The 55,677-nt window shown below is 69.7% G+C and carries 45 protein-coding genes and 1 pseudogene; 25 read left to right on the top strand and 21 right to left on the bottom strand.

The genetic code is table 11. The features are described 5' to 3' along the window. The first annotated feature begins 180 nt into the window (after positions 1 to 180). The 3 genes from HV824_RS12400 to HV824_RS12390 are packed head-to-tail and all read left to right on the top strand — an operon-like array spanning position 181 to position 3,625. The gene (locus HV824_RS12400; protein ID WP_176419393.1) at positions 181 to 1,266 is read left to right on the top strand and encodes a glucose 1-dehydrogenase; all 1,086 of its coding nucleotides are present in this window, start codon (positions 181 to 183) and stop codon (positions 1,264 to 1,266) included. Positions 1,267 to 1,288: 22 nt separating this feature from the next. Beyond that, positions 1,289 to 3,154: a glycoside hydrolase family 15 protein gene (locus HV824_RS12395; RefSeq protein WP_176419394.1), complete on the top strand. Its 1,866-nt coding sequence runs from the start codon at positions 1,289 to 1,291 to the stop codon at positions 3,152 to 3,154. Between the two features lie 27 nt (positions 3,155 to 3,181). Further along, positions 3,182 to 3,625 carry a hypothetical protein gene (locus tag HV824_RS12390; RefSeq protein ID WP_255207983.1) on the top strand — a complete coding sequence of 148 codons (444 nt, stop codon included), beginning with the start codon at positions 3,182 to 3,184 and terminating at the stop codon, positions 3,623 to 3,625. Between the two features lie 57 nt (positions 3,626 to 3,682). Here HV824_RS12390 and HV824_RS12385 read toward each other — a convergent pair whose 3' ends face one another. Beyond that, positions 3,683 to 4,123: a DUF6209 family protein gene (locus HV824_RS12385; RefSeq protein ID WP_176419395.1), complete on the bottom strand. Its 441-nt coding sequence runs from the start codon at positions 4,121 to 4,123 to the stop codon at positions 3,683 to 3,685. A 156-nt stretch (positions 4,124 to 4,279) separates the two neighbouring features. On the opposite strand from HV824_RS12385, the gene HV824_RS12380 reads away from it, so the two are divergent. From HV824_RS12380 to HV824_RS12370, 3 genes are all read left to right on the top strand, one after another. Next, on the top strand, positions 4,280 to 5,401 hold the full coding sequence (locus HV824_RS12380) for an App1 family protein (protein WP_176419396.1): 1,122 nt from the start codon (positions 4,280 to 4,282) through the stop codon (positions 5,399 to 5,401). Positions 5,402 to 5,497: 96 nt separating this feature from the next. Then, on the top strand, positions 5,498 to 6,592 hold the full coding sequence (locus HV824_RS12375) for a hypothetical protein (protein WP_176423349.1): 1,095 nt from the start codon (positions 5,498 to 5,500) through the stop codon (positions 6,590 to 6,592). Between the two features lie 32 nt (positions 6,593 to 6,624). Next, positions 6,625 to 7,887 carry a hypothetical protein gene (locus tag HV824_RS12370; RefSeq protein ID WP_176423348.1) on the top strand — a complete coding sequence of 421 codons (1,263 nt, stop codon included), beginning with the start codon at positions 6,625 to 6,627 and terminating at the stop codon, positions 7,885 to 7,887. Between the two features lie 19 nt (positions 7,888 to 7,906). Here HV824_RS12370 and ppk1 read toward each other — a convergent pair whose 3' ends face one another. Further along, positions 7,907 to 10,069 carry a polyphosphate kinase 1 gene (gene ppk1, locus HV824_RS12365; protein WP_176423347.1) on the bottom strand — a complete coding sequence of 721 codons (2,163 nt, stop codon included), beginning with the start codon at positions 10,067 to 10,069 and terminating at the stop codon, positions 7,907 to 7,909. 182 nt (positions 10,070 to 10,251) lie between these two features. On the opposite strand from ppk1, the gene HV824_RS12360 reads away from it, so the two are divergent. Beyond that, positions 10,252 to 10,749, top strand: a complete 498-nt coding sequence (locus HV824_RS12360) for a hypothetical protein (RefSeq protein ID WP_176419400.1) — start codon at positions 10,252 to 10,254, stop codon at positions 10,747 to 10,749. Between the two features lie 87 nt (positions 10,750 to 10,836). Here the strand turns inward: HV824_RS12360 and HV824_RS12355 are convergent, their stop codons facing one another. Next, the gene (locus tag HV824_RS12355; RefSeq protein WP_176423346.1) at positions 10,837 to 13,050 is read right to left on the bottom strand and encodes a tryptophan synthase alpha chain; all 2,214 of its coding nucleotides are present in this window, start codon (positions 13,048 to 13,050) and stop codon (positions 10,837 to 10,839) included. 243 nt (positions 13,051 to 13,293) lie between these two features. Here HV824_RS12355 and HV824_RS12350 point away from each other — a divergent pair, with 243 nt between their 5' ends. Further along, on the top strand, positions 13,294 to 15,570 hold the full coding sequence (locus HV824_RS12350) for an ATP-binding protein (RefSeq protein ID WP_176423345.1): 2,277 nt from the start codon (positions 13,294 to 13,296) through the stop codon (positions 15,568 to 15,570). A 9-nt stretch (positions 15,571 to 15,579) separates the two neighbouring features. On the opposite strand, the gene HV824_RS12345 is transcribed toward HV824_RS12350, so the two are convergent. The 4 genes from HV824_RS12345 to HV824_RS12330 form a co-directional block, all read right to left on the bottom strand. After that, a complete protein-coding gene (locus HV824_RS12345; protein ID WP_176419403.1) occupies positions 15,580 to 16,479 on the bottom strand; it encodes an MBL fold metallo-hydrolase in 900 nt (299 codons plus the stop codon). Positions 16,480 to 16,618: 139 nt separating this feature from the next. Beyond that, positions 16,619 to 17,122 (bottom strand): cupin domain-containing protein, encoded by a 504-nt coding sequence (locus tag HV824_RS12340; RefSeq protein ID WP_217917336.1) that lies wholly within the window; start codon positions 17,120 to 17,122, stop codon positions 16,619 to 16,621. A 183-nt stretch (positions 17,123 to 17,305) separates the two neighbouring features. Beyond that, complete coding sequence (locus tag HV824_RS12335) at positions 17,306 to 18,235, bottom strand: TIGR02266 family protein (RefSeq protein ID WP_176423344.1); 930 nt, start codon at positions 18,233 to 18,235, stop codon at positions 17,306 to 17,308. 142 nt (positions 18,236 to 18,377) lie between these two features. Further along, the gene (locus HV824_RS12330; protein ID WP_176419405.1) at positions 18,378 to 19,730 is read right to left on the bottom strand and encodes an RtcB family protein; all 1,353 of its coding nucleotides are present in this window, start codon (positions 19,728 to 19,730) and stop codon (positions 18,378 to 18,380) included. Between the two features lie 277 nt (positions 19,731 to 20,007). Here HV824_RS12330 and HV824_RS12325 point away from each other — a divergent pair, with 277 nt between their 5' ends. Beyond that, positions 20,008 to 20,334 carry a hypothetical protein gene (locus HV824_RS12325; RefSeq protein ID WP_176419406.1) on the top strand — a complete coding sequence of 109 codons (327 nt, stop codon included), beginning with the start codon at positions 20,008 to 20,010 and terminating at the stop codon, positions 20,332 to 20,334. A 1,190-nt stretch (positions 20,335 to 21,524) separates the two neighbouring features. On the opposite strand, the pseudogene HV824_RS37370 reads toward HV824_RS12325, so the two are convergent. Then, positions 21,525 to 21,665 (bottom strand): annotated as a pseudogene (locus tag HV824_RS37370) (helix-turn-helix domain-containing protein); the annotation flags it as partial. Between the two features lie 329 nt (positions 21,666 to 21,994). On the opposite strand from HV824_RS37370, the gene HV824_RS37365 reads away from it, so the two are divergent. After that, positions 21,995 to 22,237: a hypothetical protein gene (locus HV824_RS37365; protein ID WP_255207982.1), complete on the top strand. Its 243-nt coding sequence runs from the start codon at positions 21,995 to 21,997 to the stop codon at positions 22,235 to 22,237. 355 nt (positions 22,238 to 22,592) lie between these two features. Here the strand turns inward: HV824_RS37365 and HV824_RS12310 are convergent, their stop codons facing one another. From HV824_RS12310 to HV824_RS12300, 3 genes are all read right to left on the bottom strand, one after another. Beyond that, positions 22,593 to 23,057: a PaaI family thioesterase gene (locus tag HV824_RS12310; RefSeq protein ID WP_176419407.1), complete on the bottom strand. Its 465-nt coding sequence runs from the start codon at positions 23,055 to 23,057 to the stop codon at positions 22,593 to 22,595. Beyond that, positions 23,054 to 23,506, bottom strand: a complete 453-nt coding sequence (locus tag HV824_RS12305; RefSeq protein WP_163779430.1) for a PaaI family thioesterase — start codon at positions 23,504 to 23,506, stop codon at positions 23,054 to 23,056. Before HV824_RS12305 ends, HV824_RS12310 begins: the two co-directional genes overlap by 4 nt. A gap of 69 nt (positions 23,507 to 23,575) precedes the next feature. Further along, positions 23,576 to 24,577, bottom strand: coding sequence for a hypothetical protein (locus HV824_RS12300; RefSeq protein WP_176419408.1), 1,002 nt, complete (start codon positions 24,575 to 24,577; stop codon positions 23,576 to 23,578). Positions 24,578 to 24,740: 163 nt separating this feature from the next. Here HV824_RS12300 and HV824_RS12295 point away from each other — a divergent pair, with 163 nt between their 5' ends. The 3 genes from HV824_RS12295 to HV824_RS12285 all read left to right on the top strand — a co-directional run bounded on the left by HV824_RS12295 (position 24,741) and on the right by HV824_RS12285 (position 29,301). Continuing rightward, positions 24,741 to 28,148, top strand: a complete 3,408-nt coding sequence (locus tag HV824_RS12295; RefSeq protein ID WP_176419409.1) for an amidohydrolase family protein — start codon at positions 24,741 to 24,743, stop codon at positions 28,146 to 28,148. 48 nt (positions 28,149 to 28,196) lie between these two features. Next, a complete protein-coding gene (locus HV824_RS12290; RefSeq protein ID WP_163779424.1) occupies positions 28,197 to 28,661 on the top strand; it encodes a macro domain-containing protein in 465 nt (154 codons plus the stop codon). A 61-nt stretch (positions 28,662 to 28,722) separates the two neighbouring features. Continuing rightward, positions 28,723 to 29,301 carry a hypothetical protein gene (locus HV824_RS12285; protein ID WP_176419410.1) on the top strand — a complete coding sequence of 193 codons (579 nt, stop codon included), beginning with the start codon at positions 28,723 to 28,725 and terminating at the stop codon, positions 29,299 to 29,301. 165 nt (positions 29,302 to 29,466) lie between these two features. Here the strand turns inward: HV824_RS12285 and HV824_RS12280 are convergent, their stop codons facing one another. Both HV824_RS12280 and HV824_RS12275 read right to left on the bottom strand, forming a co-directional pair. After that, complete coding sequence (locus HV824_RS12280; protein WP_163779422.1) at positions 29,467 to 30,345, bottom strand: SDR family oxidoreductase; 879 nt, start codon at positions 30,343 to 30,345, stop codon at positions 29,467 to 29,469. A gap of 46 nt (positions 30,346 to 30,391) precedes the next feature. Beyond that, positions 30,392 to 31,060, bottom strand: coding sequence for a TetR/AcrR family transcriptional regulator (locus HV824_RS12275; RefSeq protein ID WP_176423343.1), 669 nt, complete (start codon positions 31,058 to 31,060; stop codon positions 30,392 to 30,394). 65 nt (positions 31,061 to 31,125) lie between these two features. On the opposite strand from HV824_RS12275, the gene HV824_RS12270 reads away from it, so the two are divergent. From HV824_RS12270 to HV824_RS12235, 8 genes are all read left to right on the top strand, one after another. Then, on the top strand, positions 31,126 to 32,835 hold the full coding sequence (locus tag HV824_RS12270) for an acyclic terpene utilization AtuA family protein (protein WP_176423342.1): 1,710 nt from the start codon (positions 31,126 to 31,128) through the stop codon (positions 32,833 to 32,835). A gap of 4 nt (positions 32,836 to 32,839) precedes the next feature. After that, a complete protein-coding gene (locus tag HV824_RS12265; protein WP_176419413.1) occupies positions 32,840 to 34,456 on the top strand; it encodes an acyl-CoA carboxylase subunit beta in 1,617 nt (538 codons plus the stop codon). 14 nt (positions 34,457 to 34,470) lie between these two features. Continuing rightward, complete coding sequence (locus HV824_RS12260) at positions 34,471 to 36,465, top strand: acetyl-CoA carboxylase biotin carboxylase subunit (RefSeq protein ID WP_176423341.1); 1,995 nt, start codon at positions 34,471 to 34,473, stop codon at positions 36,463 to 36,465. Positions 36,466 to 36,576: 111 nt separating this feature from the next. Continuing rightward, positions 36,577 to 37,629, top strand: coding sequence for a hypothetical protein (locus HV824_RS12255; RefSeq protein ID WP_176423340.1), 1,053 nt, complete (start codon positions 36,577 to 36,579; stop codon positions 37,627 to 37,629). Positions 37,630 to 37,641: 12 nt separating this feature from the next. Further along, positions 37,642 to 38,559 carry a hypothetical protein gene (locus HV824_RS12250; protein WP_176419416.1) on the top strand — a complete coding sequence of 306 codons (918 nt, stop codon included), beginning with the start codon at positions 37,642 to 37,644 and terminating at the stop codon, positions 38,557 to 38,559. A 9-nt stretch (positions 38,560 to 38,568) separates the two neighbouring features. After that, positions 38,569 to 39,156, top strand: coding sequence for a DUF1629 domain-containing protein (locus tag HV824_RS12245; protein ID WP_176419417.1), 588 nt, complete (start codon positions 38,569 to 38,571; stop codon positions 39,154 to 39,156). Positions 39,157 to 39,163: 7 nt separating this feature from the next. After that, the gene (locus HV824_RS12240; RefSeq protein WP_176419418.1) at positions 39,164 to 39,745 is read left to right on the top strand and encodes a DUF1629 domain-containing protein; all 582 of its coding nucleotides are present in this window, start codon (positions 39,164 to 39,166) and stop codon (positions 39,743 to 39,745) included. A gap of 14 nt (positions 39,746 to 39,759) precedes the next feature. Further along, positions 39,760 to 40,497: an Imm49 family immunity protein gene (locus HV824_RS12235; protein ID WP_176419419.1), complete on the top strand. Its 738-nt coding sequence runs from the start codon at positions 39,760 to 39,762 to the stop codon at positions 40,495 to 40,497. Between the two features lie 15 nt (positions 40,498 to 40,512). Here HV824_RS12235 and HV824_RS12230 read toward each other — a convergent pair whose 3' ends face one another. Further along, positions 40,513 to 41,724, bottom strand: a complete 1,212-nt coding sequence (locus HV824_RS12230) for an MFS transporter (protein WP_176419420.1) — start codon at positions 41,722 to 41,724, stop codon at positions 40,513 to 40,515. Between the two features lie 62 nt (positions 41,725 to 41,786). Here HV824_RS12230 and HV824_RS12225 point away from each other — a divergent pair, with 62 nt between their 5' ends. Continuing rightward, positions 41,787 to 42,839, top strand: a complete 1,053-nt coding sequence (locus tag HV824_RS12225; RefSeq protein WP_176419421.1) for an isopenicillin N synthase family oxygenase — start codon at positions 41,787 to 41,789, stop codon at positions 42,837 to 42,839. 64 nt (positions 42,840 to 42,903) lie between these two features. After that, the gene (locus HV824_RS12220; protein ID WP_176419422.1) at positions 42,904 to 43,548 is read left to right on the top strand and encodes a glutathione S-transferase family protein; all 645 of its coding nucleotides are present in this window, start codon (positions 42,904 to 42,906) and stop codon (positions 43,546 to 43,548) included. 48 nt (positions 43,549 to 43,596) lie between these two features. On the opposite strand, the gene HV824_RS12215 is transcribed toward HV824_RS12220, so the two are convergent. The 5 genes from HV824_RS12215 to HV824_RS12195 all read right to left on the bottom strand — a co-directional run bounded on the left by HV824_RS12215 (position 43,597) and on the right by HV824_RS12195 (position 50,518). Beyond that, on the bottom strand, positions 43,597 to 43,965 hold the full coding sequence (locus HV824_RS12215; RefSeq protein ID WP_176419423.1) for a metal-sulfur cluster assembly factor: 369 nt from the start codon (positions 43,963 to 43,965) through the stop codon (positions 43,597 to 43,599). Further along, positions 43,958 to 45,037, bottom strand: coding sequence for an amidohydrolase family protein (locus tag HV824_RS12210; protein ID WP_176419424.1), 1,080 nt, complete (start codon positions 45,035 to 45,037; stop codon positions 43,958 to 43,960). The genes HV824_RS12215 and HV824_RS12210 overlap by 8 nt, the downstream gene beginning before the upstream one ends. Before the next feature lie 42 nt (positions 45,038 to 45,079). Further along, entirely contained in the window at positions 45,080 to 47,356 is a 2,277-nt protein-coding gene (locus tag HV824_RS12205) for a PAS domain S-box protein (RefSeq protein ID WP_176423339.1), read from the bottom strand. A gap of 257 nt (positions 47,357 to 47,613) precedes the next feature. Continuing rightward, positions 47,614 to 48,843: a type II toxin-antitoxin system HipA family toxin gene (locus tag HV824_RS12200; RefSeq protein ID WP_176423338.1), complete on the bottom strand. Its 1,230-nt coding sequence runs from the start codon at positions 48,841 to 48,843 to the stop codon at positions 47,614 to 47,616. 1 nt (position 48,844) lies between these two features. Next, entirely contained in the window at positions 48,845 to 50,518 is a 1,674-nt protein-coding gene (locus HV824_RS12195; RefSeq protein WP_176419427.1) for a DUF262 domain-containing protein, read from the bottom strand. A gap of 450 nt (positions 50,519 to 50,968) precedes the next feature. On the opposite strand from HV824_RS12195, the gene HV824_RS12190 reads away from it, so the two are divergent. Both HV824_RS12190 and HV824_RS12185 read left to right on the top strand, forming a co-directional pair. Next, a complete protein-coding gene (locus tag HV824_RS12190; protein ID WP_176419428.1) occupies positions 50,969 to 52,468 on the top strand; it encodes a M20/M25/M40 family metallo-hydrolase in 1,500 nt (499 codons plus the stop codon). A 234-nt stretch (positions 52,469 to 52,702) separates the two neighbouring features. Next, positions 52,703 to 53,029 carry a hypothetical protein gene (locus tag HV824_RS12185; protein ID WP_176419429.1) on the top strand — a complete coding sequence of 109 codons (327 nt, stop codon included), beginning with the start codon at positions 52,703 to 52,705 and terminating at the stop codon, positions 53,027 to 53,029. Between the two features lie 8 nt (positions 53,030 to 53,037). Here the strand turns inward: HV824_RS12185 and HV824_RS12180 are convergent, their stop codons facing one another. After that, the gene (locus tag HV824_RS12180; RefSeq protein ID WP_176419430.1) at positions 53,038 to 53,940 is read right to left on the bottom strand and encodes a phosphotransferase family protein; all 903 of its coding nucleotides are present in this window, start codon (positions 53,938 to 53,940) and stop codon (positions 53,038 to 53,040) included. A 9-nt stretch (positions 53,941 to 53,949) separates the two neighbouring features. Then, the coding region (locus HV824_RS12175; protein ID WP_255207980.1) for an MDR family MFS transporter at positions 53,950 to 55,677 on the bottom strand (1,728 nt) is incomplete at its 5' end.

The following is a 55,677-nucleotide window of genomic DNA, read 5'->3' as shown; positions in this document are numbered from 1 at the left end:
GGGCAGCGGTTTCGTGCATGCACAGCGTTGACCCCTGGGCAACGCGGGCGCGGGCGCTGTTCACCAGCGGGCCCGCGGCGCCACACGTCCGTGTCTGAGCGAGCAGCCGTACCTGGCAGGCAGCACCGTGTCCCGTCCGCGCCTGGCAACGTGCCGGGACGTGCAGCGCAAGGAGGCCGTATGAAGGCCGTGGCCGTCTTCCCCCAGCAGCGCGAGGTGCGCGTCATCACCGACGCCCCCGAGCCCCGCATCCAGTCACCCACGCAGGTGAAGGTGCGGACGCGGGAAATCGGGGTGTGTGGCACGGACAAGGAAATCATCGAGTTCGTCTACGGCTCCCCACCGCCGGGCTCGGACCACCTCATCCTGGGCCACGAGTGCCTGGGCGAGGTGGTGGAGGTAGGCGAGGCCGTCCGGGGTCTCAGCCGCGGCGACTGGGTGGTGCCGCGCGTGCGCCGGCCGTGCCCGCATGCCACCTGCCCGCCGTGCCGCGGGGGCCACCCGGACTTCTGCATCACCGGCGACTACACCGAGCGGGGAATCAAGGGCGCCCACGGCTTCGGCGCCGAGTACTTCGTGGAGGACGCGGCCTACCTGCACCGGGTGCCCACGGAGCTGCGCGAGGTGGCGGTGCTCACCGAGCCGCTCACCATCGCGGAGAAGTCCCTCCGTCAGTTGGAGCGCCTCCAGGACCGGCTGCCGTGGAAGGCGGGCCCGGGCCGCGCGGTGGTGCTGGGCGCGGGGCCGGTGGGGCTGCTGGGCGCCATGGCGCTGGTGCGCCGGGGTCATGCCACCACGGTGTATTCGCGCAGCCCCAAGCCCAACGCGAAGGCCGAGGCGTCGGAGGCGCTGGGTGTGCCCTACCTCTCCTCGAAGGAGGTGCGGCCGGAGGAGCTGGTCCGCAGGGTCGGCGCCGCGGACGTCATCTACGAGGCCGCGGGCGTGGCGAAGGCGGCGCTGGAGACGCTGAAGGCGCTGGGACCCAACGGCGTCTGCATCCTCACCGGCGTGCCGTCGAAGGAGGAGCCCTTCGACGTGTCCCCGGTGCTCAAGGACATGGTGCTGGGCAACCAGGTGCTGGTAGGTACGGTGAACGCGGCGGATGTCGACTTCGACATGGCGCTGGAGGACCTGCGGCACTTCCAGGCCCGCTGGCCCGGGGGGCTGGAGCGGCTCATCTGTGCCCGGCACTCGCCCGAGGACTACCATGACGTCGTCACTGGCAAGAAGGCTGGCGGCATCAAGGACGTCATCCGCTTCATCTGACCCCTTCGACAAGGAGCGACTCATGGCAACGGGAAGCGGCGGCGCTTCGGTGACGGGACAGCCGGTGGCCATCGAGGACCACGGCGTCATCGGTGACCTGCGGACGGTGGCGCTGGTGGCCAACGAGGGCACCATCGACTGGTTCTGTTTTCCGCACTTCGACAGTCCCAGTGTCTTCGCCGCGCTGTTGGACCCTGAGAAGGGAGGCCACTGGAGCGTCGCGCCGGAGCCCGACGGGGTGATGAAGCGGCAGTTCTACTGGCCGGACACCAACGTGCTGGTGACGCGCTTCTACACGCCGGACGGCGTGGGCGAGCTGGTGGACTTCATGCCCATGGCGGGCAAGAAGGGCGTGAAGGAGGAGCGGGAACTCCTCCGGCGCGTGCGCGTGGTGCGCGGGGAGATGACCTTCCGCATGGAGTGCTTCCCGGCCTTCAACTACGCCAGGGACCCGCACGAGACGAAGCTCATCCGCAGCGGGGCGACCTTCTCCTCCCAGACGCTCCAGCTCACGGTGTCCTCGTCGGTGCCGCTGCAGCAGGCGGAGCGGGGCGTCACCGCGTCCTTCACCTTGCGTGAGAACCAGTCCGCCGTCTTCTCCCTGCACCCGGGTGCGCGCACGTCCTGCGAGGCGGTGGTGCATGACCACCAGTCCTCCGAGGACCTCTTCCGGGAGACGGTGGAGTACTGGCGCCACTGGCTGTCGGGCTGTCAGTACAGGGGCCGGTGGCGGGAGACGGTGCAGCGCTCGGCGCTGGCGCTCAAGTTGATGACCTTCGCGCCCACGGGGGCCATCGTCGCGGCGCCTACGTGCAGCCTGCCCGAGTCACCGGGTGGCACGCGCAACTGGGACTACCGCTTCTGCTGGCTGCGCGACGCGGCCTTCACCGTGTACGCGTTCCTCCGCATCGGCTTCAAGGAGGAGGCCGCCGCCTTCATGCGCTGGGTGGAGGCGCGCTGCGCGGAGTATGACACCGGGCCGCTGCCCTTGATGTTCGGCATCGACGGCAAGCGCGTTCCGGAGGAGCAGGAGCTGCTGCACCTGGCGGGATATGGCGGGGCGCGTCCGGTGCGCATCGGCAACGGGGCGGCGGACCAGTTGCAGCTCGACATCTACGGCGAGCTGATGGACTCCGTGTACCTGTCCAACAAGTACGCCGCGCCCATCTCGTATGACTTCTGGCGGCACCTGCGCCGGCTGGTGGACTGGGTGTGTGACAACTGGGAGCTGCCGGACGAGGGCATCTGGGAGGTGCGCGGCGGGCAGCGGCAGTTCGTCTATTCGAAGCTGATGTGCTGGGTGGCGGTGGACCGGGCCATCCGGCTGGCGGACAAGCGCAGCTTCCCGGCGGACCGGGCCCGCTGGCACAAGGTGCGGGACACCATCTTCGAGGACATCATGGAGAAGGGGTGGAACCCCGAGCGTGGCGCCTTCGTGCAGCACTATGGCGGTCATGCGTTGGACGCGGCGAACCTGCTGATGCCGCTGGTGTTCTTCCTGTCCCCGGTGGACCCACGCATGCTCCAGACGCTGGATGTCATGCGCAAGCCGCCGTCCCAGGGCGGCCTGGCGTCGGACGGGCTGGTGTTCCGCTACGACGTGGAGGCCACGTTGGATGGGATTGCCGGCAGCGAGGGCACCTTCAACCTCTGCAGCTTCTGGCTGGTGGAGGCGATGACGCGCGCGAGCGTGGCCCGGCCGGACCTGCTGGAGGAGGCGCGGCTCATCTTCGAGCGGATGCTGGGCTACGCCAACCACGTGGGCCTGTACGCGGAGCAGACGGGCATGTCCGGCGAGGCCCTGGGCAACTTCCCGCAGGCGCTGACGCACCTGGCGCTCATCAGCTCCGCGTACAACCTGGACCGCACGCTGGGCCGGCGGGACTGAGGCCCGCCGCGCGCCTGCGAGGCGGAGGTGCGCGCCCTGGCGCCCTGGGTGACGGTGTCGGGCGGCTGGGCCTGGCACTTCATGGCCCCGCCGCACGAGGAGCTCAAGCGCTTCCACGACCACAAGGACGTGGACCTCTTCGTCGAGCCCGCGCGCTTTCCGGAGCTGATTGCCGTGCTCACCGCGCGCGGCTACCACCGCATCTGGACGCGCTTCGACGCCACCTCCACGCACTTCTACCGCTACGCCCGGCACGATGCGGGCGGCAAAATCCTCCTCGACGTCTTCGTCCGGCGCGTGCCGTCCGTGGACGCCGGCGGGATTCGCGTGGTGGACCCGGCCACGCTGCTCACCTTCTACGGTGACATCCACAGCACGGATGACTGCGTGTCGGTGCTGGCCGCGCGGCGGCTGCTGAACAAGGGCCACAGCCCCCTGGGCCGCGCGGAGCTCGTCACCGGGCCCCGCTGAGCGCGACAAGCAAGCCCCGTGGGCGCGGCGACGCAACCCGCGCCCACGGGCTCGCCGTCACTGCACGGTGAAGAGGTGGTTGTTGCCGAAGTTCGAATCCCAGGCCTGGCAGCCCCAGCGGCTGGTGTTCTCGAACCAGACGGCCAGCGTGCCCAGCGTGTGGAGCGGAATGGACGGCGCGGGCGGGTTGGGCGTGGACGAGAAGCCCGCCACCCAGAAGCGCTGCACCGGGCCGTTGTTGAACTGGTAGTAGCCCGTAATCGTCCACCCGGGCGTGGTGCCGTTGATGTCGCCGCGGCACTGCGGCAGCCGGTCCGCGCTGTAGTGGATGGCCGCGGTGGAGCCGAAGGGCAGCGGGTTGGAGGAGGCGAGCACGTTCCAGCCCTGGGCGGGCGACTGGAAGGTGATGCTGGAGGAGGACTGCGAGGAAGCGGCCGTCCCGGCGAGCAGCACGGCGACGGCGGCGGCGAGGCACCAGCGGGGGGATTGACGCGGCAAGGCGAGGCTCCAGGTCGAGTGGGGACTGCATGGCGGATACGCACACCGCGGCAGGCATGGGCTGCGACGGTCCGCCAGTGGACCCTCACCGGTTTGTGCCGCTCAATCGCTGGACTCCTCTAGAGTCAGGCTCCACACACCGTTACGCCCCGCGCCATGGCCGACTTTCTTCCTCGCTTCTACCGACTCGCCGTCCGCGTGGACGCCCACTATGACGCGCTGAGCCGCAAGCTTCGCCAGAAGCTGGGAGTCGCGCCGCCGCTGCGCATCCTCCCCTACCGGGGCTACGGCACGCCCGAGCGCGCCGTCATCAAGGCCCGCGTGCTGGAGGACCGCAACGTGCGCCCGCCGCAGGAGCGCTACACGCTGGTGGGCAGCGCGGTGGCCTCCTACAAGCGCTACATGACGCGCGAAGTCCCGGGCGCGCACGTCGCGGTGCGGTGGGGCGACAAGCGCTGGGAGGGCACCACCGACGAGGAGGGCTTCCTGGAGCTGTGGGTGCCTCCGCCGGACGGGGTGCGCTCGGGCTGGCACATGGTGGAGCTGGAGCTGCTGTCGCCGGACGCGGAGGGCGTGCCCCGCGTGGCCGCGCCGGTGCGGATGGCCGGGCCCGGCGCGGAGTTCGGCGTCATCAGCGACATTGACGACACCGTCATCGTCACCGGCGTCACCGACGTGCTGAAGCGGGCCTGGGCGCTCTTCCTCACCGAGCACCGCGTGCGGCTGCCCTTCCCGGGCGTGGACGCCTTCTACGCCGCGCTCCAGCACGGCCGGGGCACGAGCGCGGACAACCCCATCTTCTACGTGTCCAGCAGCCCGTGGAACCTCTACGAGCACCTGGACGAGTTCCTCTCCCTGCACAAAATCCCCACCGGTCCGCTGCTGCTGCGCGACTGGGGCCTGTCCAGCCAGGGCTTCGCGCCGGGCGGGGGCCATGGGCACAAGCTGGAGAAGATTCGCGCGGTGCTGGGCACGCTGTCGCACCTGCCCTTCATCCTCATTGGCGACAGCGGACAGGAGGACGCGGAGCACTACCGCACCATCGTCCGCGAGTTCCCCGGGCGCATCCACTGCGTCTACATCCGCAACGTGCCCGGGCATCAGCGCCGGGCCGAGGAGCTGGCGCTCATCGCCGCGGACATCCGCGCCGCGGGCAGCCAGATGCTCGTGGTGGATGACACCACCGAGGCCGCCCGTCACGCCGCGCGCGAGGGGTGGATTCAGTGGCGCGAGGTCCGCGAGGTGGAAGCCCACCGCCGCGAGGACGCCGAGCGCTGAGGCCCCAGGGCTCCGGGCGGAGCCGGAGGGCATGATACGCTGGGAGAAAACAGACACACTCCAGGTGTCTGGCTCCCAGAAGAGACCACCCCGCCCATGCGACAGAACGCGATTGTTCCCACGGTGTTTTTCCTGACGCTCCTGGCCTGTAGCGAGAACCGGGAGAAGCTCCAGGGGAACAGTCCGGCGCAGGCGCCGGCCAAGGCCCTGGCGCGCGCCGAGCCCAATGGGAAGCTCGTCCAGCACAAGCTGCTGGACGACAAGTTCCTGGAGATGGCGACGCTGCCGCTGCCGGACAACTGGATTCTCAACAACGGCAAGGCCGCCATGAGCGGGCCGGGCAACGTGAATGTCTACATGTTCCCCATGCGGACGTTCATGTCCTCCAACGACGCGATGATGCAGGCGGCGGTCCGCCGCTCGGGCGGGAAGATGCGGGCCTTCACCTCCATCCAGGACGTCATCCAGCAGGACCTGGTCCCGACCGCGAAGAAGGACGGCAGCAAGCTGGTGAAGCAATACGACGCGCCGAAAATCGCGGCGTCCAACAAGGGCTTCTCGGACCTGCTCTACAAGGTCGGGCCCATGCAGCAGCGCTTCCTCGCGCGGGTGACGGAGTGGGAGGACAAACACGGCGCCCCCTACCTGATTGTCGTCCACCTGAGCGCGACGAACCTCGGGAACATGGTGACGTGGAACTACTACTGCCATGCGCTCGAGGCGCCGAAGGAGCGGTACGAGGAGAGCAAGGACATCCTCCTCAACGCCCTGGCGAACACCCGCTACAACCCCGAATACGTCCGGGCCTACAATCAGGCGGAGATGGCCCGGGAGCGCGGCAGCTGGGCGGCCCACAACCAGCGCATGCAGGCGAACAAGGCCGCCTTCGAGGCCCAGCAGAGGGCCTTCCACGAGAAGAACGACGCCATCAACCAGGCCATCGCCTCCAATTACGCGCAGGGCAACGCCGCGTCGGACCGCAACCACCACCGCTTCCTCAACTACATCAAGGACGAGGAGACGGTCCGCGACGCCGCCGACGGTCAGCGCCACCAGGTGCGCTCGGGCGCCAACCAGTACTGGATGAACGGCAACGGGCAATACGTCCCGTCGAACAACCCCAACTACGACCCGAACCGGGACCCCTCGCTCAACCACCAGCAATGGCACGAGGCGCCCATCGAAGAGTAGGAGCTGTGACTTTCCTTGGAAGGAAGTGACTCATGCGTGGAACGCTGACGAAGTCGATGGGCTGGGTGCTCTCCGCGCTGCTGCTGGGCGCGTGCAGTCCCACGGAGCTGACGGACGAGGGTGACGCGGAGCTGGGGGCGCGCGAGCAGGGGGTGCTGTATCCCCCTCCGGCGCCGCCGAGCGGCAACATCCTGGACGCCACGGCCTTCATGGGGCCGCTGAGCCTGGGCGGCTCGGTGCAGACGCAGTTCACCACGCAGCCGCAGTACCTCTCCTTCGCCTTCTCGGCGGCCGCCGGCGCGCAGGTGAAGCTCGAGGTGACGCACCTGGGCAGCAGCATGTACCTGGACACGGGCCTGTTCGTGTACGGCCCGAAGGATGCCAGCGGCAGCTACGGCACCACGGTGGTGGCCCAGGACGACGACGCGGGCTACGGGCAGCTGAGCAAGATTGCGTCGCTGTCCTTGCCCCAGGGTGGTGAGTACCTGGCCGTGGTGTCCACGGGGACGGGCGTGGGCAAGCGCTTCCGGCTCCAACTGAACTGCCTCAACGGCCAGTGCGTGGACCCGGCGGTGTACGCCGCGTGTGATTTGGACGTGGCCACGCGCATCGAGGTCTGCGTGCAGGCGCTGGTGGAGGAGGTGGACCCGGTGCTGGGCCGGCCCCACACGGCGGCGGAGGCCTTCGCGGCCTGCACCGACGCGACGGACGCCTACCACGCCTACGTGGAAGGCTGTGCGCCGTCCGCCCCGAAGCCCTGGTGCGCGGACGGCCTGTCGACCTTCATGGAGCGGATGTGGCCGGTGTGCCAGGCCTTCTACCGGGCCTACTACGGCGTGGGCCCGCTGGAGCTGGGCGAGCTGCCGCTGAGCAGCGGCTTGCAGGCGGCGCTGACGGCGGGCAACACGCGGTGCAACACCGGGGAGCGCTGGTGCGACGGCGTCCTCGAGACGTACTCCGTGCCAGGCGTGGCGAGCGTGCCGTGGAGCCTGGACCCGGTGGCGGACCTGGCGCTGTACACCCTGCTGGGCCAGGACGTGCAGTACTACCAGTTCGAGCGGTTGCCGGACCTGACCTACGCGGAGCTCGTCGCGAGCAACGACTACTGGTTCCCCGAGCTGGTGTCGGCGCTGCCCGCCGCGTTGGGCAACGGCACGGAGACGCCGCGGGTGGCCCACTACTACACCCGCATCCCGATGGCCCCGGGTGCCAATGACTACCACCACGTCTACGTGGTGCTCTTCCCGCAGTCGTACCGCGTGGCGGCGTTCCACTTCGTCCAGCACGAAATCTGAGCGCGAGCGCCGCCGCTGTTCAGGACAGCGGACGGCCGCCCTGGACCTGGGCGATGCGCTGGGCGCGCTCCATCATCTCGCCCTGGGCCCAGCGCTTCTCCTCTCCGGCGCGTGGCTGCCGGCGGCGCCAGCTCCCGTCCGCCGTCAGCTCCCAGGCGGACGTGGTGTCGGCCATGCAGCGCTCCAGCGAGTCCTTCACCTGGGCGGCCAGGGCGGCGTCCTCCACCGGCGCGAGGATTTCCACGCGGTGGTCCAGGTTGCGCGGCATCAGGTCCGCCGAGCCGATGAAGCACCGCAGCTCCGGGCCGCGCTCGAAGATGTAGATGCGCGAGTGCTCCAGGAAGCGGCCCAGCACGGACACCACGCGGATGTTCTCCGACACGCCGGGGACGCCCGGGCGCAGGCAGCAGATGCCGCGCACGTTCAGCTCCACCCTCACGCCCGCGCGGGACGCCTCGTAGAGGGCGTGGATGATGCCGGGGTCCACCAGCGCGTTCATCTTCATCTGGATGCGCGCGGGGCGCTCGGCCGTGTGCGCGGCGACGGTGCGCTTGATTTGCTCCAGCAGCCCCTGCCGCATGGTGAGCGGGGCCACCAGCAGCTTGCGGAAGCTCTTCGGCCGGCCGAAGCCGGTGAGGTAGTTGAAGACGTCCGCCACGTCCGCGCCAATGTCCGGGTCCGTGGTGAACAGGCCCATGTCCGTGTAGAGGCGCGCCGTCTTCGGGTTGTAGTTGCCCGTGCCGATGTGGACGTAGTGCCGCACCTTGTCGCCCTCGCGCCGGACGATGAGGATGGCCTTTGCGTGCGTCTTCAGGGATGGAATCCCGTAGACGACGTGCACGCCCGCCTCTTCCAGCGCGTTGGCCCAGCGGATGTTGGTGCGCTCGTCGAAGCGGGCCTTCAGCTCCACCATGCACACCGCCTGCTTGCCGCGCTCGGTGGCGGTAATCAGCGCCGGCACCAGCGGCGAGCTGTCCGACGTGCGGTACACCGTCTGCTTGATGGCCAGCACGTCCGGGTCGGCCACGGCCTCGGTGACGAAGCGCTCCACGGAGGTGGCGAAGGACTCGTAGGGGTGGTGGACCAGCAGGTCCCCCCGGCGCATGGACGCCATCACCGTGCCGCCGTCCGGCGCGTCCGCGTCCGTGCGCAGGCGGGCCTGGGTGACGGGGACCCACGGTGGGTCCTTCAGCTCCGGGAAGCCCGGGGCGAAGGCGATGGACTGCAAGTCGTTGAGGCCCACCAGGCCGTGCTCCTCGTAGATTTGCCGTGTCTCCAGGCCCAGGGCCTCCACCAGCGGCTCGAGCAGCTTGGGGCTCATGCCGGCCTGGACTTCCATGCGGACGACGTCGCCGAAGCGGCGCTCGCGCAGCTCCGTCTCCACGGCCTTGAGCAAGTCCTCCGCGTCCTCGGACACGGTGAAGTCCGCGTCGCGGGTGACGCGGAAGGTGCTCCAGCTCAGCACCTCCATGCCGGGGAACAAGTCCCCCAGGTGCTGGGCGATGACTTCCTCCAACGGCACGAAGACGTTGCCCTTGAGGGGCAAAAAGCGCGGCAGCAGCTCCTTGGGCACCTTCACCCGGGCCACGCTCTCCTCGTCCGCGTCCGGGTCCCTCAGCAGCACCGCCAGGCTGAGCGACAGGTTGGAGATGTAGGGGAAGTGCCGCCCCAGGCCGATGGCCAGCGGGGTGAGGACGGGGAAAATCTGCTCCTTGAAGCGCTGGTCCACCTGGGCGCGCTGCTCGGCGTTCAACTCCCTGGCGGAGAGGATGCGCAGGCCCTTCTCGGCCAGGGCGGGGCGGAGCACCTTCTCGAAGGCGTCGCCGTGGCGCCGCGTCTGCCTGAGGATGCCGTCGTGCAGCTTGTCCAGGGTGTCGCTGGGGGAGGCTCCGTCGGGAACCAGGCGCGCCACGCCGTCGCGAATCTGCTCGTGCAGACGGGCGACGCGAATCATGAAGAACTCGTCCAGGTTGCGCGCGTAGATGGAGATGAACTTCAGCCGCTCCAGCAGCGGAACCTCCGCGGACTCGGCCAGTTGGAGGACGCGGTCATTGAAGGCCATCCAGGACAGCTCCCGGTTGAAGAAGAGCTCGGTGTCCTTCGACTCCGCGCCGGCCGGGAGCACGTCCCGGTTGGCGGGCTTCTGGGGGGCGCTGCGACCGCCGCCGCCGCGTTTCGGCATGGTGACTTGACTCCTCGTTGACTCCCTTGGACGGGATGTAGCAGGCCGACCCCCTGCTCATTGTAAACTCGCGTGTTACCTGGGAAGGGGAGCCGTCAGGCGATGTAGGCCCTCCCAGGTGGGCGGGCAGGGGGAAAGGGCGAGTAGCGTGGACTTTGTTGCATCCGCGATATGAGGACTGCATGTCAGGCGACGTGAGCGCGACGGAGACGAACCCCCAGGTGGACACGGCCAGCGGCCTCTTCACGGCCTTCCAGAAGGAAGGCAAGGTCCCCCGGGGGCGGTGGGCGAGCGCCCTGCTGGCGGCCCTGGTGCCGGTGGTGCTGGTCGTGGGCCTCTGGGCCATCGCCAAGGGCGAGGAGCGGACGTTCCGCATCGTCACGCCCAGTGGCTTCAAGTCCATGCGGGGTGGGATGACCACGGAGCAGGTGCGCGCCGTGCTCGGGCGGCCCATCACCCTGGAGCGGGAGGCCAATGGGGCGGAGTGTTACCGCTACGGGCAGCCCAACTTCGTCAATCCGCAGTTCCTCATCTATTCCGTCTGCTACGAGGACGGGAAGCTGCGGGACGTGAAGACGCACCAGTACTCCGCCTGGAACGTGGACCCCGTCTCGGGGACGTTCGCTGCGCCGGGCGAGGAGCCCGCAGCCTCGGCGCCCGTGCCTGCTCAGGGCGGCTGAGGCGGCCGTTCGTGCTGGGGCGTGAAGGCGAACCGGCAGGCGCCGCACCGCTAACGTGAGCCCCACGGCGTCCGGGCCGTCTCCCCGCTACCAGCAGTCGGAGTCCGCCGAGTCCGCGGCACCATCGGCGTCGTTGTCCGCGCCGTCCGCGCACCGGCCCGTCTCTGTCTCGGCGTGCTCGCTGATGTGCAGCGTGTAGCGGATGGGCGTGTCCTGGTCGGGGTTCGCCATGCCGTCCACCACCACCAGCACTGCCTGGCCCTGTTCCAGCGTCACCTTCACGGCGGGCGAGCCTGGGGGGCCCCCGTCCGGGTTGGAGGCGCAGCCCAGCTCCGTGCCCCGGCAACCGGTGAGCACGTAGAGCGCGTTGCCCCACTCGCTCGGGGCCGTGTCGAAGACGTAGGTGCCCGCCTTGGGCGCCGTCCACAGGTGCGCGCGGTCCTGTTGGAGCAGCGCGCCGCACGTGCCCTGGAAGCCATCACCGGAGCCCGCCGTCTCGCCGTGGAACGTCACCGGCAGCGCGCTGCCCAAATCATGATGCGCGCAGCCACGGCCGCCGCAGCCCGGCGCGTCATGACAGTCCGTGTCCGCGCAGTCCACCCAGCGGTCCCCATCATTGTCCATGCCGTCGAAGCAGGCGCCCGCCTCGCTGGCCCGCAGCTCGTCGATGTGCAGCTCGAAGGACCCCGCGCTGAAGCGGTCCGGGCTCGCCGCGTCCACCACCACCAGCACCGTCTGTCCCTGCACCAGTGGCACGGAGACACGCGCGCCGCCGCCGTAGCTGATGCCGTCCTTCGCGCACGCCAGCTCCGCGCCCCCGCAGCCGCCGCTGCGCACGGAGATGAGCGAGCGGATGGCCGACCTCGCCGTGTCGAAGGTGAAGAGCGCGCTCCTGGGCGCCGTCCACAGGAAGCCCCGGTCCGGCGCGCCGCTCCCGCCGCAGGAGGACAGGTGGTCATCCCCCGCGTGCGCGGTGGAGCCCTTCACCATCACCGGCAACTCGCTGCCCAGGTTCCGGTCCACGCACACGGACGCGCTCGCCGCGCAGACGTTGGGGACCCCCGTTGCGCCGCAGGACTCCGGCGCCGTGCAGGTGCCGCACTCCAGCACGCCGCCGCACCCATCCGGCACGGCGCCGCAGTCCTTGCCCAGCAGGCCGCAGGTGTATGGGCGGCAGGAAGGCGCCGCGCACACGTTGGGCGTGCCTCCGCCCCCGCATGTCTCGCCATTCGCGCACGTCCCACACTGGAGCGCGCCGCCGCACCCATCCGGCACGGTGCCACAGTCCTTGCCCAGCGCTTCGCAGGTGGCCGGTGTGCAGAGGGGACGGCCACAGACGTGGTCCACGCCGCCCCCGCCGCACGTCTCACCCGCCGGGCAGACGCCGCAGTCCAGCAGCCCGCCGCAGCCATCCGGCACGGCGCCGCAATTCCTTCCCTGGGATTCGCAGGTGAGCGGGGTGCACACGCCGCCGCCGCACACGTTGGGCTCGCCGCCGCCCCCGCAGGTCAGGCCGTCCGCGCAGCCGCCGCAGTCGAGCATGCCGCCGCACCCGTCCGCCACCGGCCCGCAGTTCTTCCCCAGCGTCTCACACGTCCCCGGGGTGCACGGTGGGTGGCCACAGACATGGGGCACGCCGCCGCCCCCACACGTCAGGCCGTCCGCGCAGCCGCCGCAGTCGAGCATGCCGCCGCAGCCGTCGGACACCTGCCCGCAGTCCTTCCCCAGCGCGTCGCAGGTGGCCCGCTTGCAGAGGCCGCGGCCACACACGTTGGGCGCGCCGCCGCCGCCGCAGGTCAGGCCGTCCGCGCAGCCGCCACAGTCCAGGATGCCGCCACAGCCGTCCGGCACGGCGCCGCAGTCGCGTGCCAGCGACTCGCAGGTGTCCGGCGTGCAGGTGGGCTCGCCGCACACGTTGGGTGTGCCCCCGCCGCCGCAGGACTCGGGGGCCTCGCAGGTGCCGCAGTCGAGCACGCCTTCACAGCCATCCGACACCGGCCCGCAGTTGAGCCCCAGGGCCTCACAGGGGGTGGGCTCGCAGGGCGCCGGGCCGCACACGTTGTGCCGGCCACCGCCTCCGCACACCTCACCGGGGCCACAGGCGCCGCAGTCGAGCGTGCCGCCACAGCCGTCAATGGCGATGCCGCAGTCCATGCCCTGGGAGGCGCACGTCATGGGCTCGCAGGCGGACACCCCCCGGCGGCTGTCCGCGTCCTCGTACGGCTGCGTCTGGCTGCACGCCACCCACAAAACCAGTCCACACGCCCAGAACCACGCTCCCCGTCGCCCCGCTCCGCGCATGCGCTCCCGTCCCGCCCTGGCCACCACCCGCGCCCAACGTGGGGCCGGGCTTCGCGCATGCCCAGCCAGGGTGTGAGGCGGGGTTGGACGGTGCACACACCGCGGCGCGCGGGCGCGGGCGCCGTCCCCCCGAGCGCCCGGTTTCCGACGTTCCCGTCACCCGGCGAGCCCCTGGATTCAGGGTGCGGAGCGGCTCACCCTGCCCGAGGGCAAGGGCGGTGGACCGTCCGAGGAGGAGGGGAGGTGGCACGTCCGTGGACGTTCGCGCAGCGCGCGGGCGCCGGCTTCATCATCTCGTTGGTGGTGGCGCTCGTGCTGGCGGGAACGTCCGTGGTGGCGCTGCTCTCCGTGCGGGCCAACCACAAGGCGCGCATCCTGGAACTGTCCCGAGACGTGCTGGACATCAAGCAACTGGAGCGGACCTTCAACGACAAGGTCGTCAGCGGCCGGGGCTTCGCCTTGACGGGAGACGTCTTCTTCGCCCAGGACATGTCCGTCGCGCGCGAGCGCTTCCTCGCCACCTACGAAGCCCTGAAGCGCCGGCTCACCCAGGAGCCCCTGGCCACGCAGCTGGAGGCCGTCTCCCACGCGGAGCTGGAGCACGAGGAGGCCATGCAGGCGCTCATCCTGGAGCGCGAGGACGGCGTGCCCCGCAAGCGACTGGAGCAGATGTTCGACGGCCACGTGGCGGACACGCGCCGCCGCGCCATGGACAGCCTCCGGGTGCTCCATCAGCAGACGGAGGCCCGGCTGTCCCAGGGCATCCATGAGAGCCTGGCCACGGACCGCAGCGCGCTCGGGCTGTCCCTGCTCGCGGGGAGCCTGGGACTGGCGGGCGCGACGATGCTGGCGTGGACGCTGACGCGCAAGCTGCGGCCCATCCAACAGGAGGCCGAGGCCAGCGCCGAGCGCTTCCAGCTCCTCGTGGAGGGGGTGCGCGACTACGCCTTGTTCCTGTTGGACGCGCGGGGCCAGGTGGAGAGCTGGAACCCGGGCGCGGAGCGCATCATGGGCTACCGCGAGGCGGAAATCCTGGGCCAGCCCTCCAGCGTCTTCTACCCGCCAGAGGCGGTGGCGGCGGGGATTCCGGAGAAGGACCTGGCGCGGGCCCGGAGGGACGGGCGGCTGCACACGGAGGGCTGGAGGGTGCGCAAGGACGGCTCGCGCTACCTGGCGGACACCAACATCACCGTGCTCCAGGACGCGCGCGGGCAGCCGCGCGGCTTCGCCAAGGTGACGCGCGACATCACCGAGCGGCGCCAGGCCGAGCGCACGCAGCAACTGCTGGCGGAGGCAGGGGGCCTCTTCCACCAGTTCCAGGACCCCAACCAGACGGTGGCCGAGCTGACGCGCATCATGGTGCCGGAGGTGGCGGATGCCTGTGTGCTCTACCTGATGACGGCCGGTGGTGACCTCTGGCCTCGCGCGGTGGCGCACGCGGTGCCGGAGAAGGAGGCCTGGCTGTGGGACGCGGCGCGGCGCTTTCTCCCGTCGCGCGAGTCACAGGGGGGCATCTGGCAGGTGCTGCGCACGGGGCGCTCCGAGCTCACGAGCGACGTGTCCCCGGAGGCGCTGTCAGAGGGGCTGGAGGGCCCCGAGCACGTGTCTCTGATGGAGAAGGTGGGCGTGCGCTCCTACCTCGGCGTGCCGCTGCGGGTAGGGCAGCAGACGCGCGGGGTGTTCGTGCTGCTGACGTCCGCGCCGGAGCGCAGGCTGACGATGACGGACCAGGTCCTGGTGGAGGAGGTGGTGGGCCGCGCCGCGCTCGCGCTGGACAACGCCCGGCTCTGGAGCGAGGCGCAGGACGCGGTGGAGCTCATCGGCGTGGCGGCGCACGACCTGGGCAATCCGTTGAACACGCTGCAGTTGCTGCTGCGGAAGCTTCAGCGGACGGAGCTCGCGGGGGAGCAGAAGGCGCGCGGCGGGCTGGCGGCGGCGCTGAAGCAGACGCAGCGGCTGGGGCAGCTGCTGCACAACCTGCTGGACTTGTCGCGGCTGTCGTCGGGGAAGCTGATGCTGGACGTGGCGCCGGTGGACCTGTCGGAGCTGGTGCATGAGGTGGTGGAGCGCTTCGCCGAGCAGGCGGCGGAGGCGGGCTGCAAGCTGGAGTTCAACGCGGAGCTGGGGCTGGTGGGTCGGTGGGACCGGCTGCGGTTGGACCGGGTGGTGACGAACCTCTTGTCCAACGCGCTGAAGTTCGGCAGGGGACGGCCGGTGGAGGTCCGGGTGGAGCACGCGGCCGTGGCGCGGGCGCGGCTGGTGGTGAGGGACCAGGGCGTGGGCATTGCCCCGGAGGCGCAGCGGCGCATCTTCGAGCGCTTCGAAAGAGAGCCCTCCGGTGGCCAGCACGCGGGCTTCGGGTTGGGCCTCTACATCGTCCGGCAGCTGGTGGAGGCGCACGGCGGCACCATCCGCGTGGAGAGCACCCCCAGCGAGGGCGCCGCCTTCATCGTGGAGCTGCCGCTGATGCTGCTGGGCGCGGAGCTGCGCGAGCCACCCGATGCGCCCCTTCATTTGTGAGCCCGCGCGTCACGCGTGCAGCGGCGGCTGGGTGTCCACGAAGGCCCGCAGGGGTGACAGCTCCGGCGCCTTCTCCTGCTCCTCCAGCAGCTCGAACTCCAGCGAGTCATGCGCGCAGAACACCGTGACGTTCCGTCCGTGCCGCCGCACCAGCTCGCGCAGCCGGCGCATGTTGTGCCAGCGCAGGTAGCCGTCCTTCTGCATCAGCTTCTGGTAGGCGCGCAGCCCTGGCGTGCACCGGTACCGGTCCGGGGCCATCTCCCCGTGGTAGAAGTACGCGTCTCCGGCGTGCAGCAGCCACCCGCTGCCATTCTGGATGGCCACGCCCGCGTGGCCCAGGGTGTGGCCCGGCAGCGGCACCAGCAGGATTTCCGGCGGCAGGCCCGTCAAGTCCCGCACGCACTCGAAGCCGAACCAGCGCTCACCGTCTCCACCGGAGGGGTACGTCACCCACTGCGTCTCGTGCATCCACTGCAACGGCCGGTAGCGGCGCCGGTCCAACGGCGTCGCCTGGGCCACGGCGCCCCGGTACTCGTCCGACAGCAGGTGGACCCGGGCGTGCGGGAAGTCGTCCAGGCCTCCAGCATGGTCGAAGTCCAGGTGCGTGAGGACGATGTCGCGCACGTCCTTGGCCTGGAAGCCCATGCGCTCGAGCTGCCGGATGGCCGTGGAGCCCTCGTTGAGCTGGGGTCGCGTCAGCAGGTCGAGGAACAGGGGCGACAGCCGGGGACGCCGGTGCCTCACGTCCTCCAGGCCGAAGCCGGTGTCCACCAGGATGAGCCCCCGCCGGCCTTCCACCAGGAGGCAGTGACACGTCAGCGCCGCGGGCCCCGTGAAGCCCTTTCGTCCGTCCACCAGCCGTCCGCCCGGTGGGCACATGGTGGTGCAGTTCAGGTGGTGGATGCGCATCGCTTCCGCTCCTCGGCAGGGAGCCGCTCGGGCGGCCCGGGTCCAGCGCTAAAGGTGCGCCGCGCGGCGCCACGGAGGAATCCGCGGGAGCGGTGTGGCAGAAGGCTCGCCCGCCCGGCGGGGTGCCTGGACGTCCGCCTCAGAGCTGCTGCAGGTGCTCGGCTGTCCGCTCCTCGCGGACGTTGCCGGTGTTGAGCGTGGTAGCGGGCTCGAAGAGCAGGACGTGGACCTCCTCCTCCGCCACGGGCCGGTGCTCGACGCCGCGGGGAATGATGATGAACTCCCCTGGGCCCACGTCCACCGTGCGCTCGCGCAGCTCCATGCGCAGCTGGCCGTGGAGCACGAGGAACAGCTCGTCCTCGGCGTCGTGCTGGTGCCAGACGAAGGAGCCGTGGAGCCGGGCCAGCCGGACGTGTTGGCCGTTGAGCTCGCCCACCACCTTCGGAGACCAGTGCTCGGAGAAGAGGGCCAGCTTCTGCGCGAGGTTGACCTTGTCCACCTCGGGCGCCGGCGCATCCAGGGCGGCACATGCGGGCGGAGTGCCAGTGCCCTCCAGGGCACGGGCAGTGCCGTCGCGGCGGCGGGAGTCCCAGCGCGGACGACGTCCGGCGAGGACCGTGGGGCTGCGATGAGGCGCGCTCATGCGGGTGTCATCTCCTTCCATGGCGCCGCTGCATTGGCTTGCGCCATGAACTCGACGTCGGAGTGTCTGTCTTCTGCGGAGGATAATCCCGCCTGTCAGCGCGCGGGAGTGCCACGAGGTCGGCTACCCGACGGATGGGGTGAAACATCGCGCCCGCGTGTCGTGAAGGCATCTGTCTCAGGCTCAATCCGGGAAGAACATCGGGTCGCGCGTGGTGACGAACGAGGAGATGGCGCTGGCCACCTCCAGTGGCAGCCCGGTGAATTGCACACCCACGCCCGGCATCAGCTCCGGCGTGCGGGAATTGGCCTCGCGCACCCAGCGCACCACGCCCGTCACCCTCATGGGCCGTCCGCCCGGCAGCGTGAAGTCCAGCTCCACCTGCGTGCCGCGCGGCACCGCGTCCACCGTGGCGATGAAGACGCCGCCCTCGCTGATGTCCAGTGAGAAACCCGTGAAGAAGTTGGAGTCGCTGCGCATGTCGATGGAGGTGTGCATCCGCACCCGTCCGTTGCGCCGCGCGTCGTTCTCCGGCGCCGCGGCGGGCCGTGCCGCGGCTGCTGGAAGGGGCGCGTGCCCCTGGGCCCTCGCCGCGGCGGCCGCCCGAGCCAGCTCGGCCTGCCGGGCCTTGGCTGCTTCGTGCGCTGCCCGTGACACGGCTTCCTGGCGGGCCTTGGCCGCCTCGGCCTGACGCTTGAGCACCGCTTCCGCCTCGGCCACCGCACGGGCTACCTGCGCCGCCTGCTCCTGGTGTGCCCGCAGCAGCGACTGCATCTCCGAACCCGCCTGCCGCCGTGCCTGGAGCGCCACCTGCCGTGCCTCCAGCGCCCGGGCGCGCGGCGCCTCCACGTCCAGCGCGGGCGCCGCGGCCAGCTGAAGCCGGGAGGACTGCTCCCCCAGCATGGGGTCGGCGCCGGGGGCCTGGTGGGCTCGCGTCAGCGCCTGCCGCGCCTGCTCCAGCCGGGTGGCCAGCGCGGACGCCTCCGCCGTGGCCTGGGCGATTTGTTCATGGAGCCGGGCCTCCAGCGTCAACAGCTCGCTCTCGGCGTGAGCCAGCTCCGCTTCACGGGAGACAGCCGGGGGCATGCGGGCAGCAGGGGACGGCGAGCTCATGGGCGAAAGACTCCAGGGCCTCCCACTGTAGCGTCCCCTGGACGACCCCACGAGCCCTACGCGCCGACCCGGAAATGACCCGGGGCTGGCCGCGCCCGGGTGCCCGCCAGCAGACAGGCGGCCAGGCCCCGCCCGGGCCGCCTCAGTCCGCGCCCTTGATGCAGGCCACCGGCTTGAGGCGGTGCGCCACCCGGGCGAGCCCCGCCATCTCCACCGTCGCCAGGACGTCGTCCAGGTTCTTGTAGCAGGGGCCGGACTCGTCCAGCGGCGTCTGGCGGGTGTTGAGGAGGATGCCCGCCTCGGCCAGGCGCTTGTCGGTGGCGTCCTGCTTCAGCACGCGCCTCGCCTCGCCGCGCGACAGGCGGCGGCCGGAGCCGTGGTTCACCGAATAGATGGACTTCTGCGCGCCCGGCTCGGCGAAGAGGATGGCGCTGCCCGTCTCCATGGAGCCCGGGATGAGGATGGGGTGGCCCGTCTTCTCCCAGGGGGTGCCCTTCAGCGCGGGGTGCCCTCCGGGGAACGCGCGCGTGGCGCCCTTTCGGGCGACGAACTTCCCCGCCTCCTTCTGGATGAGGTTGTGGGAGATTTCGTAATACACGCTGGCCGTGCCGCCGAAGACGTCCTCCAGCGCGGCGCACACCGCCTCACCGATGATGAGCCGGTTGGCCACCGCGAAGTTGGCCGCCATGTTGTGGAGGTTCCAGTAGTCGCGGCCCAGCGGGCTCTCCGCGTCCAGCCAGACATGGTCCTCGCTGCGGCGCTTGAGGCCCAACTGCGCGGCGCCCTCCACGAAGAAGTGCTTGGCGATGTTCCACCCGAAGCCGCGGCTGCCGGTGTGCAGCATCACCCACACGCGGCCGTCCTGGTCCACCTGCATCTCGGTGAAGTGGTTGCCGCCGCCCAGGCTGCCCAACTGCTCACGCTTGCCGAAGGCGCGCTCGGGGATGTCCACCCGGTCGTCCTCGACGGGGATGTAGTCGCGCTCGGTGACGGACGAGCCCCGGCCCAGGGCCTTGGCGCCGTGGCGCACCACGTCCGCGAAGGTGCGGTCCGTCACCCTGCGCTGCTTCTGCACGCGGCTGGCGCCCACGCCCACGGCGATGCGCCGGGTCACCTCGTCAATCCAGCGGCGGCGCTTCGTGGCGTCGGCGACGTCCTCGGCGGTGAGCGTCGTCTGCAACTGCACCATGCCGCAGCCAATGTCGTAGCCGGCGGCGGTGGGCAGGAGGATGCCGTCCGTCTCCACCACCGTGCCAATGGGCACGCCGTAGCCCAGGTGACAGTCTGGCGTGACGGCCACGCGGGTGACCCCGGGGAAGGATGCCGCATTCACCACCTGGTCAAAGACGGAGTCCTCCAGTCCAGGTTGCTCGGGGCCCTCCCCCCACAGCAACTTGTCGGACAGGAACAGGTCCGCATCGACCTTCATGCTCTTGGTCTTCGCCAGGACGTAATGGCCCTCTGAGACCTTCTCCAGCCGCTGCTTCCAACTCATGACTCGAATCCCCCAGCTGGGATGAACACGCGGCAGCGACGGGAGCGTCCAGGGAAGCTGACGCCAGGAGCCGAAACCCGAAAACAGGAGCAGAGGATGCTGGGGGCACAGGCGGGAAGGCGAGCGAATTCGGAGCCGCACGCGGCCGCGGCCGGGGCGTGCCCGGCCGGGCGAAAGTCAGCCCGCGAGCGGACGGCGAGGTTCCTATCGCCTTGGGACTTGTCACGTCCGGATTCCATTCCCATCCATTCCGCAGCATCCAGGTAGGGGGTGGGCGATGGGTTTCCTTGGTGGGATTTTCCTGGCGGTGGCGTTGCAGGCGGGACCCGTGGAGAAGGAGCAGAAGCCGGTGGCGGTAGCAGCCCCGGTGTTCAATCCCTCCGCGTGCGCGAAGAAGCGGGTGGACCCTTGTGGGTGTCACCATGTGTATGGCATCCGGCACTGCCACCCGAACCGGAAGGGTGACCACTGCGAGGCGCCGGTGAAGGCGGAGGTCGAGGCCCCACGCAAGCGCCAGGACGCCTCGAAGAAGGCCGACACGCAGGCCCGGACGCGCGAGCCGGAGAAGAAGCAGCTCGACCCGAGCAAGTCCGTGTCCATGTAGGACTCAGGCGCGCGGGCGATTCGCGGAGGAACGCGGAGACCTCGCGCGCCAGCAATTCCGGCGCGGTGACGTGGGCCAGCGTCCGCGCCAGCGCACGGCCGGGCCAGGAGCACCTCCGGGCTGTTCGCTCCCAACAGGACGAGTGTGGACGTGTGCACCTGGCGTAGGCCTCCAGGTCCAGGGAGAGCCCTTTCAGGGCGCGCAGCTCCCGGGCGAAGCGGGGTGTCATCTCCACCTGCCGCGACCACTGAGGCGTCTGCCGGAAGGCCGCCAGCGCATGTTCGGGTGTGAGGAGCACCTTCCGGTTGAACGCCACGGGCGCCGCGTCCGGTTCTTCGTGTGCGTGGGTGGCGGTGGCGCCCGAACACGAGCGCAGCAGCTACCGCATCGTCGTCACCGATTGATGCAGGGTATCGGCGGTCATGGTGCCACCATGTGCCATGAACGGCGTCCGCGTTCCTCCGCGCGGGGACGAGGGGCGTGGGCACCGCTGAACCAGCGCTTCGCTCCGACGGAACCGGCCTGGGACAAGGCGCATACGAGGGCGGTGCTTCACCTGCCGCCGCGCTCTTGGTGAACACGGGGGCAGCGCCGGATAAGGGCTCGGGCAGCACTTGCTCACGTGGGCTCATCGTGGCTGGGGACGGTTCAGCCGATGCGATGGGCGCCACCTCTACGCTTGCCTGAGCTGACGTGTCCGCCGTGGGCATTGGATGCGCGTGTTCGCGTCCCGGAGGCGGATTGCCACCACTTCGAGGCTTGGAGGGCTCATCTGAAGAGAGCGCTCTCCAGAGGGCCTCCGCGGCAGTGTCGACGTCTTCTTCGCTCACGACCTCGCCCCGTCCCGCCCGGCGCACGAGCTCCGACAGCACGCCCCACACCATGCACTCATGGAGCCAGGTGCGGCCTTCGGGAAACACCTTCTCGCGCTCGCCATGTTCGAGGACCTCCAGCACCTGCGCGCGCGTCCGTCCGTCATGCTCACCGGGTGTGTCCGTGTCCGGATGGTTGTGAAGGAAGGTGAAGCCCACGAGGTGGGGCTGCAACAGCGCCCAGGTCGCGAACTCGCGCCAGAAGGCGATGAAGACGTCGCGAAACCCCTGTCTCAGCGGATCACCGTCCGCCATCTGGTAGGCGACGAAACCCGTGTAGGACAGCTCGCGCTCGGTGAGGGTCCGTATCGCTCGCGCGATGCCCTGCTTGCTGCCGTAGTAACGGTACAGCGAGCCCACCGAGAGCCGTGTCGCACGCGCGAGTTCCGCGGCCCGGACGTTGTCGAAACCCCGCTGTGCCAGCAGCTCCGCCGCGTCACGCAGCCTGAAAGCGCGCATCTCCGCCAACGTGTACATCCGCCCATCCCCCTGCCTTCGCGGCCGTCGCTTGGAAGGAACGTTCCTTCCACGATGACCTGTCTACAGGGAGGGGCTGACACGAGGTGGGAGGTCGGGTCGGCGAGCCAGCGGCGCTGCCTCCGAGGGCGGGGACACCCGGGTGGCGCCATCGCCCCCGCCGGGTGGGCTGTTCGGCGCGGACCGGGCTGTGATGATTCGAGGCGCGCCATGAACGCGTTGCACCGTCCTCCGATGTCCGCATGTCTGGATGAGAAACCTGCGCGCGGCCTTCGCCAGTGGCTCGGCTCCCGTGGGGGAAGGTGGCGGTGGTGGAAGCGCACCTCGACGGTTGCGCGGACTGCCGGGTGTTGGTGGCGTCCGGCTCCTCCCTGCCGGGTGCAGTCGCCGTTGAGCGTGGGGCGGAGGCGCTTACGCGGTGGGACCCGGGCGCGGCGACGTTGCCGGGCGCGCGGGAGGAGCCGGTCCTGCCGCCAGGGACGCGCCTGGGAGCCTATCTGCTGCAGGGCGTGCTGGGCGTGGGCTGGATGGGCGGTGCTGTACGCGGCGGATGACTTGAGGATGGGGCGGCGGGTGGTGCTCAAGCTGTCGAGGCCGCTGCTCGTGGTCGCGGAGGACCAGGGGATGGAGCGGCTTGCCTGGTGGTATTGGGCGCGGGCCTGGGCGTGCTCCTGTGGACACCGTCTTTTCTGTTCCAGTCTGACGCTGTCACGCCGCGAGCCGAGAGGCCCGGTCGCATCGCCGATTGCCGTGCGCGTCGGCGAGGTGCGCGAGCTGGTCGTTCCTGGACGCCAGCGCATCGCGGTGGGCGAACCGGCCCCCGTCGAAATCACCGTGCCGCGTCACGACGTGGCGCGTCTCAGGGGCTTTGATGGCATCCCACCGTCAGCGGCTCTACACCCGGTGGGCTTACGGCTCCGACAGCAGGAACAACGCATGCGCGCTGGCGATGGGCCGCGTGCGGTCGTCCTGCCACGCGTCCACCCGGACGTTGGCCACGCGTCGGCCCTGGCGGGTGATGAACGCCTTGGCGAAGGTGTCCTGAGGTTTGCCCGAACGCAGGAAGTCCACCGTGAGCGAGATGACCTTCGGCACGCGCTCGGTGTTCGTCTGCAGCAGCAGCTCGAAGACAGCGGCGGATTCCAGCAGCGCGCCGAGCGTGCCGCCGTGCAGGGCGGGAAGCAGGCTGTTGCCGATGTTCCTCGGGTTGAAGGCCATGCGGCAGAGCATTTCGCCGGCGAGGTTCTCCACGCCGATGCCCATGAAGCGCGTGTAGGGGATGGCGTCGGTGAGGCGCTTGTATTCGCGCGTCTTGCGCACCTGGCGCACCAACTCGGCGAGTGGAGGCGTCGTGGACTCGGACATGGCCGTCATTCCTCCGTCCGCATGAAGGTGCCCTGGGCGGAAGCCACGGGGTGGCCCGGGTCGCCCTGGTGGACGAGCGCGCGGACGAAGGCCACCTGGCGGGTGAGCCGGTAGCAATCGGCCACGCAGGTGAGGACAATGCCGGGCCGCGCGGGGCGCAGGTAGTCGATGCGCAGGTCCAGCGTGACGAGCGGAGCGAAGCGGCCCAGCTTGAGGAACACGGCGGTGCCGCACGTGGCGTCGATGAGCGTCGTTACCGCGCCGCCGGCGATGACGCCCGTCTCCGGGTTGCCGACGAGGTTTTCCGCGTAGGGCAGCTCGACGGTGGCCTCGGCGGCGCCGACGTCCACCAGCCGCAGCCCCAGCGCGTGGTTGTGGGGCACGACGTCGGTGTAGAAGACCGCGCAGCGCTCCATCCGCCCGGCCTTGTCCTCGGGAAGCGTGAAGTCGTCCGACATGAGGGGCGCGATACCAGATTCAGGGCCGCGTGGCGCACTGCGTTTTGACGTGGCGTCCGAAACGCCGCGCTAGGCGGCCACGGTCGACGCGCTGGAGAGCTGCTTCCACGCGCCGGCGAGCGACGTGCCGATATCCCGCATCACGCCGTCGTCCGACCAGTAGAAGGGGTGGACCAGGGGCGTCCACGAGAAGAGCGGGCCCGCCACGCGCACGGCGCGGTCCTCCACCGAGGCGTGATAGGCGGCGCTGAGGGGTTGGAGTGGCCAGGCGAAGACGTCGTCCTCGTCGTGGAAGTTGAGCCACCGTCCACCAACCCCCGGATGGTGGCGTGCCAGCTCCGGCGCGGGGACCTGCAGGGGTTGGTCGAGCTCCGCGTGGGGATAGCGCAGGCTCCACAGGGCCATGGGGCTGCCCAGCGTGTAGAAGTGGCTGAGCGTCTCGCCGCGCTCCAGGGGCGAGCTGCCCTGGGCCGCGCGCACCGTCTCCTCGATGATGTCCCGCCCGGCCAGCCGCTGGGCCTGCAAGTCATAGAAGTAGTTGCTGGCGATGACGCTGCCCAGGCTGTGCGCGATGACGCAGAGCGGAGCGGTGTCACCGGCCTGCTGACGCAGGCGGCCCAGGGCCTCGGCGACCTTTCGGTGGATGCCCGTGTAGACGTCCGGGTCGGCGGGGTTCGTCTGATAGGCGATGATGTCGCCCACGAAGTGCACCAGCATCCACCGCAGGCCGGGGTAGCGCAGGTCCATGCCGCGCAGGGACGGCCGCATCAGGCGGAGCATCATCGGCACGAGCGCGGACTCGTGACCCTGGTTCACCGTGCGCACGCTGTCATAGAGGGATTTCCAATACGTGTCCGCGTCGGCCGGGGCGTAGCGGGCGAGCAGGTCCCTCTCCGCACCCTCCAGCACGGAGGCCCAGTTCACCGTCTCGACGGCGAGTGTGTCCGGCCCGGCCCCCGCGTGCTGCGTGAAGTGCTGGCGCAGCAGGCGCACGGCGGTGTCGTAGAGACCCGGGTCATCCACTTCAATGCCGTGGATGATGAGCACGGCGAGCTTCTGACGCGTCTGCATGGAGACTCCCCCCTCGGAATCAGTGCTGCTCGACGGGCGTGAGCTTACACGGCCCGGAAGAGGCTCGCCTGTTCGCCTGTTCTCGGCCGGCATCCAACAGCCCCCCGGGGCCGGATAGTCTCCGCCACCCGACACACGGCTTCTCCCTCAATGAGGACTTCTGGTGAAACGACTGACCTCCTCCCTCCTCGCCGTCCTGCTGATGCCCGCCGTGCCCATGGCCGCGCAGCAGGCTCCGGCGAAGCCTCCCGTGGTCCGGCAGGACCCGCCACGGCCGGCACCCGACACGAAGGACGCCGCGCGCGACGCGGCCCGCGCCGCCGAGGTAGACGCCCCGCGTCCGCCGTCCGGTGAAGCCGCGCAGCAGGCGGAGAAGGAAGGGGGGGACGCCTGGAAGGTGGACGCGCCGGGCTTCCCCGCCCGTCAGGTGAACATCGACGTCACCGAGGGCACGTGGATGAACGTGGACGTCAGCCCGCGCGGAGACGAAATCGTCTTCGACCTGTTGGGGGACCTCTACGTGCTGCCCATGGGCGGCGGTGAAGCGAAGGCGCTGACGTCCGGCGTCGCGTGGGACATGCAGCCGCGCTTCAGCCCGGACGGCAAGCGCATCGTCTTCACCAGTGACCGGGGCGGCGGCGACAACCTCTGGGTGGTGGACCGGGACGGCTCGAATGCGCGGGCGGTGACGGAGGAGAAGTTCCGCCTGCTCAACAGCCCCGCGTGGAGCCCGGACGGGCAGTTCATCGTGGCGCGCAAGCACTTCACCGCGCGTCGCTCGCTGGGCGCGGGCGAGGTGTGGATGTACCACCGCGCCGGCGGCGAGGGCGTGCAGCTCACCGAGCGCACCAACGACCAGAAGGACCTGGGCGAGCCCGCCTTCTCACCCGACGGGCGCCACGTCTACTTCAGCCAGGACGTCTCGCCGGGGAAGACCTTCGAATACAACAAGGACCCCAACGGCCAGATTTACGCCATCCAGCGATTGGATTTGGAGACGAAGGAAATCGAGCCCTTCATCACGGGCCCGGGCGGCGCCATCCGCCCCACGCCGTCGCGTGACGGCAAGCAGCTGGCCTTCGTCCGCCGGGTGCGCGCCAAGAGCGTGCTCTACGTCACCGACGTGGCGTCCGGCGCGGAGCGCCCGCTGTACGACGGGCTCGACCGGGACATGCAGGAGACGTGGGCCATTCACGGCGTGTATCCGGGCATGGCGTGGACGCCGGACAACAAGGCGATTGTCTTCTGGGCGGGCGGCAAGCTGCACCGCATCGACGTGGCCACGAAGAAGGTGACGCCCATTGCCTTCCGCGTGCGGGGGACGCGCACGATTTTCGAGGCCGTGCGCAGCCCGCAGGCGGTGGCCCCCGAGCGCTTCTCCACGAAGATGCTGCGCTGGGTGCAGGTGTCTCCCAAGGGGGACCGCGTGGTGTACCAGTCGCTGGGCAAGCTGTACGTGAAGCAGCTGCCGGCGGGCACGCCCCGGCGCCTGACGAAGCAGGACGACCACCTGGAGTTCTATCCGTCGTTCTCCCGGGACGGGCGCTCCATCGTCTACACGACGTGGGACGACGAGAAGCTGGGCACCCTCCGCGTGGTGCCCGCCACGGGAGGCGAGGGCAAGGTGCTGACGAAGCAGCCGGGCTACTACGTGGAGCCCGCGTTCAGCCCGGACGGCAAGACGCTGGTGTACCGCGCGTCCGGGGACGGCTACCTGATGCCCGGGTTGTGGAGCCGGAACACGGGCCTGTTCGCCATGCCCGCGAGCGGTGGCACGCCGAAGCGCCTGGCGCGTGACGGGGAGCAGCCGCACTTCGGCGCGCGCTCGGACCGCGTCTACTTCCTGCACGTGGAGCGCAAGGAGAAGGAGGACGTGCGCTCGCTGAAGAGCATCGGGCTGAACGGGAGCGAGGAGCGCACGCACCTGACGAGCGCCGAGGCCACCGAGCTGCGCGTCTCCCCGGACGAGCGGTGGGTGGCGTTCCGGGAGAACTTCAACGCCTTCATCGTCCCCTTCGCGCTGGGCGCGAAGTCGGCCACGGTGGGGCCTGGCGCGAAGGCGCTGCCGCTGGCGAAGGTGAGCCGGGACGCGGGTGAGTACCTGCACTGGTCCGGTGACAGCCAGCGCCTGCACTGGGCGCTGGGGCCCGAGCTCTTCACCCGCGCGCTGAAGGAGAGCTTCGCCTTCATTGACGGTGCGCCGGAGAAGCTGCCGGAGGCGCCGGAGAAGGGCGTGGATATCTCCTTCCCGGTGAAGGCTGACGTGCCGGAGGGCACGCTGGCCCTGGTGGGGGGCCGCGTCATCACCATGAAAGGGGACGAGGTCATCGAGCAGGGCGTGGTGGTGGTGCGAAACAACCGCATCGTCGCCGTGGGCCCGGTGGGCAAGGTGCAGGTGCCGTCCGGGGCGAAGGTGGTGGACGTGAAGGGCAAGACGTTGATGCCCGGCCTCATCGACGTGCACTGGCACGGGGCCATGGGCATGGATGGGCTGATGCCCGAGCAGAGCTGGGTGCACGCGTCCTCCCTGGCCTTCGGCGTGACGACGCTGCACGACCCGTCGAACTCCTCGGAAGAGGTCTTCGCGGCCAGTGAGCTGGCGCGGGCGGGCGGCGTGGTGGCGCCGCGCATCTTCTCCACGGGCACCATCCTCTACGGCGCGTCCGGCGCGGGCTACCGCGCGCCCATTGAGACGGTGGACGACGCGCGCTCGCACCTGCGGCGGATGAAGGCCATGGGGGCCTTCAGCGTGAAGAGCTACAACCAGCCGCGAAGAGATCAGCGGCAGAAGGTGCTCCAGGCGGCGCGCGAGCTGGACATGCTGGTGGTGCCGGAGGGCGGCTCGCTGCTCCAGCACAACCTGACGATGGTGGTGGACGGGCACACCGGCGTGGAGCACGCGATTCCGGTGGCGCGCATCTACGCGGACGTGAAGCAGCTGTGGGGCAAGAGCGGCACCGGCTACACGCCGACGCTGGGCGTGGCCTACGGCGGCGTCTGGGGTGAGAACTACTGGTACCAGAAGACGAACGTGTGGGAGGACGAGCGCCTGTTGTCCTTCGTCCCGCGCCGGGTGGTGGACTCGCGCAGCCGCCGGCCCTCCATGCACGTGCCGGACGACGAGTTCAACCACTTCGCCGCCGCTACCGTGGCGCGCGAGCTGAGTGACGCGGGCGTGAGCGTGCAGTTGGGCGCGCACGGCCAGCGTGAAGGCCTGGCGGCGCACTGGGAGGTCTGGATGTTCGGCCATGGCGGCATGAAGCCGCTGCAGGCGCTGCGCTCGGCGACGCTGAGCGGGGCGCGCTACCTGGGCCTGGATGGGGAGATTGGTTCGCTGGAAGCGGGCAAGCTGGCGGACCTCATCGTGCTGGATGGAAATCCCTTGCAGGACCTGAAGCACAGTCGCTCTGTGCGGTACACCATGGTGAACGGGCGCCTGTACGACGCGGCCACGCTCAACGAGGTCGGGACGCGCCAGCGCCCGCGCGCGAAGTTCTTCTTCGAGAAGGACGGGAACGAAGGCTGGAGCCCCAAGGCCACGGAGCACACGCACACGCACGAGTGTGACTGAGCACCCAGGCACACCCATTCGAGACGGGCTGGCGCTAGAGTCCGCGCCATGCCCGTCTCCGTTGTCGAAGGCGACTTGCTGGACCAGCCGGTGGAGGCCATCGTCAATGCCTGGAACCGGAACATCATCCCCTGGTGGCTGCTGCTGCCGCAGGGGGTGTCTGGCGCCATCAAGCGCCGGGCGGGGCTCGCGCCCTTCCGTGAGGTGGCGAAGGCAGGGCCCATGCCATTGGGCACGGCAGTGGTGACCTCTTCCGGGCGGTTGCCATTCAAAGCCATCATCCACGTCGCGGGCATCAACATGCTCTGGCGGGCCTCGGAGCGCTCCATCCAGGACTCGGTCCGCAATGCCCTGGCGAAGGCAGGCGAGCAGGGTTTGCGCTCCGTGGCCTTCCCTGTCATTGGCGCGGGCTCCGGCAGTTTTGATGAAGCGCGCGCGCTTGAGTTGATGCGCCAGGTCCTGGACGTGGAATCCGGCGCCCTCGACGTGCGCATCGTGCGCTTCCGGCCATAGGTCCCGTCAGGTGAATGCAGGGACCAGGATTGACCTGTTCCAACGCCTTAGGATTGAAGTGATGCTTCGATTTTTCAAGAAGAAGAAGCCGGGTCTCATCGTGCTCTCGTTGAATGCGCGGCTACAACCCATGCACCGGGCCGAGTTGGAGGATGCCTTCGACGAGGTTGCCGAAACGCTGGGATTGGGCGCACGCGTCACCGGCGGAGGAACGCTGATGGCGCCGGATGGAGAGGTCGAGCGTTGCGACATCGAAATCGAGCTTGATGACTACTCGCGCGAGCTGGCGGAGAAGGTTGCTGACGTGGTGCAGGAGATGCTGGCGCCGAAGGGCTCCGAGGTCATCCTGCCCGACGATGAAGGCTCGTTTCCGTTCGGCTCACACGAAGGGCTGGGACTTTACCTGAACGGCTCGGACTTGCCCGCGGAGGTCTATGCCTCGTGCGATAGCAATCACGTCCACGACGAATGCGAGCGCTTGCTGGGCGAAGAGGGCATGATTCATAGCTATTGGCAGGGGCCCACGGAAACGGCGCTCTACATGTATGGCCGCAGTTACGAAGAGATGCTGGCCAGGATCAGTGGATTCATCGCCGAGTATCCTCTGTGCCAGAAGTGCCGCGTCGTTCGGCTTGCCTGAGGAGCACGCTGTTCCCATCATGTAGCGCTGCTCCATTTTGAGAAGTCGCACAGAAGTGCAGCGGCCGGAGGCACTCAACCTCCGGCTGCTGCTACCCGGACGGCCTCTGAGATGGCAGCCTCCGCTTCCGCGCGGTGCGGTGCGAGCGGAGGCGGGGCGTTGTTCCTACTCCTTCGACTCACCGCCGAGGATGCGCGGCGCCGCCGCGCGGTGGAAGCCCTCGTAGGGCTTGGAGGCGGTGGTCTCCTCCAGCGGGAAAATCTTCGTGTTGCACGAAGCGCCCCCGTCAATCTTGATGACCTCGCCGGTGATGAAGGCCGCGGCGTCGGTGAGCAGGAAGACGATGGCGGCGCTCACCTCGGACTCGGTGGCGAGTCGCTGGAGCGGCACCTCCTTCTTGAGGAGGGGAATCATCGCCCGCACGCCTTCGTCCTTGTAGCTGTCCATGCCGCTGGAGGCGACCCAGCCGGGCGCCACGGCATTCACGCGCACGCCGGACGCGGCCCACTCCACCGCGGCCGTCTGCGTCAGGTTGAGCATGCCCATGCGCGCGGCGCCGGAGTGCCCCATGCCCGGCATGCCGCCCCACGAATCCGCGAGCATGTTGACGATGGCGCCTCCATGGTTGCTCATGGACTGGAGGTAGACTTCCCGCGCCATCAGGAAACCGCCGGTGAGGTTGGTGGACACCACCGCGTCAAAGCCCTTCTTGGAGATGGCCGACAGCGGCGAGGGGAACTGCCCGCCCGCGTTGTTGACCAGGCCGTGGATGGGGCCGTGCGCGGCGATGATGCGCGCCACGGTGGCCTTCACGCCCTCCTCGTCGCGGATGTCGAGCACCTCGAAGGACACCTTGCCGCCGTCCTCCTGGATTTCCCGCGCGACGGCCTCCAGCTTGTCGGGCTTGCGGCCCACCAGGACGACGTTGGCGCCCAGCGCGGCCAGCTCGTGCGCGGTGCAGCGGCCAATGCCACTGCCGCCGCCGGTGACGACGAGGGTGCGGTTGCTGAAACAGCCCGGTGCGAAGAGAGAGCGGTAGCCCATGGTCAGCTCCTGATGTGGAGGTCTTTCGTGAAACCTGCAGCGGTTTTCAGCCCCCGCGGATGCGCCGGACGCTCAGGGCCTCGTCCAGGGTGAGCGCCCAGCGGTGGAGGACCTTCTTCCTGCGCGCGCTGTCGTCCCTCAGCAGATTGGCCAGCGCGAGCCCCCGGATGAGGTCGAGCGTGCCCTGAATCAGCTCGCGCACCTCCGCGACGCTGTCATCCACGCCGAGCAGCCGCACTGTCAGCCGGTGGAACTCCCGCCCCACGCGGGCCTCCAGCGGAGCCAGCTGCGCGCGCAGCTCCGAGTCCGCCACGGCGGCCACCCACAGCTGCACCGCCGCCGTGAAGACAGGGCTGAGGTAGATGCCGGCCAGCATGTGGAGGATGGCCTCCGTGCGGCGCGCGTCGGCCGGAAGCTGGGCCGCCTTGCGCAGCACGGCCTCCACCTGCTGGTGCCCCACGTATTCCACGGCGGCGGCCACCAGGTCGGCGCGGGTGGGGAAGTGGTGCTGACAGGCGCCCCGGGACACGCCCGCGCGCTCGGCAATCACCGTCATGGTCGCGCCCGCCCACCCCAGCTCGGAGAGCGCGCCAATGGCCGCCTCCATCAGACGCTGGCGTGTGACGCGGCTGCGCTCCTGCTCCTGCCTGCCGGGCGTGCCAGATGCCTCACTCACCCGGCCAGGATGCGAGCCAAGGATTAAAAAAGCAAGCACGCTTGCTTTTTTAGAGTCGCCTGCCCAGACTCACGCGTCTTTGGTTGCTGCCGAGTGGAGAGCTCATGTCCGCGTCCCCCCTGCGTGTCGGCAATGCCTCGGGTTTCTATGGAGACCGCTTCTCCGCGGTCCGGGAGATGCTCGAAGGCGGCCAGCTCGACGTCCTGACTGGCGACTATCTGGCCGAGCTGACGATGCTGATTCTGGGCAGGGACCGGATGAAGGACCCGTCCACCGGCTATGCCAAGACGTTCCTGAAGCAGATGGAGCAATGCCTGGCGTTGGTGGTGGAGAAGAAGGTCAAGGTCGTCACCAACGCGGGTGGGCTGAACCCCGCGGGGCTGGCCGCCGCGCTGCGCGAGGTCGCCGCGAAGCTGGGCGTGAAGGTGCATGTGGCGCACGTGGAGGGAGATGACCTCTCCGCGCGGGCGGACGCGCTGGGCCTGGGCTCGCCGCTCACCGCGAACGCGTACCTGGGCGGGTGGGGCATCGCCGCGTGCCTGCGCGCCGGGGCGGACATCGTCGTCACCGGGCGGGTGACGGACGCGTCGTTGGTGGTGGGCCCGGCGGCGGCGCACTTCGGCTGGAAGGTGGATGACTGGGACCGGCTGGCGGGGGCCATGGTCGCCGGCCACGTCCTGGAGTGCGGCACGCAGGCCACGGGCGGCAACTTCTCCTTCTTCACGGAGCTGGACGCGCGGCGCCCCGGCTTCCCGCTGGCGGAGCTGTACGAGGACGGCAGCAGCGTCATCACCAAGCACGCGGGCACGGGCGGCGCGGTGACGGTGGACACGGTGCTGGCGCAGCTCGTCTATGAAATCACCGGGGCGCGGTACGCGGGCCCCGACGCCACGGCGCGCTTCGACACCATCGCCCTGGCGTCGCATGGCAAGGACCGCGTCCGCATCTCCGGCGTACGCGGCGAGCCGCCACCGCCCACGGTGAAGGTGTGCCTCAACAACCTGGGAGGCTACCGGAACGAGGCGACGTTCATCCTGGTGGGGTTGGACATCGAGGAGAAGGCGCGGCTGGCGCGCGAGCAGCTGGAGGCGGCGCTGACGCGCAAGCCGAAGGAGCTCCAGTGGATGCTCACGCGGACGGACCGCGAGGACGCGGCCACCGAGGAGCAGGCCGCCGCCTTCCTGCGCGTGGTGGTGAAGGACGCGGACGCGAAGGTGGTGGGCCGGGCCTTCAGCGGCGCGGCGGTGGAGCTGGCGCTGGGCAGCTATCCGGGCTTCACGATGACGGCGCCTCCGTCCGACGGCGCGCCGTATGGCGTCTACACGCCGGCCTATGTCGAAGCGGGACGCGTGGAGCATGTCGCCGTCCTCGAGGATGGCACGCGCACCGCCGCCCCTCCTCCCGACGAGATGCGCGCGCTTGAGCCCGTGGAGCCACCTCCGCTGCCACCGCCAACTCCGGGCGGACCCACGCGCCGGGCTCCGCTGGGGCGCATCGTCGCCGCGCGCAGCGGTGACAAGGGCGGCACGGCGAACATCGGCGTCTGGGCGCGCACGGATGCGGCGTGGCGGTGGCTGGTGCACGCGCTCACCGTGGAGAAGCTGCGCGAGCTGCTCCCGGAGACCGCGCCGCTGGCCGTTGAGCGGCATGTCTTCCCCAACCTGCGGGGGCTGAACTTCGTCGTGGAGGGCCTGCTGGGGGAGGGGGTCTCCTCGTCCACCCGCTTCGACCCGCAGGGCAAGGCGCTGGGGGAGTGGCTGCGCTCGCGGCACATGGACATCCCCGAGGCGCTGCTGCGCGAAGGACAGGAGTAGACCGATGCCACGAATCACCTCGCGAATCGACCCGGGCTCCGAGTCCTTCAAGGCGAACCGCGCGGACATGCTGGCCCGCGTCTCGGAGCTGCGCGCCATCGAGGCGAAGGTCCGGAACACGGAGAACCAGGCGAAGGAGAAGTTCCACAAGCGCGGGCAGCTCCTGCCTCGGGAGCGGCTGATGCTGCTGCTGGACAGGGGCTCGCCCTTCCTGGAGCTGTCCACGCTGTGTGGCTATGGCTACCACGACGACAGTGATGGCTCGCTGGCGGGCGGCAACAGCATCATCGGCATCGGCTACGTGTCCAGGGTGCGGTGCATCGTCTTCGTGAACAACTCCGCCATCAAGGGTGGCACCGCGTCGCCGTGGGGCGTGCAGAAGGCGCTGCGCGCGCAGGCCCTGGCGCTGGAGAACAAGCTGCCCCTGGTGTCGCTGGTGGAGAGCGGCGGCGCCAACCTGATGTACCAGCAGGAGATTTTCATCCCCGGTGGGGAGACCTTCTACAACCAGGCGCGGCTGTCGGCGGCGGGCATCCCCCAGGTGACGGTGGTGCATGGCTCCAGCACGGCGGGCGGCGCGTACCTGCCGGGCCTGTCCGACTACGTGGTGATGGTGAAGAAGAAGGCGAAGGTGTTCCTCGCGGGGCCGCCGCTGCTCAAGGCGGCCACGGGGGAGGTCGCCACGGACGAGGCGCTGGGCGGGGCCCAGATGCACGCGACGGTGGCGGGCACCGCGGACTACCTGGCGGAGGACGACGCGGACGCCATCCGCGTGGCGCGGGAAATCGTGGCGAAGCTCGGGTGGAACGCGCAGCTCCCGCCCGCCGGGCGCCCCACCTACGCCGAGCCCGTGTACTCGCCCGACGAGCTCTGCGGCGCCGTGCCCGTGGACTACCGCAAGCCCTACGACTGCCGCGAGGTCATCGCGCGCATCGTGGATGGCTCGGAGTTCACTGGCTTCAAGGACGCATACGACGCGCACACCGTCTGCGGCTGGGCGAACCTGTACGGCCACCCGCTGGGCATCATCGGCAACAACGGGCCCATTTCGCCCCAGGGCGCGACGAAGGCCGCGCAGTTCATCCAGCTGTGCTGCCAGAAGGACACGCCCATCCTCTACCTGCAGAACACCACGGGCTACCTGGTGGGCACGCAGCCGGAGCAGGGGGGCATCGTGAAGCACGGCGCGAAGATGATTCAGGCGGTGGCCAACGCGACGGTGCCGCAGCTCACGGTGCTGATTGGCGGTGCGTTCGGCGCGGGCAACTACGGCATGTGCGGCCGTCCGTTCCATCCGCGCTTCATCTTCGGGTGGCCCAACTCACGCACCGCCGTCATGGGCGGCGAGCAGGCGGCGAAGGTGATGTCCATCGTCTTCGGGGAGAAGCTGGCCCGGCAGGGACAGGTGGTGGACGAGGCGCAAATCAAGGCGTTCTGCCAGCCCATCATCGACCAGTTCGACAAGGAGTCACACCCGTTCAACTGCAGCGCGCGGCTGTTCGACGACGGGCTCATCGACCCGCGGGACACGCGGCGGGTGCTCGGGTTCGCGCTGTCGGTGTGCCGTGAGGCGAAGCGGCGGCAGGTCCATCCCAACACGTTCGGCGTCGCGCGGCTGTGAGAGGAGCGGACACGATGGAGCGTTTCAAGAAGGTCCTCATCGCGAACCGTGGCGAGATTGCCGTCCGGGTGATTCGGACGTGCCAGCGGTTGGGCTACCGCACCGTGGCGGTGTTCTCCGAGGCGGACCGCGCCGCGCCGCACGTGCTGGCGGCGGACGAGGCGGTGGCCATTGGCCCGTCTCCGGCGAAGGAGTCCTACCTGGTCATCGGGAAGATTCTGGAGGCGGCGAAGGCGTCCGGCGCGGAGGCCATCCACCCGGGCTACGGCTTCTTGTCGGAGAACGCGGACTTCGCGCGCGCCTGCCACGACGCGGGCCGGGTGTTCATCGGCCCGGAGGCCGAGGCCATCACCCTGATGGGCAACAAGCGTCAGGCGAAGCTGCGCATGATTGCGGCGGGCGTGCCCTGCATCCCTGGCTACGAGGCCGCTGAGTTGGATGACGAGGCGCTGGCGGTGGAGGGCGAGCGCATCGGCTTCCCGCTGATGGTCAAGGCGGCGGCGGGCGGCGGCGGGCGCGGCATGCGGCGGGTGGATGAGGCGTCGCAGCTGCGGGCGGCCCTGCGCGCGGCGCGCTCGGAGGCGACGAACGCCTTCGGGAGCGGCGAGCTCATCCTGGAGAAGGCCGTCATTGACGCGCGGCACGTGGAGGTCCAGGTCTTCGCGGACACGCACGGCAACGTGGTGCACCTGGGCGAGCGGGACTGCTCGGTGCAGCGCCGGCACCAGAAAATCGTGGAGGAGAGCCCGTCACCGGCGGTGAGCCCGGCGCTGCGCGCGCGCATGGGCGAGGTGGCGGTGGCGGCGGCCCGGGCCATTGGCTACCGGGGGGCGGGGACCATCGAGTTCCTGCTGGCGCCCAGTGGTGACTTCTACTTCATGGAGATGAACACGCGGCTCCAGGTGGAGCACCCGGTGACGGAGCTGATTACCGGGCTGGACCTGGTGGAGTGGCAGCTCCGCGTGGCGGCGGGGGAGCCGCTGCCTCGGACGCAGGAGCAGCTTGCCGCGTCGGGGCACGCCATCGAGGTCCGCCTCTGCGCGGAGGACCCGGCGAAGGGTTATGCGCCCCAGGCCGGGCGGCTGCTGGCGTGGGCGCCGCCGGTGCGCGAGGGCGTGCGCATCGACCACGGCGTGCGGGCGGGGCAGGAGGTTCCGCCCTTCTATGACTCCATGCAGGCGAAGGTGATTGCGCACGGCCCGGACCGGGAGACAGCGCGCCGGCGGCTGGTGGAGGCGCTGCGCGAGCTGACGGTGTTCGGCGTCACCACCAACAAGAACCTGCTGCTGTACGTGCTGGAGCACGCGGCGTTCCGTTCGGGGGAGTACGACACGGCGTTCATCGCGAAGCACGCGCCGGCGTCGGAGGTGAAGGCGCTGTACCAGGCGGACGCGAAGGCGCGGGCGCTGGCGGCGGCGCTGCTCTTCCATGACGAGGCCTTGACGCTGGCGGACACCGCGGGGCTGGATGCGTCCTTGCTGAACTGGAACACGGCGCACCGTCACCCCGTGCGGATGAAGCTCGCGAGCCGTGGCGCGGAGGAGCACGTCACCGTCCAGCCCGTGTCCGCGGAGGGGTACGAGGTGGCCGTGGGGGACGCGTCGTTCGACGTGTCCGTGTTGGGGCTGTCCGCGGGCGTGCTCGACTTCGCCTGCGCCGGGACGCGGGGCCGCGCGCGCTACCTGCGGGACGGGGACACGCTGTGGTTGGATTCGGGCGCGGGCGCGCACGCCATGACGGACGTGACGTTCCGGCCGCCGTCGAAGTCCGACGGCGTGGGGAGTGGGCGGCTGGCGGCGCCCATGGACGGGCGCATCCTGCGCGTGGACACGCAGGTGGGCGCGGCGGTGAAGCCCGGGGACGTGCTGGTGGTGCTGGAGGCCATGAAGATGGAGTTCCAGGTGGTGGCGGACGTCACGGGCACCGTCGCGGAGCTCAACGTGTCCGTGGGCAGCCAGGTGAAGGCGAAGCAGCTCCTGGTCGCGTTGGCGGCGGAGAAGGCTTCCTGAGTGAAGAGATGTCTCCCCCTGAACGAAAGGGGGGCGACACCAGGGGCGCTGTGCATGGGAGCGCTGACCGCGCGTCTTGGGTCATGTCCGAGGCGCGGATAGAATCCGGGCATGTCACTGGCCATCACCGGACTGGGGATGGTGTCCTCCCTGGGCCACGATGTGGTCTCCGGGTGCGCGGCGATTCGCTGCGGAATGGCGCGCCCCGTTCCGCTGGGGCTGCAGGTGGTCTCTTCCGGAGATGAGCCCGGCGTCGAGTCCGTGGTGGGGTTTCCCCTCCAGGGGCTCACGGATGGCTTCGTGGGGCTGGGCCTCCATGTGCTGCTGGTGGAGGAGGCCCTCAAGGACCTGCTCCTCTACTCGGAGCTCACGGGAGCGGATTCCCGCTTCTGGTGGGACACCGCGTTCTTCCTGGGCCTCTCAGGTGCTCGCACGCCCGAGCAGGACCTGCTGGTGGAGCAGCTTCAAGAGCGGCTCCTTCCCGCGGTCAGCCGTCGCAGCGGTCTGGGCTTCTCGCCAAGGCTTCAGAAGGTCCTGGTGCGCGGGCACGTCTCCGTCCTCGCGGCCATGGCTGAAGCGGGCGAAGCCATCACCTCCGGCCAGGTCCAGCGAGCGCTCATTGTCGGCGTGGACAGTCTCACGAGCGACCTGGAGGCGCTCGAGATGCTGGCCATGAAGGGGCGGCTGAAGACGCCGGAGCGCGCCGTGGGCTTCATGCCGGGAGAGGCCGCCGTGGCGTTGCTCGTCGAGGACCCTGCCCAGGCGCGGAGGCGCGGCGCCAGGGTGGAGGCGCGCGTCGAGGCGCTGCGTGTAGGACGGGGAGACGGCGCCGCGCCTTCGATGAGGCTGGTGGAGGTGCTGGAGGGGACGTTGGCCCGGGCGACGCGCATCGGGGACGTGTACGGGGACCTCAACGGCGAGGAGTCACGGGCGATGGAGTGGGGCACGCTCCTCGCGCGGCTCCCCGCGGACTCCGTGTTGGCCGAGGCCCGGAGTCACTGGCCGGCGGTGTCGCTGGGGGACACCGGGGCGGCCAGTGGGGGCGTGTCCATGGCCGTGGCCACGCGGTCGTTCGAGAGGAAGTACGCGCGCGGTGATGAGATTCTCGTGTGGTCGAGGTCTGATGATGGCGCGGTGGCCTCGGGGCTCCTCGTCCGCCCATAGGAGTGAGCACGCATGGCATCCAGCGACACGCATCTGGCGTGGGACCCGAAGACGCTCAACCACACGGACAAGCCCGCTGGATTCGGGTGCCTCTGGCGGCACACGATAACGGACAACGGCGGGTGGAGCTCCCACCCGTGCAACCACATGTCCAATTGCTACAAGGTGTCCTTGAACGAGCGCGGCGCGCTCTACAACAAGGACCACCAGGCGATTGCCCGGCGGATGAAGCTCGTCCAGGAGGACTTCGGCCTGAGCGGCAAGGCGAAGAAGCGCATCTGGAAGCGCTTCCCCGTCAGTGACAGCTCGAAGCGGAAGCTGACCCTGTCGGACTTCTTCGACAGGGCGCGGCAGTCGCTCTACTGGCTGCGCCGGGGGCCGGAGGGCTGGCACATCGGGGTGAAGCACCTGGCCCCCGTGCCCAACCAGACGCTGAAGAAGGGGAACCGGCCTCAGTTCCAGCCGCGTCAGAACCCGACGCAGGGTGGGTATGGGGCTTTCTATCCCTACGAGCACAACTACCACCACCTCATCCCGGTCGGCGCCGTCGAGGAGTGGGTCATCGGCAAGGGTGAGTCGGGGAGTCCGGCGCGCTCCGACCTGGTGGTGAAGCTCATCCTCATCTCGCGCTGGAACATCCACAACGAGAAGAACATGGTCCTGCTGCCGCAGCAGGAGTTCGAGGCGCTCATCGTGGGACTGCCGGCCCACTGTCCGTGGGGTGTGCCCGCGCATGCGGCGTATCAGGCGTCGCTCAAGGACCAACTGCGGGACCTACGGGATGTCATCGACCGTGCCGTGATTGAGAAGCAGCACCCCAAGGAACTCAAGTCAGCTATTCTTGATGAGCTGAACGCTCTTTCGGAAGCGTTGCTTGAGCAAGTCAAAGTGATGAGGGCGGGCGTTCAACTCAGTGCTGTCGATGTATAGAGGCTTTGTATGAAATACTCCTATTTTACGTTCAAACATCCATACGACGCGCGTGCCGTCGAGATCGCCGACCTTCCAGATAAAGTCGAGCGTTACTTCTATCTTCGAGATGGTGTTCCCTCTGCGGCCTATGTGCCCCCATCGACCGAACTCAGCTTGAGTGAGGGCGCTGGTGATATGTTGACGGACTTTATCGATAATCCAGACCGCGTGCTCTATGTTTCACGGCGGGTGCAGGAGGTGTTTTCGAGTCGAGGACTTGTTGGTGGTGCGGTCGAGTTGTTGCCATTTGTGTTGCTGGATAAGCGTGGTCGTCGAGTTCAAGAATCGTATGCCATTGCAAATCCTCTGATGCGCGTGGGATGTGTTGATCTTGAGCGCTCTAAGTGTCGTTACCGCAGCGGCGCAGCGAATCAGATTGTGGAGATTAAATTGCTGCATGTCCGCGAGGATGCGATTCCAGAGCAGGCGCAACTCTTCCGGTTGGCAGAGTTGCCCAAGCTGATGGTCGTTCGGTCCGATTTGCTGGCGGCGATTCAGGAGGCAGGGCTTACTGGGTTGGCAGTTCATCCTGTCGGGATGGATATCCAGGTTTGAGCTGCCCATGTCATATTCCTATTGTACGCTGAGCCCCTTGTTGGACCCGCGCGCGGTTCAGATTGTCGAACTGCCCGACAAGGTCGAGCGCTATTTCTATCTCACGAAGGGCCGCCCTGTGGCGCCCCACCTGCCGCCGACCACCGAGTTCAGCCTCTATGAGCGCGCAGGCGACATGCTCACAGACTTCATCGGCAACCCGGACTGCGTCCTCTACGTTTCAGAGCGAGCGCAGCAGGTGCTGGCGGCTCGCGGCCTCGTCGGTGCGGCGGTGGAACTCTTGCCATTTGTGTTGCTCGACAAGCGCGGGCGCAAAATGAGGGAGCCCTACTTCATCGCGAACCCACTGCGCAGTGTCTCTTGCGTGGACCGCGAGCGTTCGAAGTACCGGTTGGATGGTCCAGATGAAATTGGCGACATCCGGATGCTGCATGTCCGTGATGACAGCATCCCCGGCGATGCGCAGTTGTTCCGGGTGGCGGAGTTCCCAGAGATGATGGTCCTGCGCTCCGACCTGCTGGAGGCCTTCCAGCAGGCAGGGCTCACCGGGCTCGCGGTTCACCCCACAGGTACGGAGATTCCGGGCTGAATCCCGGGCGCCCCATGGACTCGGTCCTCGACAACATCCTCTTCCTGGTGGGCCAGCGGATGCCCCGGCTCCAGTCGTCGGCGGCGAAGCCGGACGCGAAGCTGACGTTGGAGACCGCCGCGCTCTGGCGGCAGTATGGCTGCGGCCTCCTGCTCTCCGAATTGGATGAAGCAGGCTTCCGAGACGGCCTGGAGCAGGCGGCGACGCTCTACCTGAGCCTGCTCAAGCGCCGCGGCGCCTGCTCCGAGTTCGACCAGTACTACCTGGCCCGCAGCAAGGGCGACCCGCTCTTCGACGCCCTGGCCGCGGGCAACTGGGACCTGGCCCGGTCCATCGCCACGGCGATGACGCCGACCTGGATGCAGCGGATGGAGTCCGAGGAGGACTTCCACTACTTCGGCACCCTCATCGCCCTGGTGCTGGAGCAGCCCCACGTAGACGCGGAGCTCACCGCGTTCGAGCGGACCCTTCAAGGTGGAAGCTCCCACCGCTTCGACGTGGTGAAGGCCCTGTCCACGGCGGACGCCGACGCCTTCGACGCGGGCCTCCACGGCATGATTGAGGAGCAGGCCGCCTGGGTCGAGCGCCAGCAGCGCTCCGGCCTCTTCGACCCCTACCGCCACAAGACGGAGGCCTTCGTCTTCATCGAAGGCGTGGCGCTGGTCCAACTGGCCCGCCGCCTGGGTGTGCCAACCCAGGAGCGCTACCGCCTCATCCCCGCCGCGGCCCTGGAAGGCCCGTCCCATCCATGAGGCGCCCCGCTGCCGTCAGGCCTCGGCCGTTTCAGGAACGCCGCCCTTCGGCCCCCGCTTGAGCGCCAGCAGCGCCACGACACACAGCGCGGCGCCGGAGGCGCACACCCCGCTCCATCCCCAGTGCGTCCAGGCGAAGGTCCCCAGCCACGAGCCCGCGGCGCCGCCCGCGAAGTACGTCACCATGTAGAGCGTGTTCAGCCGGCTGCGGGCCTCCGGACGCAGCGAGTACACGCGCGTCTGGTTGGAAATCTGGTTCGCCTGGACACCCAGATCGAGCAGCACCACGCCCAGCGCCATGCCCCACAGCCAGCGCCCCAGGGGCCACATCACGACGAACGACAGCAGCAGCACGACGATGGCCCCGGCGTTGATGCGCCGGTCCCCGCGCTTGTCGGCGTAGCGGCCCACCAGCGGTGCCGCGGCTGCGCCCACCACGCCCACCACGCCGAAGAGCCCCGCCACCTGCGCGTCGTACTGTTGCGGCAGGCTCTGGAGGTACAGCGCCAGCGTGGACCAGAAGACGCTGAACGCGCCGAAGCTGAGCGCGCCCAGCACCGCGTGCAGCCGCAGCACGGGCTCGGTGCGCGCCAGGTGGATGAGCGAGCGCAACAGCCGCGGGTACGGCATGGAGGCCATGGGCGGCTGCGACGGCAGGGTGAAGCGAAGCACGCCGGCCAGCAGGAGCATCAGCCCCGCCGCAATCCAGAACATGGTGCGCCAGCCCAGGTGCGTCCCGACGAAGCCCGCCGCCGTCCGGGACAGGAGGATGCCCATGAGCACGCCGCTCATGACGGTGCCCACCACCCGGCCTCGCTGCGCCGCGGGGGCGAGATGCGCCGCGAAGGGGGCGAGGAGCTGGGGGGTGATGGTGGTGACGCCCACGAGGAAGCTCGTGGCCACCAGCCAGCGCAAGGTCGGCGCGAGCGCCACGCCCACGAGCGCCAGCGCCACCAGCATGTTCATGGTGACGATGACCCGCCGCCGCTCCAGGCTGTCGCCCAGCGGGACGATGAAGAACATGCCCACCGCGTAGCCCACCTGCGTCAGCATGGGCACCAGCCCCAGCGCGCTCCCTGAGACTCCCAGGTCCGCGCCGATGTCTCCCAGCAGCGGCTGGTTGTAATAGAGGTTCGCGACGGTCGCGCCCGCGGCGGCGGCCATGAGCCACACGAGCCCGCTGGTCAGGACGGTGTGGGGAGCTGCCGGAGGGGAATGCGTCGTCATGGAGGCAGGCGGACTCTCGCGCCGCGCCCGGCCGGGGTCCAGACCTGTGTAGGCTCCCGGAAATGACGGGTCCAGATTTCGCACACGGCGGCTTGCCCGTCATCGACATGGCGTCACTGTTTGACGCCTCCCGCGTCACCGAGCGAGCGCGCGTCGCGCGTGAAATCGAGCAGGCCTGTCGCGACAGCGGCTTCTTCTACGTGACGGGCCACGGCGTGTCCGGCGAGGTGCTCGCGCGGCTGGAGCGGGAGAGCCACCGCTTCTTCGCGCTGCCCCGGGCGGCGAAGGAGGCCATCGCCATGGCGCGGGGCGGCGTCGCGTGGCGCGGCTGGTTCCCGCTCGGGGGCGAGCTGACCTCGGGGCGCCCGGACCAGAAGGAGGGGCTCTACCTGGGCACGGAGCTCGGGAGCGAGCACCCGCGCGTGCAGGCCGGCTGGCCGCTGCACGGCGCCAACCTGTGGCCCGCGGAGGTGCCGGAGCTGCGCGCGGCGGTGCTCGACTACATGGACGCCTGCACGCGCGCCGCGCATGCGCTGATGGAGGGCGTGGCGCTGAGCCTGGGCCTGGACGCGGGCTACTTCCGCCAGCACTACACGGCCGACCCGACGGTGCTCTTCCGCATCTTCCATTACCCCGCGGAGGCCCAGCACCAGGAAGAGAACTGGGGCGTGGGCGAGCACACCGACTACGGCCTGCTCACGCTGCTGGCCCAGGACGACCACGGCGGGTTGCAGGTGAAGACGCCGCGCGGCTGGGTGGAGGCACCGCCGCTGCCTGGGACGCTGGTGTGCAACATCGGCGACATGCTCGACCGGATGACAGGCGGCGGGTACCGCTCCACGCCGCACCGGGTGAGGAACGTGAGTGGCAAGGACAGGCTGTCCTTCCCGCTCTTCTTCGACCCGGACTTCGCCGCCGAGGTCCACCCCCTGCCACGCGGCGCTGACGTGGACGAGGACCGCGCCCGCCGCTGGGACGGCGCCAGCGTCCACGCCTTCCAGGGGACCTACGGCGACTACCTGTTGGGCAAGGTGTCCAAGGTGTTTCCGGAGCTCGTGCGGCGGGTGCGGGAGCGCGCACCCACGGCGTTGACGGCGCCCAGGTCGCGTGCTTGAGAACGCTGCGCCGGATGACGCGCTTCAGCGCGTCCATGCCGCTCACCGACCAGGAGACAACACGATGATGACCGTCAGCGCGTTCAAGTGGGTTCCGCCGTTCGCACAGGGCCTGGTGCGGGACCTCCGGGTGCGGTGGGCGCTCGAAGAGGCGGGGCTGCCGTATCAGGTGAAGTTCATCGACAACAAGGTCCAGGCCTCGCCCGACTACCGCAAGCTCCAGCCGTTCGGCCAGGTGCCGGTGCTGGAGGAGGAGGGCCTGGTCCTCTTCGAGTCGGGCGCCATCGTGCTCCACATCGCCAACAAGTGTGAGGCGCTGCTGCCGGCGGACGCGGCGGGCAGGGCTCGCGCGGTGACGTGGCTCTTCGCGGCGCTCAACTCCATCGAAATCATGATTCAGCCGCTCGCCGAGGTGGACCTGTTCTTCGCCCAGGAGGAGTGGGCGAAGCTGCGCAGGCCGGGCGTCGTGGAAGCGCTGAAGGAGCGCCTGGGCGAGCTCGCGACGCAGCTGGGCGAGCGCGAGTACCTGGAGGACCGCTTCACCGCGGGGGACCTGATGATGGTGACGGTGCTCCGCATCCTCCGGCACACGGACGTGCTGGACGGCTTCCCCACGCTGAAGGCGTACAAGGAACGCTGTGAGGCCCGCCCCGCGTTCCAGCGCGCCCTGGCGGCCCAGATGGAGCCGTTCCAGCAGCCTCGCGGTTGAAGCGCCCGGACGCTGGCGGGCACGCACCCGCCAGCGCCGCGGCACGGCTCAGGAGCGGCGCTGCGCCTCGTCACGCGGCAGCAGGCGGCCACCCAGCATGGTGATGCGCTTGGCCGCGAGCCGCTCACGGGCCTCCGGCGTGATGTCCTGAGGCGTCCACTTCAGCTCCTGGTCGAACTCCACGTTCACCTCGGTGACGCCTTCCACCGTCAGCAATCGCTGCTCGATTTCCCGCATGAAGTAGGCGGCCATCATGCACATGGGCGAGGTGATGTGCATGCGCACCGTCACCTGGCCCTCCGTGCGCGTCACCGACTCAATCAGCCCCATCTCCCCGATGCCCAGCGGCACGCCCGTGGCGCAGCTGCACGGGTCGGGGATGTCCTGGATGCGCTCGCGCAGGGTCTGCTCATTCATACAGGCTCTCCTGGTAGCTGTACGGCGGGAGGTCGCCGCGCGCCGCCTTCAGCTTCGCGAACGCGTCGTTGGCGATGTTCTTCTTCACCGCCTCCACGTCCACGCCCGCGTAGCGCGCGTAGTTGCCGCCCAGAATCATCCGCTTCACGTCCGGCGTCACCTGCATGCCCGCCACCTGCACCAGCTCATCCGGGAGCTGGAAGTCATGCCAGAACTTGTGCAGCGCCGGGTGCGGGTGGCTGAACACCGTCCCGGAGCCCCACATGATTTTATCCGGGCCCGCCCACTTGAGCAGCGCCGCCAGGGACTCGGCGAACCAGCGCTCGCGCTTCACGATGAGCGCGCCCGTCACTTCCAGGTTCACATACACGTTGGGGAACAGCGACAACTGCATGCCCGTCTCGTCCAGGAAGGCCATGCCGCCGTGGACGATTTCGAAGTTCAAGTCAGGGAAGGCATCCGCCGCGCCGCCAATGTCATCCACCTTGTAGGGCTCCAGCGGCACCGCGCCCATGGGCAGGCCCTTGTGCACGGCGATGTTCTTGATGCCCAGCTTCTGCGCCCGCTCGAAGAGCGGGAAGGCGATGCTCGGGTCATCCATGCGCCAGCCCGTGTGGCGGAACTTGTCGCCCAGCCACGCCGCCGGGTAGAGCTTCAGGCCGCTGGGCTTGAGCGTCTCGTACTGCTGCTCCAAGTCATCCAGCGCCGCCGTGCCGCGCAGCGGGTCCACGCCCGCGTACACCAGGAAGCGGTGGGGGTAGTTGCGGTGAATCTCCAGCGTCTTCTCATAGGAGCACAGGCCGTCGTGGTACAGCGTCTGGAGCGGCAGCACGTGGTGCACCGCCAGGTCGACGCCGCTCTCCACGAAGAGCAGGTGCGCCAGCTCCTGCACGGACCAGTTCTTCAGGAAGCCTTCCGCCGTGGGGACGCGGTACGCCTCCCCGGACAGTCCGCTGTGCAGCCCCCAGATGAGCCCCGCGAGCGACTCGGCGTACTTGCCGGCGCGGTAGTTCGTGGGATGGAGGTTGTAGGCGTGTGTCACCGCATCGATGACGAAGTTGCCGTCAATCATCCGAGGACTCCTTTCACGGTTGGGCCGGGAGGACGCCCGGCGTCATTCGCTGCCACCAGAGGCACCCAGGAGCTGTCCCAGGCCCTGATGAATCGACTCCACGTCGAAGGGCTTCTCAATCTGGAGGTTGGGCACGCGCTCCAGGAACTGGCGGGCCCGCGTGGTGTACGAGCCGCCGGTGATGAAGATGAAGCGCTCCGCGATGCCGTCCCCGCGCTCACGGACGCGCTCGTAGACGTCCATGCCGGAGATGCCCGGCATCATCAGGTCGCAGAAGACGGCGTCGAAGGGCGCGCCCGACGTCAGCACCGCCAGCGCGTCCTCGCCGTTGTTCACCACCGTCACCCGGTGCTTCATGCCGATGATGCGCGCCAATGAGCGGCCCACGGCGGGCTCGTCGTCAATCACCAGCACCTGTCCCCGCCGCTCGGCGTGGGGCGCGGGCGCCACCGGCGCGACCTGGGGGGGGACGGCGTCCGGCGCCGTGGGCAGGGTGACGGTGAAGGTGGTGCCCCGGCCCAGCTCGCTGCGGACGGTGATGTCACCGCCCAGCTTGCGGATGAGGCTGTGGCAGATGGACAGCCCCAGCCCCGTGCCCTTGCCCACGGGCTTGGTGGTGAAGAAGGGGTCGAAGACGCGGGAGCGCACCGCGGGCGCCATGCCGCAGCCGGAGTCGCTCACGTCCACCAGCACGCTGCCCGGCGGCCCGGCGCGGACCCACACGGTGATGTGGTGCTCCTCGGCGTTGCCTTCGGGGATGGCCTGCGCCGCGTTCACCAGCAGGTTGAGGAACACCTGGCCCAGCCGCGAGCCGTCCGCGTGCACGCGCGGGACAGACTCGTACTTCTTGATGAGCCGCGCCCGGTGGCGCAGCTGGCTGGTGGCCATGTTGATGGAGAAGTCCAGCGGCTGCCGCACGTCCACCGCTTCGCGCCGCTCCTCGTCCTGACGGGAGATGAACTTCAAGTCCCGCACGATGTTGCGCACGCGCATGGCGCCTTCCTGCGCCTCCTTCAGCAGGGCCTCCGTGTCCTGCAGCGTCGCGGGCCACGCCACGCTGGCCGGGCCGCGCTCCCCGGCCCGCGTCAGCTCCGCGCCCAGGCGGTTCACGGACTCCAGGGCCGAGGCCAGGTTGGCCATGACGTAGGTCAGCGGGTTGTTGATTTCATGCCCCACGCCCGCCGCCAGCGTGCCGGCCAGCACCATGCGGTCGTTCTGCAGGAGCTGCGACTGGGCCTGCTTGCGCTCGGTGATGTCGCGCGCCATCACCACGACGGCCTCGTGCCCGTCGAACTCGATGGGGATGCCCACGCTCTCCGCGTCGTACCAGGTGCCGTCGCGCCGCAGGTAGCGGACCTCCCGCAGCGGGGCCAGCTCACCCTTCACGGCCGCGGTGTGCACGCGGTCCTTCACGAGCTCCAGGTCATCCGGATGGACGATGCTCCAGATGGGCTTGGCCATCAGCTCGGCCGGGTCGTCGTAGCCCAGGGCCCGCAGCAGCGTGGGGTTGGCGTAGATGAAGCGCCGCTGGGTGTGCACGAAGATGCCTTCGGGGGCCCGGTCGATGAGCCTGCGGAAGCTCTCCTCCGAGCGGTGCAGCGCCTCCTGCGTGCGCTTGCGCTCGGTGACGTCCTCGAACGCGAACAGCCGGTAGCGCATGGCGTCCCCCGCCACCGAGGAGGACGTGGACAGCCGGCGCAGGGTGCGTCCATCCGACAGCCTGGCTTCGTCCTCCAACAGGCCCGGCACGCAGCCCTGGTCCGGGGCCGCGCACAGGCGCAGGAACTCCGCCGCGTCGCCGGCCTTGAGGCAGTGTTCAATCACCTCGTCATGGGTCAGCTCGCCCCGGTGGATGGCGCCCTCCAGCGCGGTGATGCCCCACAGCTGGCAGAAGCGGTGGTTGACGTAGTGGACCCGGCGCGTGCGGATGTCGACCAGGTAGAGGCCGAAGGGCAGGTAGTCACTCTCCGGCCAGGGCGCGGGGGACGGCTCCGCGGCCTGCCTCACCGTGCAGTAGAGCGGCTCCGACTCCGACGCGGCGGTGATGCGCCAGGACAGAGATAGCCAGGACCCATCCGGCTGGCGCCAGCGGCAGGTGCATGAGGTGGGGCTCCCAGAACCCAGCTTCGCGAACAGGACGGCGGCGTCTTCGGTGGGAATGAAATCCTGCAAGGACATGCCGCGCAGCGACGTCAAAGACAGGCCCACCAGGTGGCCAAAGGCAGGATTGGCTTCGAGCAACACGCCATCACGGCCCAGGATGACGTAGGGCTCCGTGGACTGCTCGAAGAAGCGGTGGGCCCACTGCTCGGTCAACATGCTTCCCTTGGGTTGCCAGGGTGCAGCCAGCGCCGGCTTGAGGGGAAGGCCGGGTCATGGCATGCGAGGTGTTCGTAGATGCCTTTGCGCTTTCCAGGACATAGACACTATTTGTGGAAAAATTGCATGTCCTGATTTCATGGACGGCCCCGCTCATACTCGGAGTCAAGACACTGACGGGCAGCCTGCTCGGCGGGGGAGTGAGTACCCATGGTGGGGCGGACCCCACCCGGGACTGACGTCGCGAGGCCTCCGGTTCATTGCCCCTGGAGCAGGGGCACGCGCTTCCAGTGGGCTTCGATGCGGCGGCGGCTCTCTTCCGGCAGCGGGAGCTGCGCGTGGAGCGAGGACCAGGAGTCGAGCGACGCCTCCACCGCGGACTTCACCACGGGGAGCACGTCGGTGACGGGCAGCGCCAGCTTCCGGGCCAGCCGTTCGAAGCCGCCCAGGGAGATGTCCTCGAAGCGCTTGGACTTCGCGAAGTTGAGCGCGAGCGTGTCCGCCGGCATGTACTGGAGCGTGGACACCAAATCGTACGCGGGCGACAGCGTGGCGCGGGTGCCGTCCGGGTAGAGCAGGGACCAGTTCTTGTGGTGCGCGTCACCGTTGCCAATGACGGCGATGAACACCAGCCGCCGCAGGAACTCGTGCAGCGCGTCCAGGCCGGCGACCTTGTAGATGACGTTGGCGACCGTCTCGTAGTTGTACTTCTTGTACTTCTCGTCGGCGTACAGCCCCAGCACCTGCGTCAGGTCCTCCATGTGGACCCGGCGGCCGGGCTCGGGGCGGTCGAAGCGGCGCACGGCGTAGGCCACGTCCTCGCGCAGGGTGATGCCTTCGGGCAGGCCCTGGATGTCGGCCACGTTCAGCAGCGCCACCTCCGGCACGGTGATGCCGGCGGCGCGGGCCCACGTCATCATGGAGAACTCGTTCTCCGGGACGCGGTCGTAGCGGTTGTCCGGCAGCTTCACAATCCAGTTGCCGCCGCGTCCGCCCGCCGGGAGCGTCATCGCCTTGTCCCGGCGCAGCATGGAGAACTTGAGCTGCACGCCCGCCAGCGAGAAGCGCAGCGGCTCCTGCTCCTGCGGCGCGTGGGGCGTCTGGGGCTCTTCCAGGGGCTCCAGGCCGCTGAGTGACAGCACGCTGGCGGGCCGCACGACGATGGCGCCGGGCAGGTCCTCGCCCAGCCGCGCGATGAGGAAGAACTCACGCTGGCGGGCCACCTGCTCGCGCTCCGCGATGAGCTCGCGCAGCGTGCCCTCCGGGAGCAGGTTGGAGAAGAACGAAGGCAGGCGCAGGCGGCTGACGTGCCGGCGCGTGAGGTCGTCCTCGAAAATCTGCCCCAGCACCGGGCGTGGGTAGCGCTGGCGGTACTCCTCCGTGATGACGAACTCGATGCGCTCGTCCTCCAGCAGCGTCAGCGTGCCGACGTGGACGTCGCCCAGGTGGACGTCGAGGATTCCGGCCGTGGTGCGGGTGGGCTCCAAGTCAGTCCTCCTCCTCGACGACCAGCGATTGGAGGGACGGACGGTCCGACTCCTCGTGGCGGGTGCGGGCCCGCAGGAACTCGATGATGTGTCTATCGATGAGCTCCATGCGCTGCATGAGGAATTCGAGCGTGCCGCCCTCGCGCAGCGTGTCGCGCATGGCGGGCGTCACCGCCTGGCTCTGGAGGACCTCGGGCGGCGGCGCGGGCTCGCCGCGCAGCACGTCCAGCAGGGGCTGGCCGGGGAGGGGCGGGTGCAGCAGGTAGTTGGCGGGGGTGAAGAGGAAGGAGCGGTACAGCGCGGGGTCCAGCTTCAGCTCGGCGTCCGGCTCCTGCACGGTGAGGGACTTGAGCACGGGGCTGAGGCTGGCGGGGTCGGTGTCGCTGAAGAGCTGGGATGGCTCCAGCAGGGCGCCGGTGCGCAGGTGCCGCGGCTGGAGCGCGTACAAGGCATTGAGGGCCATGCCCCGCGAGCGCAGCGCCAGGCCAAACGTCGCGGGTTGCGCGTGTTGGGCCAGCCATTCGTCGGACAGGGGCCGCACCTGCGCCAGCAGGGACTGGACGGACTGCTCCTCGTCGGGGCCGATGGCGGCCAGCAGCTCCTGCGGCGAAAGGGCCCGGCTGTCGAGGAAGCTGTCCACCAGGCTGCCGCGCCAGAACCCGCGCGCGAGCAAATCCCGCGTGCGCGGTGACGGCTCCGGGTGCAGGTGGAAGAAGCGCGCGAGCAGCACGAAGTAGAGCGGGTTCGTCAGCAGGCGCCCGTGCGGGATTCCCGCGTCGCGCTTGAGGAAGATGATGACGCTGCGCAGGGCCGCTTCCGTCTGGAGCAGCGTCTGGGTGAGGTCGTCCTCCTCGCGCAGCTGCTTCTGGAAGTCCTGGGTGAAGTCCAGGCCGCGCACCGCGAGCACGGCCTTGAGCAGCAGGGACTCATCGATGCGGCCGAAGCCCAGCTCCAGCAGGCTGGTGGCCAGCGCCTTGAGGTTCGGCAGCCGCGAGCCCGCGGCGCCGCCATAGAGCGCGTTGAAGACCTCGTCGTCGGTGAGCGGCTTTCCGGAGGTGTTGAGCCGCTTGAAGATGATGCGCAGCGTCTTCTCCTCCGCGGCTTCGACGACGTACGCGGGCATCTGGTACTCGCGCGCCGCCTTGCCCAGGCGGATGGCCGCGCGCACGTGCTCCGGGTTCTTCTCGCGCCCCGGGTAGCGGTCCAGCCAGCCCAGCAGCTGCTCGCTGTCGAGCACCCGGTTGAGCGGCAGCCAGTGCAAAGGCGTCGGCTCGCCGTGCGCGGGCTGGACGATTTCCTGCGTGTCCAGGTCGAAGAAGAGCGTGAAGCCGTCCCGCGCGGCGAGCTCCTGCTCTGGGTGGAGGAGCACCGCGGCCAGCGCGGTGATGCGCTGCTGTCCATCCACCACCCACAGCGCCTGGCTGTGGGACGGCGCGTCAATGCGCACCGGGCCGAAGCTCACGCTGGCGGCGGGGGCCTCGCGCTTCCAGAAGAGCAGCGTGCCGATGGGATAGCCGCGGTACACGCTGTCGAGCAAATCCCGCACATCGCCGGCCTCCCAGCGCAGGGGCCGCTGGAAGTGGGGCAGGCGCACCTCACCTCGCCGGACGCGGTCCAGCAGGTCCTCGATGCTGAATGCCGTCGCCTGGGGCCGCCGCGTCAGGGTGGATTGCATGCGCTTGCCTCTGTCCGGCCTGTAACACGCCCCGCACGGGATGCCCGCCTTCCGGTGGAGGCCCCCGGGAATCGCCCGATTTGGACAGTGAGGGTGGAATCGTCTGTCTTCACGGGGTGTGAATGTCAGATTATGGGCTCGGAGGGGGAGCGTGCTTGACGGGCGCCCGCCCGCCCTTCAACATGCCGTCCACGTTTCCTCTTCGGAGTGAGACGCGGCGGCGGTGATTGCCTCCCCCAAAAGCGACACCGCCGTGGAAGTCCCAGTTGAGCCCCGCGCGCCGCGTTCCCCCTCTCGGCGCGCGGTGGCCCCTGGGATTCCCGCTTCGCTCCTCGGTTCCCTGCCTGGATGACGCACGGGCGTTGGCTGCTTCCGGGCGGTGGTGACGCTCATCGTCGCTTGCGAGCCCCAGGGCCTCGGCGGAGAGTGGGCGCCTCCCCTGGAGGACCCTTGCCCGTCGCCACCTTCATCCTGCCCGCTTCCCTCGCGCTCCAGCTGCTTTCGGGAGCCGCACCCGCCGCGAAGTCGGCGCCCAAGGCCGCCCCGGCGAGGCCCGCCGCCACCGCGAAGCGCGCCGCGCCCGTGTATGCGCAGGCGACCGCGGAGAAGCTCATCGGCCCCGCGCTCACGGATGGCCATGCCTATGCGCGGCTCGCCGAGCTGACGGATGGCATTGGCCCGCGTCTGTCGGGCTCGCCAGGCGCCGAGGCCGCCGTGCAGTGGGCGCTGCGGTCCTTCAAGGCAGACGGCGTGAAGGCGTGGCTGGAGCCGGTGAAGGTGCCGCACTGGGTGCGAGGCGAGGCGTCTGGCGAGGTGCTGGCCTCCGAGCGCACGCGGGGGCACCCCCTGGCGCTGCTGGCCCTGGGCGGCAGTCCGCCCACCGCGCCCGAGGGCCTCACCGCCGAGGTGGTGGAGGTGACGTCGCTGGAGCAGTTGGAGTCGCTGGGCGCGGCGGTGAAGGGGAAGTTCGTCTTCTTCAACCACACCATGGCGGTGGCCGCGGACTACGGGCGCTTCGCGGGGCTGCGCTCACGAGGCCCCGCCGCCGCCGCGAAGCACGGAGCGGTGGGCGCGCTGGTGCGCTCGCTGGCCACGGCGTCGCTGCGCACGCCGCACACGGGGGCGACGAACTTTCCCAGTGAGGGGCCGCGCATCCCGGCGGCGTCGGTGGCCACGGAGGACGCGGACCTGCTCCACCGGTTGCTGGCGGGCGGCCCGGTGCGCGTGAAGCTGATGCTGGGCAGCTCCGAGCTGCCGGACGCGGATTCCTTCAACGTCGTGGCGGAGATTCGCGGCCGGGAGAAGCCGCGGGAAATCGTGCTCATCGGCGCGCACCTGGATTCGTGGGACGTGGGCACGGGCGCGCATGACGACGGCGCGGGCGTGGTGATGGTGATGGAGGCCGCGCGCCTCATCGCGAAGCTGCCGCAGGCACCCCGGCGCACGGTGCGGGTGGTGCTCTTCATGAACGAGGAGAACGGCCTGCGCGGTGGGCGGGCCTACGCGGAGGCGCACGCCGCGGAGCTGCCCCGGCACGTGGGCGCGCTGGAGATGGACGCGGGCGGCGGGCGGCCCGTGAGCATCAGCGTGCGCTCGGGCGAGGGCGGACAGGAGTTGCTGCGCCCGTGGCTGCCGCCGCTGACGGCGCTGGGCGTGACGCAGTTCTCCGCGCGTGAGGCGGGTGGGGCGGACATCAGCCCGCTGCTGCCCGCGCGCGTGCCCTTCTTCGGCGTGGAGGTGGACAGCAGCCGCTACTTCGACGTGCACCACACGGAGGCGGACACGCTGGACAAGGTGGATCCGCAGGACCTGGCGCGCAGCACCGCCGCCGTGGCGTGGATGACGTACGCGCTGGCGGAGATGCCCGGCACGCTCACGCGCCCTGAAGCGCCGGCGCCGCGTGGGCCCGCGCCGGTGCCTGTGCAGCAGTCGAAGAGCGCGGGGCACTGAGGGGACTGCCGGTGCGCCCCTCGGATTGCCGAGGGGCGCTGTGGGTGCCGTGCGGGCTTGCGTTGCGCGACGGGGCGTGGCTTTCGGTGTGTTGGCCCGAAGGTGCCTTCCGAGGCGTCGGCGGGCTTGTGTCGCGCTGGCGGCGGTCGACGCCATGGGGAGTGTCTGCTGCCTCTTCTCGTGGTGTATGTCTTGCTTTGCCTGTGCCCGCTCAATGTAGGTCGGAGGTCATTCATGACGAAGCAAGGCAAGCGTGTTCCGGGGCTGAAGTGGGTCATCGCCGCGTTCGTCCTGGCGGGCTGTCGCGGCGCCGAGGGCGAGGTGCCCACGTCGACCGAGTCCAGGCTGTCGTTGAAGGAGGGACAGGTGCTGGGCCCAGCGTGTACCGGGGAGCAGAAGCAATGTCCCGAGGGGCTCACCTGCGCCTCGTTCAACCTGGGCTCCAGCCCTGAAGTCCGCTGCGTCCAGTCCCCGGAAATCTGTGACCTGTTCAAGTGCAGCAGCGGCGAGTGCGTGGTGCTGGAGAGTTACCCCATCCAGGTTCGTTGCAGCGGCTCCTGAGTCGCGCGCTACGCGCCGAAGGCCGGGTGCTCCTCGAGCCCGGTGAGCGCCCGCTGTCCGGCGGCGAGGTACTCCGGCCGCCCCTGCGTCTGGCCGAAGGCGATGTCGGCCACCGCGCGGCAGGCGGCGAACCACCGTGCCCGCGTGAGGACGGCGGGGCTGACCGCGGCATACGTCTCCAGCGCGGAGGTCAGCATGGGCGCCCCGCCCCAGTGGAGCAGGCCGGCCAAATCCCTCGCGGGGTCTCCGACGCACGCATCACTCCAGTCAATGACTCCCGTGGGAGCACCCCGGGCATCGACCAGGACATGCTCCGCGGCGAAGTCGCCGTGGACCAGCCGGGGCGCGCCGCGTCCCTCCGTGGGACGCACCCTGAGCCGCTGCTCCCAGTCCGCCGCCCGGCTCGGGTCCACATGGCCGTGTTCGACGGCGAGGCGCAGGTCGTCCACGGCGGCGGCTGACCATTCCTCGAGCTCCACGTCGTCGTCTCCCGGTACCCCGAGCGCGTCGGCTTCGGCGGGGTCGAGCGCGTGGAGCGTCCCCAGGAAGGCGCCGAGCCCGCGGCCGAGGCCCGACAGGTCGAGCCGCCCAGGCTCGACGAGGAGCGCGGGCGTCCCGGGGAGCTTCTCGTAGCCCGCGAAGTCGGCGGCGGGGTGCGCGAGGAAACGGTAGACGGGGACCGGCAGGGGAAGGCGGGGCCCGAGCCACGCCGTCAGGCGCGCCTCCCACGTCAGGTGCTCGGCGGCTTCGTCGCTCTTGGGAAAGCGGAAGACATAGCGTCCCTCCACCTCGAAGGCCTGGTGGTCCAGGCCCTCGCCCATGCGGACGACCCGGGCCGTCGCGAGCGAGGGAAACCGCGCGTGGATGCGCTCGGCGGCCTCCGCGTCCGTGAGCGTGGGGGGCTGTTGCATGCCGTGACTCTACTGCTCCGGGACGCGGGCACGTGGCTCGATGCGCCGGTGCCTCCGGCGCAGGTGCTGCTCCGGAAGGAACAGCGTCACCAGCAGCGCCGCCAGGGCGATGAACAGGGTGACGCGGTACACGGCGGAGACGCCGCGCGTGAACGCCACCTTCAGCGCCTGGTCCGCCGCGTCCACCGCCGCCAGCGCCTGCCGCTCCTCCGCGTCCACCTTCGCCCGGGCCTCGGGGGCGACGGCGGCCCGCCGCTGGGCAGCGAGCTCCGCGCGCACCCGCGCCTTCACCTCGTCCGCGCGGAACACCTGCCCGGTGGGGCCGCCTTCGCCAGTGACGTCAGGCGCGGCGCGCGTCACCTCGGCCTTCACGGCGTCCGGGAGCGCCGAGGTCGCCTGCGCCATGCGCGCCTCCAGCTCCGAGGACAGCGTGGACGCGAACACCGTCCCCAGCAGCGCCACGCCCAGCGTCATGCCCAGCTGCCGGAAGAACGTGGCCGCCGCCGTGCCCACGCCAATCTGGTCCGGCGGCACCGCGTTCTGGATGGCCATCGTGTAGAGCGGAATCGAAGGCCCCAGGCCCAGGCCCACCAGCACCATCTTCGCCGTCACCTCCGCCTGGGTGGAGTCCGGCGTCAGCGTGAAGGCCATGATGGCGAAGCCCGCCATCAGCAGCACCAGCGAGCCCAGCAGCAGCGCCTTGTAGCGGCCCACCCGGGACACGAGCTGCCCGCTCAGCACGTTCCCCGCCACCACGCCCAGCGTCAGCGGCATGATGGTGAGCCCCGCGCGCGTCGCCGACAGCCCCACCACGTTCACCATGAACAGCGGCAGGAAGACGACGCCCGACAGGAACGCCCCGCCGACGATGAACACCGCCGCGTTGCCCGCGCTGAAGGCCCGCAGGCGGAACAGCTTCAAGTCGAGCAGGGGCTCGGGCGCGCGCCGCTCCGCCCAGAGGAAGGCCACCAGCCCCGCCGCCGACAGCGCGAACAGGCCCAGGATGCGCCACGACGTCCAGGCCCAGTCGCCGCCGTCTTGCTGCCCCAGGCTGAGCGCCAGCAGCAGCGGCACCAGCGCCACCGCGAGCGCCAGCGCCCCCGTCACGTCCAGCCCGCCCCGGGCCTCACGGTGAGGCTTCAGCGGTGGCATGCGCGCCAGCACCAGCGCCAGCGCCACCGCGCCCACGGGCAGGTTGATGAAGAACACCCAGTGCCAGCCCAGGTGGTCGGTGATGAACCCACCGGCCAGCGGCCCCACCACGCTGGACAGGCCGAACATGGCGCCGAAGAGGCCCTGGTACTTGCCGCGCTCACGGGGTTCGAAGAGGTCGGCCACCACCGCCAGCGCGGCGGTGAACAGCGCCGCGCTGCCCAGCCCCTGCACGGCGCGGAAGAGGATGAGCGCCACCGTGGTGCGCGCCACCCCGCACAGGAAGCTGCCCGCCAGGAAGATGAGGATGCCCGCGGCCAACACCGCGCGCCGGCCCAGCAGGTCCGACAGCTTGCCCCACACGGGGACCATCATCGTCGACGCGACGAAGTACGACGTGGTGAGCCATGGGTAGAGCGAGGCGGGGATTCGCAGGTCCGCCTGGATGGCCGGCCCCGCGGTGGCGACAATCGTCTGGTCCAGCGCGGCGAGCAGCAGCCCCAGCACCGCGCCCAGCAAGGTGAAGACCTTCTGGGAGCGCGTGAACGCCGGGAAGACGGACGGCGCGGCGGCGGGGGTGGAGGC

Origin of the sequence: Myxococcus sp. AM009 (assembly GCF_013372605.1) — a bacterium.
Classification (GTDB): Bacteria; Myxococcota; Myxococcia; order Myxococcales; family Myxococcaceae; genus Myxococcus; species Myxococcus vastator.
This window is presented reverse-complemented; position numbering and strand designations above follow the sequence as displayed.

Bases quoted from the DNA above. Each gene is read 5' to 3' on its own strand.
- HV824_RS12400 (WP_176419393.1), top strand. From the start codon at position 181: ATGAAGGCCGTGGCCGTCTTCCCCCAGCAGCGCGAGGTGCGCGTCATC.
- HV824_RS12395 (WP_176419394.1), top strand. From the start codon at position 1,289: ATGGCAACGGGAAGCGGCGGCGCTTCGGTGACGGGACAGCCGGTGGCC.
- HV824_RS12380 (WP_176419396.1), top strand. From the start codon at position 4,280: ATGGCCGACTTTCTTCCTCGCTTCTACCGACTCGCCGTCCGCGTGGAC.
- HV824_RS12375 (WP_176423349.1), top strand. From the start codon at position 5,498: ATGCGACAGAACGCGATTGTTCCCACGGTGTTTTTCCTGACGCTCCTG.
- HV824_RS12370 (WP_176423348.1), top strand. From the start codon at position 6,625: ATGCGTGGAACGCTGACGAAGTCGATGGGCTGGGTGCTCTCCGCGCTG.
- ppk1 (WP_176423347.1), bottom strand. From the start codon at position 10,069: ATGCCGAAACGCGGCGGCGGCGGTCGCAGCGCCCCCCAGAAGCCCGCC.
- HV824_RS12360 (WP_176419400.1), top strand. From the start codon at position 10,252: ATGTCAGGCGACGTGAGCGCGACGGAGACGAACCCCCAGGTGGACACG.
- HV824_RS12355 (WP_176423346.1), bottom strand. From the start codon at position 13,050: ATGCGCGGAGCGGGGCGACGGGGAGCGTGGTTCTGGGCGTGTGGACTG.
- HV824_RS12345 (WP_176419403.1), bottom strand. From the start codon at position 16,479: ATGCGCATCCACCACCTGAACTGCACCACCATGTGCCCACCGGGCGGA.
- HV824_RS12340 (WP_217917336.1), bottom strand. From the start codon at position 17,122: ATGAGCGCGCCTCATCGCAGCCCCACGGTCCTCGCCGGACGTCGTCCG.
- HV824_RS12335 (WP_176423344.1), bottom strand. From the start codon at position 18,235: ATGAGCTCGCCGTCCCCTGCTGCCCGCATGCCCCCGGCTGTCTCCCGT.
- HV824_RS12330 (WP_176419405.1), bottom strand. From the start codon at position 19,730: ATGAGTTGGAAGCAGCGGCTGGAGAAGGTCTCAGAGGGCCATTACGTC.
- HV824_RS12325 (WP_176419406.1), top strand. From the start codon at position 20,008: ATGGGTTTCCTTGGTGGGATTTTCCTGGCGGTGGCGTTGCAGGCGGGA.
- HV824_RS12310 (WP_176419407.1), bottom strand. From the start codon at position 23,057: ATGACGGCCATGTCCGAGTCCACGACGCCTCCACTCGCCGAGTTGGTG.
- HV824_RS12305 (WP_163779430.1), bottom strand. From the start codon at position 23,506: ATGTCGGACGACTTCACGCTTCCCGAGGACAAGGCCGGGCGGATGGAG.
- HV824_RS12300 (WP_176419408.1), bottom strand. From the start codon at position 24,577: ATGCAGACGCGTCAGAAGCTCGCCGTGCTCATCATCCACGGCATTGAA.
- HV824_RS12290 (WP_163779424.1), top strand. From the start codon at position 28,197: ATGCCCGTCTCCGTTGTCGAAGGCGACTTGCTGGACCAGCCGGTGGAG.
- HV824_RS12285 (WP_176419410.1), top strand. From the start codon at position 28,723: ATGCTTCGATTTTTCAAGAAGAAGAAGCCGGGTCTCATCGTGCTCTCG.
- HV824_RS12280 (WP_163779422.1), bottom strand. From the start codon at position 30,345: ATGGGCTACCGCTCTCTCTTCGCACCGGGCTGTTTCAGCAACCGCACC.
- HV824_RS12270 (WP_176423342.1), top strand. From the start codon at position 31,126: ATGTCCGCGTCCCCCCTGCGTGTCGGCAATGCCTCGGGTTTCTATGGA.
- HV824_RS12265 (WP_176419413.1), top strand. From the start codon at position 32,840: ATGCCACGAATCACCTCGCGAATCGACCCGGGCTCCGAGTCCTTCAAG.
- HV824_RS12260 (WP_176423341.1), top strand. From the start codon at position 34,471: ATGGAGCGTTTCAAGAAGGTCCTCATCGCGAACCGTGGCGAGATTGCC.
- HV824_RS12255 (WP_176423340.1), top strand. From the start codon at position 36,577: ATGTCACTGGCCATCACCGGACTGGGGATGGTGTCCTCCCTGGGCCAC.
- HV824_RS12250 (WP_176419416.1), top strand. From the start codon at position 37,642: ATGGCATCCAGCGACACGCATCTGGCGTGGGACCCGAAGACGCTCAAC.
- HV824_RS12245 (WP_176419417.1), top strand. From the start codon at position 38,569: ATGAAATACTCCTATTTTACGTTCAAACATCCATACGACGCGCGTGCC.
- HV824_RS12240 (WP_176419418.1), top strand. From the start codon at position 39,164: ATGTCATATTCCTATTGTACGCTGAGCCCCTTGTTGGACCCGCGCGCG.
- HV824_RS12235 (WP_176419419.1), top strand. From the start codon at position 39,760: ATGGACTCGGTCCTCGACAACATCCTCTTCCTGGTGGGCCAGCGGATG.
- HV824_RS12230 (WP_176419420.1), bottom strand. From the start codon at position 41,724: ATGACGACGCATTCCCCTCCGGCAGCTCCCCACACCGTCCTGACCAGC.
- HV824_RS12225 (WP_176419421.1), top strand. From the start codon at position 41,787: ATGACGGGTCCAGATTTCGCACACGGCGGCTTGCCCGTCATCGACATG.
- HV824_RS12220 (WP_176419422.1), top strand. From the start codon at position 42,904: ATGATGACCGTCAGCGCGTTCAAGTGGGTTCCGCCGTTCGCACAGGGC.
- HV824_RS12215 (WP_176419423.1), bottom strand. From the start codon at position 43,965: ATGAATGAGCAGACCCTGCGCGAGCGCATCCAGGACATCCCCGACCCG.
- HV824_RS12210 (WP_176419424.1), bottom strand. From the start codon at position 45,037: ATGATTGACGGCAACTTCGTCATCGATGCGGTGACACACGCCTACAAC.
- HV824_RS12205 (WP_176423339.1), bottom strand. From the start codon at position 47,356: ATGTTGACCGAGCAGTGGGCCCACCGCTTCTTCGAGCAGTCCACGGAG.
- HV824_RS12195 (WP_176419427.1), bottom strand. From the start codon at position 50,518: ATGCAATCCACCCTGACGCGGCGGCCCCAGGCGACGGCATTCAGCATC.
- HV824_RS12185 (WP_176419429.1), top strand. From the start codon at position 52,703: ATGACGAAGCAAGGCAAGCGTGTTCCGGGGCTGAAGTGGGTCATCGCC.
- HV824_RS12180 (WP_176419430.1), bottom strand. From the start codon at position 53,940: ATGCAACAGCCCCCCACGCTCACGGACGCGGAGGCCGCCGAGCGCATC.